This window comes from Pseudomonas sp. GW821-FHT02A11, assembly GCF_059421985.1.
The window spans coordinates 1-57,671 of record NZ_JBWKWB010000008.1; the positions used below are offsets into that span (position 1 = coordinate 1).

The window sequence follows — 57,671 nt, forward strand, 5'->3', positions numbered from 1 at the left end:
CCTCCGAAAACGAATGTCGACTTTACAAGCTTAGCTGCCAGCAACACTTTACGCAGACAGAGCCAATGAATTCGCTCTTACAGAGATGGATCATCAGTCAGTCACCTTGGCGATCTTTGAATCCTCAATCCGCCAGATCAGCTTGGTGGTGTCATACCCCTGCTGCTGCGCTTTCATCAGCAGCTCGTTCTTCACCGATTCCGATACATGGGCCGTGCGCGACAGCAGCCACAGGTACTTGCGATTCGGGTTGCCGACCAGCGCGACCCTGTAGTCGTCGCTCACGTACAGCACCCAATAGTTGCCCTTGGCGACACCCGGCAGCAACCGCGAGAACCCGTTGTCGAACACCACCCACAGCTTGTCGGTCTTGCCCTGAACTTGGGGTGACGCCGTTCCTGTGGCCTCTTCCCACTTGCCTCCCAGGGTGCGGCAGCGGTTGGTCACGGCGATGTTGCCGTCGTCCATGAGTGTGTAGTGCGCTTCTGATTGCGCGCAGTTGCGCTGGAAGAACATCGGCATGCGCGCCAGCTCATACCAGGTGCCCTGATAGCGCTTCAGATCGACATGGTCGACCGTTCGTGGAGCCATGGATTCACCTTCCGGAGTCACCGCACAAGCGCTCAGCCATACCGCCGCCACCGCCACCGCTGCAATACGCATCACTCGACCCACTCGACCGACGTTCATTTCAGCCCCTGACCCGAATACAGCACGACCTTGTCGGCAGCATATTGAACGCTGATAAAGGTCTTCTGATCGCCCCAGGTGCAGCTCGACATCCCCAGCGCCCCAGAGCATTCGGTCGGGCTGCCGAGCAGTTGTTCGATCTCTGCCTTGGACATGCCTGCCGAAATTTTCGAGTAGTTTTCCTGATTGATCTTGCTGCACGCGGCCAGCAGCACGCAGAACGACAGCAACGCGAGTGAACGCAAAAACATGGATCAAGCTCCTGGATCGAGAGGGGGCGGCGTCAGCGGACATCCTGCCGACAGCTTAGAAGAGAAAAGGGTGGGTCTGGTTCCGTGATGGGGGAATACAAACGTCTGGTCGGATATACCCTGACCCCTGTGGGAGCGAATTCATTCTGGGCGGCATTCCGACGAGAGGCCCGTACATCCAATACATTTGTGTCGGCTGCAATAACGAATCGCGAATGAATTGGCTCCCACAGGGCGGAACTGTTCGCCTTCAAAACCGCGACCCAAGCCCCTTCAAAAACTCCACTTCCTCCTGCGTAGAAGCCCTGCCCAGCACCTCATTACGATGAGGGAATCGCCCAAATCTTTCGATCACCACGCGATGCTTCTTCGCGTACTCCAGCGTCTGGGTGAAGAATTCGCGATCGGTGGCGGGCAGCAGGGGGAGAAGGGCGGTGAAGCGGCGGATGGCTTCGTCTTGTGCGTCGATGTTTTCGGTGTGTTCGAGCACCAGATAAATGAAGGTGCGTTGCAGCGGCGTCAGCGCCAGATCGCGTTCCAGTTTCAGGCCATGGTTGACCAGCTCCTGAGCGCGTTTGTCGCCGGAATAGGATTGGGGGGTGTCGCGGAAAATCATGCGCGGCAGTTGATCGAGCAACAGCACCAGCGCCAGCCAGCCCTGCGGCGTTGCGGTCCATTCGGACAACTTGCCGTTCAGGGCCTGCTGTACCAGACCACCAAAGCGATGCTGCGCGTCGGTGTCCTGGGATTTCTTCTTGCCGAACCAGAGCGCGTTTTTTGCCTTGGCAGCCTCGGTCGGTGATTCGGCTGATCCGAACCACCAGTCCAGAAGCGGCTGCCAGGGCGCACTCATGATCGGTTATTCCTTGTGGTACGAGGTCGCGCGTTCCACTTCTTCCTTCGAGCCCAGGAATACCGCCACACGCTGGTGCAGGCCTTCAGGCTGAATGTCGAGGATGCGCTGGTGGCCGTCGGTGGACGCGCCGCCTGCCTGTTCGACCAGGAACGACATCGGGTTGGCTTCGTACATCAGGCGCAGCTTGCCCGGCTTGGAGGGCTCGCGGGCGTCACGTGGGTACATGAACAGGCCGCCGCGGGTCAGGATGCGGTGCACATCGGCGACCATCGCGGCCACCCAGCGCATGTTGTAGTTCTTCTTCAGCGGGCCTTCTTCACCGGCCAGCAGTTCTTCGACGTAGCGTTTGACCGGGGCTTCCCAGTGGCGCTGGTTGGACATGTTGATCGCGAATTCCTGGGTGGATTCCGGGATCTTGATGTCTTCGTGGCTGAGTACGAAGCTGCCCATTTCGCGGTCCAGGGTGAAGCCTTTGACGCCGTCGCCCAAGGTCAGGACCAGCATGGTCTGCGGGCCGTAAATGGCGTAACCGGCGGCAACCTGTTGAGTGCCGGGCTGCAGGAAGGCCTTCTCGTTCAGGGCTTCGTTCTGGCTCAGGTATTCGTTCGGGCAACGCAGTACCGAGAAGATGGTGCCGACCGGTGCGTTGATGTCGATGTTCGACGAGCCGTCCAGTGGGTCGAATACCAGCAGGTATGCGCCTTTCGGGTATTTGCCCGGGATCTGGTAGGCGTTGTCCATTTCTTCGGACGCCATGCCGGCCAGGTGACCGCCCCATTCGTTGGCTTCGAGCAGGATCTCGTTGGACATCACGTCCAGCTTCTTCTGCACTTCGCCCTGGACGTTCTCAGTGCCCATGCTGCCGAGTACGCCACCCAGGGCGCCCTTGGAAACGGCATGGCTGATTTCCTTGCACGCACGCGCCACCACTTCGATAAGGAAGCGCAGATCGGCAGGGGTGTTGTTGCTGCGGGTCTGCTCAATCAGATAGCGACTCAGGGTAACGCGGGACATGGAGAGCTCCGAAGAAGGGGAATAAAAACGCGCACAGTTTAGCGTGTGTGGCGACTGAATACTGCCTGTCAGACCGGTTTCGTAGTGATTGAGTTCACGGGCTACATGAATCTAGCCATTGGAAGGTGACAGGTTGGAGCGCACGCTCCTGTTTTTTTTCAGGTGCAGGATCGGTTCAGCCTCAACGCTTGGCATTGGATGCGCGTAGCGTGCCAATGGCCATCCAGCCGAGAAAAATCACCCCCAGAACCAGCACACCCCACAGACCGATGCGTTTCCAGTCGGGGCCAGCGGCAACCGGTGCGGCTGGCGCGGGGATCGCCACCGGCGCCACACTGAGTTTCGCACTGCCCAGTGACGCCAGCTTTTCAGGCGTCACGCCGGGCACCAGGGTATTGAGTGGCAGGTTGGCGCCTTTGATGGTCGCGTTGCCAATAGCGAGGTTGTAGGGTGCCGCGCCTCGCGCCAGAAACACCAGCTGCGTGGCGCGCACGGCGAAGCTGAGGTTCGGCGCGTCGTTGCCCAAGCCACCGCCACGATCATCGACCTCCAGCTTCAACTGCTGCACGACATTGCCTGGCAGCTCCATTTCATCCTGCACCATGTCCTGGCCGTTCTGGGTCAGGCGGTAGAGCAGGCCGCTGTCGATGACCTGCCACGGTGCATTGCTGTCATGGCGGCCATATAAGGTGGCGGGCGCGAGGCTGTTGGGCTGAGTGATCTCGACTTTCATGCGCTCCAGCGGCAAGGCCACCGGCAGCTGCCAGACATACACGCCAGGCTTCTCGACACTGCCGGCGATACTCGGCGACCAGCTCAACGGCAGCACGCCGGGCCGGGTGCTGACCAATTGTGCGGAGGTCAGGGTCGGCGCCGATTGCGGGTTAGTCCACAGCAGGCGCAAGTAACGCGCGCTGCGGCCGGGCAGGGTCACGATGCGCTGTTCGACCAGCTCATCGGCAAACGACAGCCGTGCGACCTGCCCCTCGCCCCAACGCCTCCAGTGCTGAAGGTCGTCGCTGGCCTCAACGGTGAAACGCTGAAACCCCTCGCGCTCCGTGCTCCAGTCGAGAATCAGTTGATCGAGCGGCGCATTGATTGCGCTGGTGTCGAGCAACCAGCCGCGCAGGATTTCTTCGCCGGCTTCGATTTCGCCTTGAGGCTGAACCTCCACCAGGGTGCCGGTGGTGGTGCGTTCGACGCGGATTTTTGGCTCGGCGTCCTTGGCGTCGTCGCTGTTGTAGAGCGGGAACCATTTCACGTCGACCGGCGTTTGGTCTTCTGCACGCTGCGGCTGGCCAACGGTCAGCGCGTAAGGCTGGGCCTGGCCGTCAGCGTTGAACACGCGAATGTCATTGAGGTTGCCCTGGCGCGCATTCAGTTGCGCGGCCAGCGGCAGTTCCAGGCGATACCAAGGGCCCTCGCCGCTGAGGGTCAGCGGTGTGTGGCTGGCAAAGTCGTCGGGCATATCCTGCGCCTGACTGGACAGCGCTGCGCATAGCAGAGCGCCGAATACGGCGGCCTTGGCCAAGGACTGACGGTTCAACAAGGGGCTCCTGTTATTCATGACGAGGCCGAATCCGCAGGCGCAGCGTCGGAAGGAGGCTGGCTGGGCGCAGGTTTTTTCGGTGGCAATGGTGCGAAATATCCCACCACGAGCAAGAGAATGCCAACGCCGATAAACGACACGATCCGCTCCAGACCCCCGCGATTGCTCAGCTCGACGAAGAACAGTTTTCCGACCACCACTGCGATTAACGCTGCGCCGACGATCCACAGATCACGGCGTGCGCGCATATGACCACCGATCATCAAGGCCAGTGCCGTGAGCGTCCAGACGATGGACAGACCCGCCTGCACGCGCATCGATTCGAACAGCGCATCGGCGTCCCAGGCCACGCCCGCCCAGTGGTGCGCGGTGCGGGTGACCATCGCGGTAATCAACGCGAACAGCGAGGCTCCGGCGATCACCAGCGCTGCTTTGCGCGCGTATTCAGTGCTGACGCCCAACTGCGGCAGTCGCTGACGCGTCCAGCTGAAAACGCCTGCGAGGGCGATCAGCAGGCCCAGCTCCAGCGGGTTGATCAGTGGTATGTACGGCAGCGGATCGGCAGCGCCTTCGCTGAAGCTGTTCGCCAGCCAGAACCACGCCAGCATCAGCGCCGCCAGTGGCGCTGCCGCCCAGACCCGGTATTGGCGAGGGTAGGCGTTGATCGGCCAAGGCCCGTTGCGCGGTGCCGTCATCGCCAGCAGATAGAGGCTTGGCAGCAACGCCCAGCCCAGCCAGCGCCAGGCGTTATAGGACTCGGACAGCACCAGCAGGCCATAACGCAACTCCAGCGACAAGACGCCGATGATCAGCCAGCACCCAAGGACATGCGCCGCACTGCGCAGGCGCGGGAGCAACAGAGTGTCCAGACGCTTCAGCGAAATCAGGTGCACCGCCAACACGGCGAGCCAACCCAGCCAGCCCCAATCGGCGGCGGGGTGGTAATACGGGTTAAACAGCATCAGCCCCAATAATGCTCCGCTGGCCGGGGTCAGCAGGGTGCACAGTTGCGCCAGGCCTGCCCATTTCAGGCGCGTTGCAGCGACGGTCCACAGGCCGACACTGATCGCGCCGAGCAACAACAAGGTCGGGATTTCCCGGAAGCCCGGCACGTAATGGGTGCTGACGCAGAGTGCGACCGACCACCACAACGCGCCCCAGATCAACAGCGATGGCTGCAACACGCGCTCGCTGATCGCCAAACGCAACGTGCCGATGCGTTCGACGATGAGCGCGCTGATCAAGCCCGCGAGGGAGATGATCAATGGCGTCCAGAAGTCGCCATGATTGAACGTGGGGGCATACCAGCGGCCGACCATGCCCAGAAACGCGAAGCCTGCCCCCAGCTGCAACAACAGCCCGAAAAACCTTGCTAGCAGCCGGTTCTGCCGCATGCCCAGCCAGAACACCGCCGCGCCCTCGACAGCCCAGGCGACCGTCGTCCATTGCGCGCTCAGGCCCAGAGGAATGGCCAGCGTCGCGAACACCACACCCAGCGACAGACAGGTTTCCACCAGCAGCAATGTGCGGCTCGTGGCATCGGCAGAGGACGCGCGTGCGGCGAGCACTCGCGCCATACCCATATAAAGAAGGCCCAATACCAACGCACTGAATGCGGCGCCGAATTCGATGTGCTGGACGATGGCGTATTGCAGGCCGAAGCCGGCGATGGGTGTGCCGAACAGCAGGCTGCCATCGACGTAATGGCTTTGTTTGGCCGACCAGCGCAAGACCGCTTCGCGGCTGTCATTTTCAGGGCCGGTGGCGTACTCCTGAAGTTTGCGTCGGGCGAACAGCAGGCCGATGGCCAGGTACATCAGGAAGAACAGAATCAGAAACGGCTCGGTGCTCCAGAACAACTCCGACGTGTAGGACTTCAAGCCCCAGGCGCAGCCAATGCCGAACGTTCCTACAAAACCGATCAGGTTCAGCGGGCGCCAGGCCTTGAACCAGGCGATGGCGAAAATCCCGGCGTTGAGCAGCGCGAAATAACTGAACAGCGCGACATGACTGCCTTCCCCGGACGACGTCAGCAACGGTGCCGCGAAACCGCCGAGCGCAGCGACGCAGGCCAGCACCAGCGAGTTTTGCGTCAGCGCGAGCATGGCCGAGAACACTGTCACTGCCACCAACAGGCTGAAGGCCATGCCGGGGGCGAGCAGGGTGTGGACTTTCATCGCCGCGAAAACTGTGAGGTACAGCACTGCCACGCCCGTGCCTTGCAGCATCAGGGCGAAAGATTCATTACGCTGACGCAACCACCAGCCCAGCCCCAGCAATGCCAGCGCTGCCACCGCAACCCCCGCGTAACGCGCTTCGATGGGCACGACCATGCCTTCAGTGGCGTAGCGCAGCAAAAATGCCAGGCCGAGAAACAGCAGGACCACGCCCACGCGCAGGACCGTGTTGCCGCCCAAGAGCCAGTCCTTGGCGTGACCGAGCAGGTTGTCGAACAGATTGGGCTCGGCGTGATAGGCGGGTGCGGGGCGCGCAGGTTGCGGCGTCTCAGGTGGACGGCGCCATTCGGAGTCGGTGCTGGGTTGCGCTTCGGCGGGTTCGAGGTCCGGGAGGTCCCAGAGTAGTTCGGGGCCGGTGTCGGCGACAGGTTCGATCACCAGAGGGGCCGGGGCAGGGGCGTCCGGCAGTTGCGTGGCGGCCGAGTCCAATTGGCTCAGGCGCAGCTGAAGGGCTTGCAGGTCGAGCCGGGTCTTGGCCAGCTCGGCGTTCTGCTCGCTCGTCTGGCGAGCCAGCGATGACAGGCGAAAGCTCAAGCCCAGGGCAAGCCCGACCGCCCCGCCGACGGCGCCGCCCAGCAGCGACTCATCGAGCACTGCACCGAAGAACAGACCCACCAGCGAAAGAATCCATTGCACGCGACGACATCCCTTTTCGGCCGCACAGCGGCGATGGCGAGGAGTATATCGGGCGCGGAGAAAGAGGAAACAATTTGTGTCAGTTGGTTTCGCCGTGACCGATCCACCGCTTCGCCAGCGTCGTAACCTGCGCAAGCTCCTACAAGATCGCGTCGTTACTGGAAGAGATGACCATCCCCTGTAGGAGACGTCGGAGGTTACGACGGCAGCGATGCGGTGGGTCAGCCGCCAGAGCTGTCGCTGACCCACTGCCGGCCTACACAGCCGCGAAGATCATCAATCCAGCGCCTGCCAGATCTCGTTCGCGTATTCGCGGATGGTCCGGTCCGAGGAGAACCAGCCCATGCGCGCCGTGTTGAGCACCGCTGAGCGCCACCATTCCCGGGTGTCGTGCCAGCGCTGTTCGACTCGCGCTTGCGCTGCCCAGTACGATTCGAAATCAGCGCAGACGAAGAAGCGGTCGTAGTTGATCAATTGCTCGATCAGCCCAGCGTAGCGATACGGATCATCCGGCGAGAACACCCCGCCACGAATGGCCTGCAACACGTCGTTCAGGCGCGGTGACGAGGCGATGTCGCCATGGGCGTTGAACTCGCCGGCATGTTTGCGCGCTTCGACTTCCTGAGACGTCATGCCGAAGATGAACATGTGCTCCAGCCCGACCTGTTCGCTCATCTCCACGTTGGCGCCGTCCAGGGTGCCGATGGTCAGCGCGCCGTTGAGGCCGAACTTCATGTTACTGGTGCCTGACGCTTCGAGACCTGCCGTGGAAATCTGCTCTGAAAGATCCGCCGCCGGAATGATGCTTTCCGCCAGGCTCACGTTGTAGTTAGGCAGAAACACCACTTTCAGGCGCCCACGCAGGGTCGGGTCGTTGTTCACCGTGCGGGCAATGTCGTTTGCCAGTTTGATGATCAGCTTGGCCGAGTGATAACTCGCCGCCGCCTTGCCTGCAAAGATCTTCACGCGTGGCACCCAGTCGGTGCTCGGGTCGGCGCGCATGGCCTGATACAGCGCCACGGTGTGGAACAGGTTCAGCAATTGACGCTTGTACTCATGAATCCGTTTGACCTGCACATCGAACAGCGCTTCCGGGTTGAGCGTAATGCCCAGACGTTCCTGCACGATGTTGGCCAGTGCGGTTTTGCTCTGCAGCCGTTGTGCGGCGAATTCTTGTTGGAACGCTGGATTGTCCGCCAGCGGCTCCAGCCCGAGCAGCGCGGTTTCGTGGTTATCCAGCACCTGCTCGCCGAGCTTGTCCACCAACATTGAAGTGAGCTCAGGGTTGGACTGGAACAACCAGCGGCGGAAGGTGATGCCGTTGGTTTTGTTGTTGATCCGATCCGGATAAAGCTTGTGCAGCTGCGCGAACACGGTCTTGCGCATCAGCTGCGTGTGCAGCGCCGACACGCCGTTGATGCTGTGCGAGCCGATGAACGCCAGATTGCCCATGCGCACGCGGCGGCCGTTGTCTTCCTCAATCAGCGAGACGGCGCGCAGCAGGCCGAACAGGTCCGGGTCGTCCTTGTGCTCGAAGCGCACCTGATCGATGTGCTGCGCGTTGATCATGTAAATGATCTGCATGTGGCGCGGCAGCATGCGTTCCATCAGGCCGACCGACCAGGTTTCCAGCGCCTCAGGCAGCAGGGTGTGGTTGGTGTAGGCGAGGGTGCCGACGGTGATGCGCCAGGCTTCGTCCCATTCCACTTCGTAGAGGTCGATGAGGATGCGCATCAGCTCGGCCACCGCGATCGAGGGGTGCGTGTCGTTCATCTGGATCGCCGCGTGTTCCGGCAGGCAGTTGATGGTGTAGCCCATGTTCTTGTGACGACGCAGCAAGTCTTGCAGCGAGGCGGACACGAAGAAGTATTCCTGACGCAGGCGCAACTCCTGGCCGGCTTCGGTGCTGTCGTTGGGGTACAGCACGCGGGAAATACTTTCGGCGCGCACGACTTCCGCCACGGCACCGACGTGGTCACCCGCGTTGAAACGCTCAAGGTGAAGGTCTTCCACTGCGCGCGCGCGCCACAGACGCAGCGTGTTCACGGCCTTGCCGCGCCAGCCGACCACGGGGGTGTCGTAAGCAATGGCCCGCACGGTTTCCCCGGCGCTCCACACCTGACGGGTTTCGCCAGAAGCGTCCAGCACTGGAGCGCCGGTCGCATCGAGCACAGGTTGCACACTGCCGCCAAAGCCAATCTGGTAGATCACTTCCGGGCGTTCGAACTCCCATGGGTTGCCGAAGTCCAGCCAGTTCTCTGTCTGCTCCTGCTGCCAGCCGTCGACGATGGCCTGACGGAACAGGCCATGCTCATAACGAATGCCATAGCCGTGACCGGCGATGCCCAGGCTCGACATGCTTTCCATGAAGCAGGCTGCCAGACGGCCCAGACCACCGTTGCCCAGTGCCGCATCGGGCTCCAGGGTACGAATTCTTTCCAGATCGACGTTCAGGCCCTTGAGCGCCTCGCGGGCGGTATCCAGGATGCCCAGGTTGCTCAGGCTATCGAACATCAGGCGCCCGATCAGAAACTCGAGCGAAAGGTAATAGACGCGTTTCTTTTCCTGCTTGTAGATGTACCGCGTGTGCTTCATCCACTTCTCGGCCATCTTGTCGCGGGTCGCCAGGGCGATTGCCATGAACCAGTCATGGTCGAACGCATGGGCGGCGTCTTTACCGACGGCGAACTCGAGTTTGTTGAGCACAGCTTCACGAAAGGCTGCCACTTCAGCGTCACGAACGTTGGGTTCCGAAGACATCAGGTACGACCTCAAGTTGGTTGGACGATTGAATGGGGTGGGTTGACTGTAGGGGGTGTCGCCGTTTATTTCCTGCTCTAAGGTGAAATATCCGGTTGCACGACCCTCGGTTGGACTCGGTCATAGCGCTCTGGTTCGCCGGTTTTTGACGTTATGCAGAGTGTTGCAAAACTCTTGCATCGATCGTTCCAGATTTTCGGGACCGTGACAGAAACGCGTGCAGACGCACCAATATGATCATTTGTCATTTCGGGTTTATGATGCCCAACGGCAAATAAATAGAAGCCCCTGAATTGGACTTGTGGAGCACCTATGCAGACTTTGTACCCGCAGATCAAACCTTATGCCCGGCACGATCTGGCAGTGGAAGAGCCTCATGTGCTGTATGTCGATGAAAGCGGCTCGCCGGAAGGCTTGCCCGTGGTGTTCATCCACGGCGGACCGGGGGCGGGATGCGATGCGCAGAGCCGCCGCTACTTCGATCCGAACCTGTACCGCATCATCACCTTTGATCAGCGCGGCTGCGGCCGGTCGACGCCCCACGCCAGTCTCGAAAACAACACCACCTGGCATCTGGTCGAAGACCTCGAGCGCATCCGCAAGCACTTAGGGATAGACAAATGGGTGCTGTTTGGTGGGTCCTGGGGGTCAACGCTGTCGCTGGCCTACGCACAGGCACACCCGGATCGCGTGCATGCCCTGATTCTGCGCGGCGTCTTTCTGAGCCGTGCGCAGGAGATCAAATGGTTCTATCAGGAAGGCGCAAGTCGCCTGTTCCCGGATTACTGGCAGGATTACCTGGCGCCGATCCCGCAGGATGAACGCGGTGACCTGCTGACTGCCTTCCATAAGCGTCTGGTCGGCAGCGATCAGATCGCCCAGATGCACGCCGCCAAGGCCTGGTCCACCTGGGAAGGTCGCACCGCAACGCTGCGTCCGAATCCGCTGGTGGTTGACCGCTTCTCCGAGCCGCAACGGGCGCTGTCCATTGCTCGCATCGAATGCCACTACTTCACCAACAACGCTTTTCTTGAAGAGAACCAGCTGATCCGCGACATGCCCAAGATCGCCCATCTACCGGGGATCATCGTGCATGGTCGCTATGACGTGATCTGCCCGTTGGACAATGCGTGGGAGCTGCACCAGAACTGGCCAAACAGTGAATTGCAGGTGATTCGCGATGCGGGGCATGCGGCATCGGAACCGGGTATTACCGACGCACTGGTGCGCGCGGCGTCGCAAGTGGCGCGGCGTTTGCTCGATCTGCCGCCGGAAGAAGCGTAAACACAGCGCCCGGCGTGACGCGGTGTAAACCTGGGGAAGCGAATTCATTCGCGAAGGGCCGGGACAGACGACATATCTCTATCGCCTGACGTATTTTTCGCGAATGAATTCGCCCAAAGGGAATCCCATCCACTGTGCATCAGCGCTGTGTCCAGAAAATATTTGGAAGGTTATAGATGAAAGGTTTGCTCCAGCGCGTGCGCTCTGCCCGCGTGGACGTCGCCGGCCAGACGGTGGGCGTGATCGATCAGGGTTTGCTGGTGCTGGTAGGCATCGAGCCGCAAGACACTCCCGCCAGCGCCGACAAAATGCTGCACAAGCTGCTTAACTATCGGGTGTTCAGCGATGATGACGGCAAAATGAACCGCTCATTGGTCGACGTGGAAGGCGGTCTGCTGCTGGTTTCGCAGTTCACGTTGGCCGCCGACACTAAAAGCGGTATGCGCCCGAGCTTCTCCAAGGCAGCGCCACCACTGCTCGGTGCTGAATTGTTTGACTATTTGCTGGAAAAGGCTAAAACCTCGCACAGAACGGTGGCCGCGGGCCAATTTGGGGCGGATATGCAGGTGCATTTGGTCAATGATGGCCCCGTGACATTTTTGCTGGAGACGTAAAAGGCCCGGTTTGTCTGGCGTACCCGAATTTATTAGGCAAAAAGCCATAAATACTTTGTTTCCCCTGATGCGTTGTAACGCGGGCTACTAGATAATCGCGCGCTACAAAGACGAGCGATTGCCCGTCAAATCAGTAAAAACGCAGACTGGTCCGAAATCGTTTGGGGAATCATTGGCCCCTTTCGGAGTCGGAACAATGCTCGCCAACCCGGCATTTGATGGCTGGCCGTTGGTTTCTTCATCTGTTTTCGGCGAGGGTTGCTCGTGATTGTTAGTCCATGTAATGCACCAAAGACCCCTGGAAAGCGCCTGCGTAGCGCTTTGTTGGCCGGGTCGGCTTTGTTCTGTCTGTTCGGCGCCAGCCAACTCTGGGCGTTCGATCTGGACGACGTGGCAACAAAGGCCAAAGATCTGGCCGGACAGAAATTCGTAGCGCCAAAGAGCAATCTTCCGGCCGAATTCCGCGACATGAAGTTTGCGGACTATCAGAAGATCCGCTTCTTGCAGGACAAGGCCGAATGGGCTGCTGACAAGACGCCATTCAAGATCTCGTTCTATCACCAGGGCATGCACTTCGACACGCCGGTGAAGATCAATGAAGTGACCGCGACCACCGTTAACGAAATCAAGTACGACCCGAGCCGTTTCGATTTCGGCGGCGTGAAATTCGACCCTAAAGCGACCGAAAACCTCGGCTGGGCCGGTTTCCGCGTTACCTATCCGATCAACAAGGATGACAAGCAAGACGAAATCATGACCATGCTGGGCGCGAGCTACTTCCGCGTCATCGGCAAGGGTCAGGTTTATGGCTTGTCCGCTCGCGGCATGGCCATCGACACCGCAATGTCGTCGGGTGAAGAATTCCCACGTTTCACCGAATTCTGGATCGAGAAGCCGAGCCCGGATGAACAGCATCTGGTGATCTTCGCGCTGCTCGACTCCCCGCGCGCCACGGGCGCCTACAAGCTGACCCTGCGTCCGGGCACCAACACCCTGGTCGACGTGCAGTCGCGCATGTTCCTGCGTGAAAAGGTCGGCAAACTGGGCGTTGCGCCGCTGACCAGCATGTACCTGTTCGGCGCCAACCAGCCGTCGAAAGTCCTCAACTACCGTCGCGAGCTGCACGACTCCAGCGGTCTGTCGATTCAGGCCGCCAATGGCGAGTGGATCTGGCGTGCGCTGAACAACCCCAAACATTTGGCGGTCAGCAGCTTCTCTGTTGAAAACCCGCGCGGCTTCGGTCTGCTGCAACGGGGCCGCAACTTCAGCCATTACGAAGACCTGGACGACCGCTACGACAAGCGTCCAAGTGCCTGGATCGAACCCAAAGGCGACTGGGGCAAGGGTACTGTGGATCTGGTAGAGATCCCGACTGCCGACGAAACCAACGATAACATCGTTGCTTTCTGGAGGCCCGAAACCCAGCCTGAGCCGGGTCAGCCGATCGACTTCAACTACCGTCTGCACTGGACCATGGACGAAGACTCTATTCACTCGCCTGATCTGGGCTGGGTCAAGCAGACCCTGCGCTCGACCGGTGACGTGAAGCAGTCCAACCTGATCCGCCAGCCGGACGGCAGCGTGGCTTATCTGGTCGATTTCGTCGGCCCGACCCTGGCCAAACTGGGTGAAGACCCGGCCATTCGCAGCCAGGTCACCACCGATGACAACACCGATCTGGTGGAAAACAACCTGCGTTACAACCCGGTTACCAAAGGCTGGCGCCTGACCCTGCGTCTGAAGGTCAAGGACAGCAACAAGAACGTGGAACTGCGCGCTTATCTGCTGCGCGAGACCCCGGTCGAACCTGGCAAGGAACCTGCGCTGATCACTGCTGACAAATCAGACAAGAAGCCTGAGAAAAAAGCTGACGCCAAACCGGCTGTAGCCGCCGCGCCGAAAGATGAAAAAGCCGAAATCGTTAAAACCGATGCCTTGAAGGCCGGTGATGCGAAAGACGCCAAAGACGCGAAAGTGGCCAAGACAGACGCCAAGACCGATGCGAAGGCTGACGGCAAAGACCCAGCCAAAGCCGACGCCGCCAAGCCGGCTGACGCTGCCAAGGTCGCCGAAGCCAAGTCCGACGAGGCTTCCAAGCCTGAAGCCGCTCTGGGCGACGCTGCCAAGGCCAACAAAGGCAATAAAGAAACCACGCAGCCAGCGGTAGAGGCTGCACCCACCCAGCAGGGCCCGGCGATGAATCAACAGATTCTGACCGAGACCTGGAGCTACCAGTTGCCAGCCGATGAGTAATTCACAAGCCGTGCCCGAGATCTTGAATGAGCCTCTAGCCGAGTATCTGGCACATCTACCGATGAGCGACGAGCAGCGGGCGGAACTTGCCAGCTGCACCTCGTTCGCTGAGCTGCATGAACGCCTTTCGGCGCAGCCTGTCACCGACCCTGCCGAAGCCGCCCAGGCTTCGGTCGGGCGTCGCCTGACCCTGACCACCGCTGACGAACTGCACGAAGCCGAAATGCTGACTGTCGACGCCAGCGGTCGCGTGTGCCTGAAGGCCACGCCGCCGATTCGCCGAACCAAAGTCGTCCCTGAACCATGGCGGACCAACATCCTGCACCGTGGCTGGCGTCGTCTGACCGGCAAGACCAACCCGCCCAAGCCGTCCAAGGACGACTTGCCGCGCGACTTGCCCAAGTCCCGCTGGCGTACGGTCGGTTCGATCCGTCGCTACATCCTGCTGATTCTCATGCTGGGCCAGACCATCGTGGCTGGCTTCTACATGAAAGGCATCTTGCCGTACCAAGGCTGGTCGCTGGTCTCATTCGACGAGATCAGCCACCAGACCCTGTGGCAGACCGCCGTCCAAGTGATGCCGTACGCACTGCAGACCACCATTCTGCTGATGTTCGGGATTCTCTTCTGCTGGGTGTCGGCCGGTTTCTGGACCGCCCTGATGGGGTTTCTGGAGCTGCTCACCGGTCGCGACAAATACCGCATCTCCGGCGCCAGCGCCGGTAAGGAGCCGATCGAAACCGGTGCCCGCACCGCGCTGGTGATGCCGATCTGCAACGAAGATGTGCCTCGCGTGTTCGCCGGTCTGCGCGCCACCTTCGAATCCGTTGCCGCGACGGGCGATCTGGACCGCTTCGACTTCTTCGTGCTGAGCGACACCAACGAAACAGACATTGCCGTTGCCGAGCAACAGGCCTGGCTGGACGTGTGTCGCGAAACCGGTGGTTTCGGCCGCATCTTCTATCGTCGTCGCCGCCGTCGCGTAAAACGCAAAAGCGGCAACTTGGACGACTTCTGCCGTCGTTGGGGCGGTGACTACCGCTACATGGTCGTGCTCGACGCCGACTCGGTGATGAGCGGCGAGTGCCTGACCAGTCTGGTGCGCTTGATGGAAGCGACCCCGGACGCCGGTATCATCCAGACCGCGCCACGTGCCTCGGGCATGGACACGCTGTATGCGCGCATGCAGCAGTTCGCCACCCGCGTGTACGGCCCGCTGTTCACCGCCGGCCTGCACTTCTGGCAGCTGGGTGAATCCCACTACTGGGGTCACAACGCGATCATCCGCATGAAGCCGTTCATCGAGCACTGCGCCTTGGCGCCGTTGCCCGGTAAAGGCGCGTTCGCCGGTGCGATTCTGTCCCACGACTTCGTTGAAGCTGCGCTGATGCGCCGTGCCGGCTGGGGCGTGTGGATTGCCTACGACCTGCCGGGCAGCTACGAAGAACTGCCGCCGAACCTTTTGGACGAACTCAAGCGTGACCGTCGCTGGTGCCACGGTAACCTGATGAACTTCCGCCTGTTCCTGGTAAAAGGCATGCACCCGGTGCACCGCGCGGTGTTCCTGACCGGCGTGATGTCCTACCTGTCGGCGCCGTTGTGGTTCCTGTTCCTGGTGTTGTCGACGGCGCTGCTGGCGGTCAACACGCTGATGGAGCCGACCTACTTCCTGGAGCCGCGTCAGCTTTATCCGTTGTGGCCGCAGTGGCACCCGGAAAAGGCTGTCGCGCTGTTCTCGACCACCATCGTGCTGTTGTTCCTGCCGAAACTGCTCAGTGTCATCCTGATCTGGGCCAAGGGCGCGACGGGCTATGGCGGTCGAATCAAGGTCACGATGTCTATGCTCCTGGAGATGTTGTTCTCCATGCTGCTGGCGCCGGTGCGGATGATCTTCCACACCCGTTTCGTACTGGCCGCGTTCCTCGGCTGGGCCGCGACTTGGAACTCGCCACAACGTGACGACGACTCCACGCCATGGAGCGAAGCGGTCAAGCGTCATGGGCCGCAGACATTGCTCGGCTTCGGATGGGCGCTGCTGGTGGCCTGGCTTAACCCGAGTTTCCTGTGGTGGCTGGTGCCGATTGTCGGTTCGTTGATCCTGTCGATCCCGGTGTCGGTGATTTCAAGCCGTACCAACCTGGGTCTGAAAGCCAAGGATGAGAGCCTGTTCCTGATCCCGGAAGAGCACACGCCGCCGCAAGAACTGGTATCCACCGATCAGTACACCCACGAGAATCGTTGGCATGCCCTGAACGACGGCTTTGTGCGCGCCGTGGTCGATCCGCAGCAGAACGCCCTGGCGTGTGCGCTGGCGACTTCGCGTCACCGTCAGGCCGAGCCGATCGAGTGGATGCGTATCGAGCGCGTGCGTCACGCCATCAAAGGCGGCCCGGAACACCTGAACAACCACGAACGCCTGCAATTGCTGAGCGATCCGGTTGCGCTGGCCCGGCTGCACGAAGCGGTCTGGGCTGAAGGTAACGAAGCCTGGCTGCAAGCGTGGCGGGAGTCGGTCAAGGCCGATCCTCACGCGCCCCTGCTGCCCCTGCAGCCTGCGACCCACGTGAACGTGCCGTCGCTGGCCAATGCCTGATCCATAGCTACGCAGTCACTGAAACGCCGCTGAAGAGTGATCTTCAGCGGCGTTTTTGTTTGTTGAAGCACGATCACGGGTTGAATCTGTGGGAGCCAATTCATTCGCAAAGCGGGTTTCCGACCATGAATCTCTGCGAGTGTACGGCCTCTCGCGAATGAATTCGCTCCCACAGGTAGTTAGCGTTCGCGTTACTTCAGCCGAAACTTCCCGACCATCTCCTGCAACTGCACCCCCAATCGCGCCAGTTCCACGCTGGACGCCGCTGTTTCTTCACTCGCCGCCGCGGTTTGTTCCGACACGTCTCGCACCGCCAGCACGCTACGGTTGATCTGCTCGGCCACCACGCTCTGTTCCTCGCCTGCCGTGGCGATCTGCTGGTTCATGGTCTGGATCGTCGAGACGGTGCGAGTGATGTGTTCAAGGGCTGCCCCGGCCTTACGGCTCAGGTCGACGCTACGGTCGGTCAGGCTGCGGCTGGCGTCCAGGGTGCTGACCACCTGTTGCGTGCCGCTCTGCAGCGCAGCGATGAGTATCTCGATTTCCTCGGTGGACTCCTGAGTGCGTTGCGCCAGGCTGCGCACTTCATCGGCCACCACGGCGAATCCACGCCCGGCGGCGCCGGCGCGTGCGGCTTCAATGGCAGCGTTCAGGGCCAGCAGGTTGGTTTGCTGCGACACCGATTTGATGACATCCAATACTCCCCCGATCTTGTCGCTCTCAAGCTTCAGCTCGCCCATGGCCTGGGTGGAGTTGTTGACCTCCACTGCCAGTCGTTCGATCTGGCAGATGGCATCGGCGACCACCTTGTCACCTTCGCGCGCCTGTTGGTCCGCCTGTCGGGCGGCCTCGCTCGCCTCTTCGGCATTGCGGGCGACCTCCATGACGGTCGAGGTCATCTGGTTCATCGCGGTGGCGACCTGATCGGTTTCGGTTTTCTGACTGTTGACTCCGGCGCTGGTCTGCTCGGTCACCGCAGACAATTGCGTGGCGGCGCTGGCGAGCTGGGCGACGCCATCACCGATCCCGGAAATCAGGCTGCGCAGGCGCAGCGTCATGTCCTGCATGCTTTGCTGCAGGCTGCCCATTTCGTCCCGACGCTGAACATTGAGGTCGACACTTAGATCGCCCCCCGCGATGCGCTTCGCGGCATTGAGGGTCTGTTGCAACGGCACGATGATCTGCCGAGTGATCAGCCAGGCCGCCAGCAGCCCCAGCACGATCGCGAGCAGTGCGACGCCGGTCAGGGTATTGCGGGAGCGGTCGGCATCGCTGTCCCGCCGCTGGGTTTGAAGCGCGATGATGTCGGCCGTGGAGGCCAGCAAGTTATCGACCATTGCTTCCATCGATTCATGGGCGGCTTCGGCCTTGGTCTGCAGCGTTTTCAGCTGATTCAGGTGACTGCGGTAATCCTCCAGCGCCTTACGGGCGGTCATGAGAATCCCGGCGTTGGTATCGGATGGGCTGGCCGTGATTTGTTCGACTTCCTTGAGCGCTTCGTCGATGGCCTTCACGGCTGCCAGTTCGAACGACTCCAGGCCGCTGTAGAGATAGGCCTGGGCTTCATAGCGAGCCTGTTGGATGTGTCGGCGCAGCTGCAGGATGTTAGTGAACTCGTCGAGTTTGTCCTGATTGTCCTGCTCCTCGCTGACCGCTTTGAGCACGTCGGCTTCCACCTGATCGATCGCCGTGATGACCGTTTCCGACAGGCTTTTCATCTGCGCGCGAGAGGCGTCCCGGCTCTGCAGCAGTTGGCCCAGATCGGCGAAAGCGTCCTCCAGAGAGCGCACGCTTTCGCTTTGTTGATTGAGTTTGTCGAGCATGTCGGTGGGGTTGTCTTCGTCGCTGCGCAGCGTCTTGAGGTGCGCCTCTATTTCATTGATGCGATCGGAGACCCGTTTTGCGCTGTCGGGCGTGTTCTCTATACGGAAGGTGATGCGCTCGGCCCGAAGGTCCTTGGTCATGGCGTTGAGCTGGGCAATGGCGCTGAGCGACTCGGAGCGCTCGATCATGGCGTCCAGTCCGTGCCAGCCGGTGAGCGTGATCACGGCGGTGAGCAGCAACACCAGGCCGAACCCCAGCGACAGCTTGAGTTTGACGCTGGTATCGGCCAGCGCCCCGTTGATTCCTTGCGACATGGTGCATCTCCTGCGAGTGAGCGATAAACGCGCATCGGCAGGAGAGGCGCAGGCGTGACCTGAAGAGGGTGTAGGAGATTTCTGAGGCGAGGAGGGAGGTGAAGCAGATCACAGATATTCAGCGGTGCGCCGATCTCGACGGCGCCCCGTTACCCTGTGGGAGCGAATTCATTCGCGATGCGGTGGTACATCCGACGCATCTCCATCGGCCGTACAATTCGCGAATGAATTCGCTCCCACAGGTCTCAAAGGCAGCAATCAATCTGGTTCAAACCCTGAACCGGCCCACCAACCCCTGCAAATGTGTACCCAACCGCGCCAGCTCGACACTGGACGCAGCCGTTTGCTCACTCGCCGCCGAGGTCTGCTCGGACACATCGCGCACGTTCAGCACGCTGCGGTTGATCTCCTCGGCGGTGGCGCTCTGCTGCTCGGCAGCCGCAGCGATCTGTTGGTTCATGGACTGGATCGCCGACACGGTTTTGGTAATGCTTTCCAGCGCGCCGCCGGCCCGGCGGGTGAGTTCCACGCTGCTGGTCGTCAGCTCGCGGCTGTTGTCCATGATCGTCGCCACCTGTTGGGTGCCGCTCTGCAACCCGGCAATCAGGTCTTCGATCTCTTCGGTGGATTTTTGCGTGCGCTGGGCCAAGCTGCGCACCTCATCGGCCACCACCGCAAAGCCACGTCCGGCCTCGCCCGCACGCGCCGCTTCAATGGCTGCGTTGAGCGCCAGCAGGTTGGTTTGCTGGGCCACCGACTTGATCACGTCCAGGACGCTGCCGATCTTGTCGCTTTCACGCTTGAGCTCGCCCATGGCTTCGGTGGAGTGGCCCACCTCGCTGGCCAGGCGCTCGATCTGGGCAATCGCCTCGTTCACCACCTTGTCACCTTCGCGCGCCTGCTGGTCAGCTGCCACAGCGGCTTCCGAGGCTTCTTCAGCGTTGCGTGCGACTTCCTGCACGGTGGCCGTCATTTGATGCATGGCGGTCGCCACCTGATCGGTCTCAACCTTCTGGCTGTTGACCCCGGCGCTGGTCTGCTCGGTGACGGCGGACAGCTCTTCGGCGGCGCTGGCGATTTGCGTCACGCCGTCGCTGATGCCGCCGATCAGCTCACGCAGGCTGACGGTCATGCGCTGGATACTGCCCTGCAGCTGGCCCAGTTCGTCGCGGCGGCCCAAGGTGAGGTTGTGGGTCAGATCGCCGGAGGCAACACGATCCACAGCGATGAGGGTTTGTTTCAGCGGCAAGGTGATCTGACGGGTAATGACCCAGGCCGCGAGCACGCCGAAGAACATCGCCAGCACGGTCGCCAGGCCCAGCATCGACTGCGCCTGACGGCTGTCTGAATCGCGCTTGGCGTTCTGGGAGGCGGTCAGTTTGTCGCTCAGGTCGAGCAGGTCCTGACCCAGCGCAGCCATTTTGTCCAGCGCCTGGCGGCTGACCTGCTGCGCGTCGCGATACTGGCCGACGGCTACGCGATAACCCTTGAGGGCCAGGTTCGCCCTTTGCAATTGCGGGATGTATTGCGATGAGACATCGCCCGCGAGGGTGTTTACGCCGACGATGGCTTCGTCGATGGCGGCGTTGGCGTTCTTCTCGAAATCCGGGTTGCCGCTGAAGGTGTAGCCGCGCACCTGAAAGCGTGCCTGCTGGATCTGCATGCTCACGCCCACTGCGCTGTTGAATTGCAGGATGTTGTCGTGCTGGATCAGCGCTTCCTCGATCTTGTTCACCTCGTCTACGGCGGCATCGGCAGTGGCGCCCAGATTGACGCGACTGGCTTCGCGCACCTGAATCGCCTTGCTCATGTCATCGAAGGCGCGGCGGTAATCGGCGGCCGCCTGGGTCTGAGCGTTGAGCAGCTTGAGATCATCGGCGCCGCTGATGCGGGCGTAGGCGATCTTGAGGTCACTGTCGAGCTTGTCCAGCGCGGTCATGACCGCCTTCGCGGTGTCGGCGTTGGACTGGCTTTCATAGGCCATGCGCGCGGTGCGTAGCTCCATGGTCTGCTCGCTGATCTGCGAGATATTCGCCAGCTTGTCGCCGCGATCGATCAACGACGTCACACTCGACCAGCCAGTGGCCGTGATGATCAACGTCAGCAGCAGTACCAGGCCGAAACCGATCGTGAGTTTGCGACTGACACTGACATTTCCGAGGCGTTGGGCAATCGAGCGGTACATGATGATTCCTTGCGCATTTTCTATGGACGCAAGGCTATCGGCGCGATTGCACCAAGCTGAAGCATTGATCGGAGGGCATATCAGCCAAGTGTTGTTGCGGATGAGACCGGACAGCTTTTGATTCTGCCCGGAGGGCGTAGAGCGTGGCTTGCCCGCGATCTGGCGCGCAGCGACAGTAAACCTTCATACGCGGTGAGTCAGATATTCCGCGTCCGCAGGTTTTGCTGCCGCTGCGCGCCAGATCGTCTGATCGCAGCCCGGAGCAAGCTTGCTCCTACGCCTTCGGCAGAAGCGGGAAGGTGGTGGTTTGAGGGCTAGAACAACCGAGCGAGGAGCGCCGTTACGGCTGTTTCAACCCGCAAAATGCGTTCGCCAAGCTGCACCGGGTTCAACCCTGAAGCGCGCAGCAGGTCGACTTCGTAGGGAATCCAGCCGCCTTCCGGGCCGATGGCCAGGGTCACAGTTTCAGCGACCGCCCGTGGACAGGCTGGGAAGTCCCCCGGATGCCCCACCAATCCCAGCGTGCCGTCGACGATCGCTGGCAGCCGGTCTTCGACGAACGGCTTGAAGCGTTTCTCGATGATGATCTCCGGCAGCACGCTGTCCCGGGCCTGTTCGAGGCCAAGAATCAGCTGTTCACGAATGGCCGCAGGCTCCAGAAACGGCGTCTGCCAGAAGCTTTTTTCGACGCGGTAACTGTTGACCAGAATGACCTTCGGCACGCCCATGGTGGCGACGGTCTGAAACACCCGGCGCAGCATCTTCGGGCGGGGCAGGGCGAGTATCAGCGTCAGCGGCAGTTTGGCCGGCGGCTCGCGATCAAAGCTGACGGACAGTTCGGCCTCGCGAGGCGCCAGACGCAGCAGTTGCGCGCTGCCCAGCAACCCGCCCACGCGCCCGATGCGCAGGCTGTCACCGACTTGCGAGCGATGCACCTCTTGCATGTGCGTGAGGCGCCGGTCACGCAGGATCACGCGGTCAGCCGAGATGAAGTCGGCTTCTTCCAGGAGCAGCAGGTTCACGGCTGGGTCGCTGGTGGCTGGTCTTGCTCGTCTTCGGCTTTTTCGTCGTCTTCATGGTCACCGCGCTTGGTCACCATCGAACTGCATAGCACGCCGATTTCGAACAGCAGCCACATCGGCACTGCCAGCAGCGTCTGCGAGAAAATGTCCGGCGGCGTGAGAATCATGCCGACCACGAAGCAGCCGATGATCACGTACGGGCGGATCTTCTTCAGGTACTTCACGTCGACGATGCCGATCCACACCAGCAACACGACCGCGACCGGAATCTCAAAGGCCACGCCGAACGCCAGGAACAGCGTCATGACGAAGTCCAGGTAACTGGCGATGTCCGTCATCATCGACACGCCTTCCGGGGTGACGCTGGCGAAGAAATGGAAAATCAGCGGAAACACGAGGAAATAAGCGAACGCCATGCCGGCGTAGAACAGGATGATGCTGGAAATCAGCAGCGGCACCGCCACGCGTTTTTCGTGCTTGTACAGGCCCGGTGCGATGAAGCCCCAGATCTGGTAGAGGATCACCGGCATGGCCAGAAACAAAGCGACCATCATGGTCAGCTTGAACGGCGTGAGGAACGGCGAGGCCACGTCGGTGGCGATCATCGTCGCACCTTCGGGCAAGAACTTGCGCAGCGGCGCCGAGACGAAGGTGTAGATCTTCTGCGTGAAGTAGAACAGCGCGCCGAAGATCACGAAGATCGCCAGCACACAACGCAGCAGACGCGAGCGCAGTTCAGTGAGGTGCGAGACCAGCGGCATTTGCTGGTCGTTTTCCGGAATTTCGCTCATGGGGCTCGTGGGGGCTGTGTCGAATCGTTGGCAGAAGGCGTTCCGGACGCGGTGGTGGTCGACGTTGCCGTGGCGGGAGTGGCCACAGGCTCGGGCGTCTCAACCTTGACCGGCTCAGAGATCACGGCAGTGCTCACCGGCGCGGGCTCGGCAACAGGCACCGGGTTGTTTTCCGCGCTGGGCGTCGGCGCGGCATCCAGCGCCGAAGGCGCAGGCTCAGGCGCCGCTGCGCGGGCCTGGGGCTGCATGATCTTGCGCGCTTCTTCTTCCAGCGAAAGGATGTGTTCGTTGTGCAATTGACGACGAATCTCGTCGGCGCCGATCTCGCGCTCAACTTCCTGTTTGATCGCGTTGAAGCTGCGTTTCAGGCGTCCAACCCAGAGCCCGGCCGTACGCGCGGCGCCTGGCAGGCGCTCGGGGCCCAATACCAGCAGGGCGACGAGGCCGACCAGCAGCAGTTCAGAGAAGCTGATACCAAACATGCGTCACGACCTAGTCTTTGCGGATGGGCTCTTCGACTTTCTGCGCAGTGCCGTCGATGGTGTGCGGCTGATGCAACGGTTGGGTCGGTGGCGGCGTTGGCTGTGCGGTTTGCTGAGGCTGGACCGGTGGCTGCTCAGGGGCTTTTTCATCGTCGTTCATGGCTTTGCGGAAGCCCTTGATCGACTCGCCGACGTCAGTGCCCAGGTTCTTGAGTTTCTTGGTGCCGAAAATCAGTACGACGACCACAAGAATGACGATCCAGTGTTTCCAGTCAAAAATGCCCATGACGCGTTCCTCACAAGAAATTCAGGGCCCGCAGGCCCGGTGTTTATTCCGCCGAGCGAGCTGCTTTTTCGGCGTGGCCGGACAGCCCGAAACGGCGGTCCAGTTCATCGAGTACGGCCTGTGGATGCTGGCCAAGCGCTGCGAGCATGACCATGCTATGGAACCACAAGTCTGCGGTTTCGTAGATGACATCGCTGCAGTCACCACTGATGGCGGCGTCCTTGGCGGCGATGATGGTTTCGACCGACTCTTCGCCGACCTTCTCCAGAATCTTGTTCAGCCCCTTGTGATAGAGGCTGGCGACGTAGGAAGAGTCGGCCGCCGCGCCTTTGCGCTCTTCGAGCACCTGCGCCAGGCGTGACAAGGTATCAGTCATGTTCAGTGTCCTGCTTGATAAATGGATTCCGGGTCTTTGAGCACCGGGTCCACGGTTTTCCAGCCTGCGTCTTCATACACGCGATAGAAGCAGCTTTCACGGCCGGTGTGGCAGGCGATGCCACCGATCTGCTCGACCATCAGGATGATGACGTCGGCATCGCAGTCCAGACGCAGCTCGTGCAGTTTTTGCACGTGGCCCGATTCTTCGCCTTTGCGCCACAGTTTGCCACGTGAACGCGACCAGTAGATGGCGCGGTTCTCCTGAGCGGTCAGGCTCAGGGCTTCACGGTTCATCCAGGCCATCATCATGACGCGCCCGGTCTTGTGGTCTTGCGCAATGGCGGGGACCAAACCGTCACTGTCCCATTTAATCTCGTCCAGCCAGTCTCTCATCGTCGGCTCCGGCCGCTCTGTGGATGGGCTAGTGTGCCAGCGGCTCGGCCCGATGGCTATCGGCGAACGACCAGATAGAGCCCTGCCACCAGCACCAGCAACGCCGGCCAGGCGCTCATAGCCATCAACTCTGCACCCGATTGAGTGTGAGCGGTGGCCAGAACCACGCCACCTGCCAGCAAGCCAGCGCCGATCAGGCGCAGGGCCCAGTGATCGCCTTTGTGGCTGTACGGTGGCGGCGGGTCGCTGGTGTGCGGCTGCGACAGGCGTTCGAGCAGGTCGCGGGTCATGTTGGCCAGATGCGGGATCTGCTCGACTTGTGACTGCAAGTTTCCGATCAGGGTTTTCGGGCTGACGCGCTCACGCATCCAGCGCTCCAGGAAAGGCTGCGCGGTGCTCCACAGGTCCAGTTCCGGGTACAGCTGACGGCCCAGACCTTCGATGTTGAGCAGCGTCTTTTGCAGCAGCACCAGTTGCGGCTGGACTTCCATGTTGAAGCGGCGAGCCGTCTGGAACAGACGCATCAGCACTTGGCCGAAGGAGATGTCCTTGAGCGGCTTCTCGAAAATCGGCTCGCACACAGTGCGGATCGCGGCTTCGAACTCGTTGAGTTTGGTTTCCGCCGGCACCCAGCCCGAATCAATGTGCAATTGGGCCACGCGGCGGTAATCGCGCTTGAAGAAGGCAAACAGGTTACGCGCCAGGTAATCCTGGTCTTCCGGGGTCAAGCTGCCGACGATGCCGCAGTCGATGGCGATGTATTGCGGGTCCCAGGGCGAAACCGTGCTGACGAAAATGTTGCCGGGGTGCATGTCGGCGTGAAAGAAGCTGTCGCGAAACACCTGGGTGAAGAACAGCTCCACCCCACGTTCGGCGAGCTTTTTCATGTCGGTGCGCTGATCGGCCAGGGTCGCGAGATCCGTGACCTGAACGCCGTAAATGCGCTCCATCACCAGCACTTTCGGGCGGCACCAGTCCCAGTAGACCTGAGGCACGTACAGCATGGCCGAGCCTTCGAAATTGCGGCGCAGCTGGCTGGAGTTGGCCGCTTCGCGCAACAGGTCGAGTTCGTCGTAGATGGTCTTTTCGTAGTCGGCGACGACATCCACCGGGTGCAGCAGTCGGGCGTCTGCGGACAACCGCTCGGCGATCTTGGCGAGGATGAACAGCCACGCCAGGTCCGAGCCGATGACCGGCTTCAGGCCTGGCCGCACGACCTTGACCACCACCTCTTCGCCGGTTTTCAGGCGTGCGGCATGAACCTGCGCGACCGAGGCGGAGGCCAGCGGTGCGACATCGAAACGGCTGAAGACGTCGTTGATCTTGGCGCCCAGCTGCGACTCGATCAGGGCGATGGCCTTCTCGGATTCGAACGGCGGCACGCGGTCCTGCAGCATCATCAGCTCGTCGGCTATGTCTTCGGGCAGCAGATCGCGACGCGTTGAAAGCAGCTGGCCGAACTTGATGAAGATCGGCCCAAGATCCTGCAGCGCCAAGCGCAGACGCGCGCCTCGGCTCAGCTCGTTCTTGCGTCGCGGGATCCAGCGCCAGGGCAGGACAAAGCGCACGGCGAGCAACCACCAGGGCAAGGGCAGGGCGAACAGCAGGTCATCGAGGCGGTAGCGGATTACGACACGCTGGATGCGAAACAGGCGGCGGACGGCAAGCAGGCTCATGCGTTATCGCTGGATTTGAGGGATTGGGCCAGACGCTCGAAGCGGGCTTCGAGGCGTTCCAGGTCTTGTTTGGTCTGATCCAGCTCGGCGAAGCGGGCTTCAGCCTCGCGTTTGCCGACCAGGGTGCGGGATTCTTCGGCCAGGTACTCGGCCAGATTGTGGCTCAGGCTCGCCATGCTCTCGTGGGTCCAGCGTGCGCTGTTGCGCAGATGACCACCGATCAGTGGCGTGGCGACCGGGCCGAGCCAGCGTTGCAGCTCGTATTCCCAGTCCAGATCCAGATCCTCCAGCACGCCCACCAGCTCCAGCAGCACGGCGCTTTCACCCTCGAGTTCGACTTCCGGGCTGTGCAGCACCGCGTTCTTGTCGCGGCTCAGCGCCAGGCGCATGAGGCTCGCGGCCGGAGCGCGCAAGGTCACGTCGGCGCCGGACTCCCAGCGACTGGCGAGCATCAGGCCCTCGTCGCTGGGCAGAATGTACAGGTGGAATGCAGGGCTGGTGCATTCAATCGCGACGACTTTGCCGCTCAGCCGATCAAGGCGTGGCAAGGCCGTGCTGTCCATTTGCAGCACACGATTGATGCCGTGCTCGGCGCTGGCGAGCAAGCCGCTGATCAGCATCAGGGCTTGATACCACGGTGCAGCGCGACGATGCCGGACGTCATGTTGTGGTAAGTCACGCGGTCGAAACCGGCGTCTACCATCATCGACTTCAGGGTTTCCTGGTCCGGGTGCATGCGGATCGATTCGGCCAGGTAGCGGTAGCTTTCCGAGTCGTTGGTGATCAGCTTGCCCGCCAGCGGCATGAAGGCGAACGAGTAGGCGTCGTAGACCTTGGACATGACCTTGTTGGTCGGCTTGGAGAATTCCAGCACCAGCAAACGCCCGCCCGGCTTGAGCACGCGCAGCATCGAGCGGATGGCGTCATCCTTGTGAGTGACATTGCGCAGGCCGAAGGCGATGGTCACGCAGTCGAAGTAGTTGTCCGGGAACGGCAGCTTTTCAGCGTCGGCCTGGACGAACTTGATGTTGCCAGCCACACCGCGATCGAGCAGGCGGTCGCGACCGACCTTGAGCATCGAGGCGTTGATGTCAGCGAGCACCACTTCACCGGTCGGGCCGACCAGGTGGGAGAATTTTTTCGCCAGATCGCCCGTGCCGCCGGCGATGTCCAGCACACGGTTGCCGGTGCGCACACCGGACAGCTCGATGGTGAAGCGTTTCCAGAGGCGGTGCATGCCACCGGACAGCACGTCGTTCATCAGGTCGTACTTGGCCGCCACGGAGTGGAAAACCTCGGCGACTTTCTCGGCCTTCTGGCTTTCTGCGACGGTTTTGTAACCGAAGTGAGTGGTGGGTTCGGCATCGCTGCCTTTGCGCGGATCGTTCATATCGCTGTCACCGGAATAAAGTGCGGCCATTCTAATCGCCGGGGCTGGCTTTGTCTTGACAAGGCTCACCGCGAACAGTTTCTTCGCTGAACGCCGCTGGTATAGTGGCCCGACGATTTACCTCGATGAAGGAGCCGGCCCATGGCCCGAATTACCGTAGAACGCCCGCATGCGCTGGGTAAGGATAAGGCCCGCGAGAAAGCTGAGTTGCTGGCTGAAAAGCTGGGCGACAAATATGGCATCGAGCACAGCTGGGAGGGCGACACGGTGTCGCTGGAAGGCAAGGGCGCCAAAGGCACCGTGCAGGTGGAAGACGCGCTGGTGCGAGTCAACATTGAATTGAATTTCTTCCTCTCGGCGATGAGCAGCACGATTCAGACCGAGATCGAGCGGCAGCTGGACAAGGCGCTGACGGCGTAATGCCCCCCTCATTCTTGTAGGAGCGCGCTTGCCCGCGATGCCCACGACGCGGTCGTGCGGACACACCGTGTGGCGTCCATCGCGGGCAAGCGCGCTCCTACAGTCATCTCCACGCAGCCACTCCAACCTAGGGTGAGTTTTCTAATTTTTCTCTCTACCTTGTGCCCATCCCCCAATCTGCGGGGTGGTTCCTCCTATCCCTTTCGAGCGTGAGGTGCACCATGGCCAGAGTTACCCTGAAGAAAAAAGTCGAAGCCGAAGAAACCAAAGCGTTCTCGGACGTGCGTCTGTATGCCCGCAAGATCTGGCTCGCAGGCCTGGGTGCCTATGTCAAGGCCGGGCAGGAAGGTGCTGATTACGTCAAAGAGCTGATCAAGACCGGCGAGCAGACCGAGAAGACAGCCAGAAAAGTCATCGACGAAAAAGTGGATGCGGCCAACAGCGAGATCGAGTCAGTCAAAGGCGAGGCCAAAGGCGAAGTCACCAAGATCAAAGGTCGCGTTGAGGTACAACTCGACAAAATCGAAAGCGCGTTCGACCGCCGCGTGGCCAGCGCCTTGAATCGTATCGGCATTCCGTCTAAACATGATGTTGAGACACTCTCTGCTAAGCTCGATGAGCTGACGGCATTGCTCGAACGTGTCGCGCGTAAACAATAAGGAGAGCGGGATGGCTGGCAAGAAAAAAACCGAAAAAGAAGGCAGCTCCTGGATTGGTGAAGTGGAGAAATACTCCCGCCAAATCTGGCTGGCTGGTTTAGGCGCTTACTCGAAGATCAGCAATGACGGCAGTAAGCTTTTCGAAACGTTGGTCAAAGACGGCGAGAAGGCCGAGAAGGAAACCAAGGCGACCGTTGGCAAAACCGTCGACACCGCCAAGGCTTCCACCAAGTCCCGCGTCGGTGACGTTAAAGACTTGGCACTGGGCAAATGGGGCGAGCTGGAAGGCGCCTTCGACAAGCGTCTGAACAGTGCGATTTCCCGCCTGGGCGTGCCGAGCCGCAACGAAGTCAAAGCCCTGCACAGCAAGGTTGACCTGCTGACCAGGCAGATCGAAAAGCTCACCGGCGCTTCGGTCACCCCGGTTTCGAAAACGGCAGCGGCCAAGCCTGCAGCAAAACCTGCGGCCAAAACCACCGCCAAGCCTCTGGCCAAAGCGGCAGCCAAACCGGTTGCGAAAGCCGCGAGCGCAGCAGCCAGCAAAACCGCAGCGGCGAAACCTGCAGTCGCCAAAGCCGCTGCCAAGACGGCCGCCAAACCGGTAGCCGCAGCGTCGAAAGCCGCCGCTTCCACTGCTGCCAAAGCGAAAACCGTTGCCGCCAAAACCGCGCCGAATGCCGCCGCCAAACCTGCAGCAGCGAAATCGGCCGCCAAGCCAGCAGCGGCCAAGCCCGCTGCCGCGAAGAAACCGGCAGCCGCCAAAAAGCCCGCAGCCCCCAAACCTGCCGCGGCCGCCAAGCCGGCTACAGCATCCACCCCGGCTCCGGCCACCAGCGCCGCACCAGCGGCTTCGGCATCCACCGCGCCATCCGCTGCACCGTCGACCACCACAACCACGTCGGCATCTTCCAGCCAGTCCTGACTTCCCGCTGGCGGGAACGAGGCCCGATCTGTGAGAGCAGGTCGGGTTTTTTATTGGGATGTGTCAGGTCCATCGCTTCGCCACTGTCGCACAGCTCCAGTAGCTTACTACAGGGGGCCGCGTTCGCCGCAGAGTTGCGGGTTGCGCCGATTCCTGTAGGAGACGTCGGAGGTTACGACGGCAGCGAACGGCGGATTCGGACAGGATTCAGTCTTCCAGATAATGCAACGCCAGCTTCTCTGCCGCATGCCGCGAGCCGGGCTTCAGGTGGGGCGCCACGAGCATCATGATCTGGTAGACCACCACTCGGGTTTCGCCTTCGCGATCGAGGATGCGCTGGTAATCCAGCGAGAACAGCAAGGTCATGGTGATCTGCTCCACCAGTTGCCCGAGCGCCTGCGTGTCGCTGGTGACCTGACCCTCGGTTTTAAGGCGCGCCAGCAACGAGGCGAGGGTGCGCTTGATGGCGTTGAGCAGGTTGCGAATGCCCCGGGCGAGCTTGGGCAGGCGGCTGGCGAGGTTCGACAGGTCCTGGAACAGAAAGCGGTAGTGGGACAGACGTTCGACGATCAGGTGCAGGAACAGCCAGTAATCCTCGGCGTCCAGACGCGCATCGGCGGGAGGGTCGAGCAGAGGCGCAAGCTGCGTCTGAAAGCGCTCGAACAGCTCCATCACCAACGGCTCCTTGCCGTGAAAGTGGTAGTAGAGATTGCCGGGGCTGATCTCCAATTCGTTGGCGATTTCCAGGGTCGAAACGTTGGGTTCGCCCTGCTGATTGAACAGCAGCAGGGCGCATTCGAGTATGCGGTCGCGGGTCTTCATCCAGTCTTCTTAGTTGAGTCTTTAAAACAGGTCGCGGTATCGGGGGAGCAGCTTATTTCCTGTGGGAGCGAATTCATTCGCGAAGCGGTGTGACAGGCGAAAGCGATGCCTGGTGTGCGGACGCCTCGCGAATGAACTCGCTCCCACAGGGGGAAATTTTGCTGATCATCTGACGCGCACATACGTCCCCGGCGCCGCCTCCATGGGCGGGTAATTCTGGTTGCCGAGGGCGGTCAGGGTCTCGCGCTGAGGGCCTGAGCGCGCCTGAATCCAGCTGAGCCAGCTCGGCCACCAACTACCATCGGTGCGCTGGGCGTCGTAGTACCAGGCGCGTGGGTCGCTGCTTAGCTTGCCATTCTCGACGAAGTTGGCCTTCGGGTTGCCCGGCGGGTTAAGGATGCTTTGCACGTGGCCGCTGTTGGACAGCAGGAAGCGTCGCTCGCCGCCCAGCAGCAGCGTCGAGCGATAGACCACGTCCCACGGCGTGATGTGATCGTTGATGCCAGCCACGCTGAAGCTGTCGACTGTCACCTTTTGCAGATCGACCGGCGTGCCGCACACCTCGAGCCCGCCCGGATGGGTGAGCGGGTTGTGTTTGAAGAAATCCAGCAGGTCCCCGTGCAGGGCTGCGGGCAGGCGGGTGCTGTCGTTGTTCCAGTAGAGGATGTCGAAAGGCGGTGGCGCCTTGCCCAGCAGGTAATTGTTGACCCAGTAGGTCCAGATAAGGTCGTTGGGACGCATCCACGCGAACACCTTGGCCATGTCGCGACCATCGAGCACCCCGCGCTGATAGGAGCGACGCTTGGCCGCTTCAAGGGTCTGTTCGTCAATGAACAGCGTCGCCGGGCTTTCGATCTGGCTGTCCAGCAGGCTCACCAGATAGGTCGCGCTGGCCACTCGGCGCATCTGCCGCTTGGCCTGCAGATGGCCTTGCAAGGCGGCGATGGTCAGGCCCCCGGCACAGGCGCCCATCAGGTTCACCTCGCGCGCCCCGGTGATGGCGCGGCACATGTTCATGGCTTCTTCGGCCGCCTCTACATAACTGGAAAGCCCCCACTCGCGATGCCGCACATCCGGGTTGCGCCAGCTGATGATGAAGGTCTGCAGGCCATTTTTCAGGGCGTACTGCACAAAGCTGTTGGTCGGGCTCAGGTCGAAGATGTAGTACTTGTTGATTTGCGGCGGGACGATCAGCAACGGCTTGGCGTACTGCTTTTCGCTCATGGGCGAATACTGGATCAGCTCCAGCAGCTCGTTGCGAAATACCACTGCGCCGGGCGTGACGGCCAGGGTGCGGCCGATTTCGAACGCGTCTTTGGTGGTCTGGCTCGGCAGGCCGTTGTTGTGCATGAAGTCGTCGAGCATGTGACTCAAGCCCTTCACCACGCTGGTGCCGCCCGAGTTGAACAGCTCTTTGACGGCCAGCGGATTGAGCAGAGTATTGGTCGGCGACAGCGCGTCGTTGAGCAGAGCAAAGATGAATTGCGCGCGGGAGCGGTCGTCCTCGGAAAGGTGACTGTTGTCGATCCATTCGCGGACCTGATGCTGACAGCTCAGATACGCCTGCAGGCCCCGGCGATACAGCGGGTTGTGCGCCCAGGTGGGGTCGTTGAAACGGCTGTCGTTGGGGTGCGGCTGATGGGGCGTGTCACCGAGCGCCACCCGACCCAGTTGACCGCCCAGGGCCAATGCATGGCGAGCCGTATAAACCGGGTGCTTGAGGCCTTGCAGCGCCACGTTGCGCAGTGTGGAGAACAGATCACGGCCACGAAGACCTGTGATCGCACTCTGCGCATTGATGTAGGTCGCGGGCGTGGGGTAGCTGTTCTTCGCCGGTTTTTCTCGCATGGATCAACACTCCTTCGTCTGGCCATAAAGCAAAAACACCGGCGCGCAACGCTCCTGTCAGCCATTGCGCGCCTCCCTGCGTCGGGGCAATCCCGCCCGATGACGCAGTCGGTCAAACACCTTCTTTTTCTACGAACGCCTGCCGGTCCCAGCGCAATCCTTGAGGGTCATCGCACGATGGGTGCGGGTTGAGGATGCATGACGGCGCGCTGCCGTTCCTGCGCAAGGAACTTCATGATGATGGGTGCGACAGCCTCGGCCCGGGTGATCAAAAACAAGTGACCATCGTCGATTATGTGTAGCTGGGCATTGGGTATACGCCAGGCCAGCAGTCGCATATTGATCAGCGGAATCAGCGGATCGTCATCACCGGCCAGCACCAGCGTTGGCTGACGGATCTTGTGCAGCCAGTGAATGCTGGTCCAGCCCATGCCCGCGAACAGCTGCCAGTAGTAGCCCAGTTTTCCGGACGAGCGGACCTTGGCTGCGTGGTTGGCGGCCAGATTCGGGTCGCGACGAAACGCACCGCCGTAGATCTCCGGAGCGATGCGAATCACGTGGGACGGCTGGATATAGCGCCGGGGGCTGGCCATCATCCACAGCACTTTCGGCTTGCCGGGGACCATCACCGCCCCCGCCGCCGTGGCCGCCAGCACGAGTTTTTTGCAACGTTCGGGGTAGTCGTGGGCGAACTGCTGCGCCAGCGCGCCACCCCAGGACACGCCGATCGCGTTGACCTGGCCGTAGTCCAGGTAATCGAGCATTCGAGCCGCGAGTTTGGCCAGGCCCGGAAAGCGATACGGCCGATTTGGCGTCGAGGAGCCGCCGACACCGGGGACGTCGAAGGCAATGACCTCAAGGTCCGGGTCCAGCGCATCGACGAAAGGAAAGACCAGTTCGAGGTTGGCGCCGATGCCATTGAAGATCAGCAACGGCGTGAGGTGCCCCTTGCCGGGACGCACGGCGGTGCGGATGTTGTGGCCATCCAGATCGATGGTGCGAAATACGAACGGTTGCGGCATGCGCGAAGCCCTGTTGGTTAAACGCCGAATACTGCTTCCCGGGCGGCGCAATCTCCTGTGAGGTTTGAGCCTCTGTGGGAGCGAATTCATTCGCGAAGATCGTAAATCCGATACATAAGTGTCGGAAGTACCGGCCTATCGCGAATGAATTCGCTCCCCAGGTTTTGGCAACCTTTACCCGCACTGGGCCCTTTTAAACGTTATCGGCAGAGGCGTGCGCGTGTTTACCTTTCATGCACATACGTCCCCGGCGAAGCCTCCCCGGCGGGGTACGCCTTGTTACCCAGTGTAGCGGGGGATTTTTTCAGTTTGCCGGAGCGCTCGGCCTGCCAAGCCTGCCAGTGCAGCCACCAGGAATCGGTGTGCTTGCTCGCGTCTTCCTGCCAGCGGGCAGCGTCATCGGGCAGTTCCGGGTTGGTCATGTAGCGCGCCTTCGGGTTGCCTGGCGGGTTCAGAATGCTCTGGATGTGTCCGCTGTTGGACAGCACGAACTCGGTCTTGCCACCGAACAGCCGTGCCGACTTGTAGCACGAGACCCACGGCGTGATGTGGTCGTTGGTCCCGGCAAGGCAGAAGATGTCACTTTTAACCTGCTTGAGATCGATCGGGGTGCCGCAGACTTCCAGCGCGTTCGGACGGATCAACGGATTGTTCTTGAACATCTCGATCAAGTCGCCGTGAAACGCGGCGGGCAGACGCGTGGTGTCGTTGTTCCAGAACAGGATGTCGAACACCGGTGGTTCGTTGCCCAAGAGGTAATTGTTGACCCAGTAGTTCCAGATCAGGTCGTTGGGCCGCATCCAGGCGAAAACCTTGGCCATGTCTTTGCCTTCCAGCACGCCGGCCTGATACGAGTGGCGCTTGGCCGACTCAAGCGTCTGCTCGTCGACGAACAGCGCGACCTGCGTATCGAGGGTGGTGTCGAGCACGCTCACCAAGAGGGTCAATGCATTGACCTTCTGCTCACCCAGCGCGGCGTAATGACCGAGTAGCGCCGTGCAAGTGATGCCGCCGGAGCAGGCGCCCAGCATGTTCACGTCTTTGCTGCCGGTGATCTTGCAGACCACATCCACAGCTTCCTTCACCGCATCGATGTACGTCGACAGGCCCCATTCGCGCTGCGCCTTGGTCGGGTTGCGCCAACTGATGATGAAGGTCTGCACGCCGTTGCGCAGGCAAAACCGTGCCAGGCTTTTATCCTGACTGAGGTCGAAAACGTAGAATTTGTTGATCTGCGGTGGCACCACCAGCAGTGGGCGCTCGTGCACCTGCTCGGTGATCGGCTTGTACTGGATCAGCTCCAGCAGGTCGTTGCGAAAGACCACGGCACCTTCGGTGGTGCCCAGGTTCTTGCCCACTTCGAAGGCGTCCATGTTGACCTGGCTCGGCATGCCGCCATTGTTCACCAGATCCTTGGCCAGATGCGAGAGGCCGTCGAGGATGCTCTTGCCGCCGGTTTCGAAGAAGCGTTTGACCGCCGCCGGGTTCGCCGCACCATTGGTGGGCGACATGGCTTCAGTCATGAGGTTGATCACGAAGTGCCCGCGGCTGGTGTCCTGGGGCGACAGGCTGCTGTCCTCGATCCAGTCGTGCAGCTCCTTGCGCCAGGCGAGGTAGGTCTGAAGGTAGCGACGGTAGAGGGGGTTCTGGCTCCAGGCTGGGTCGGCGAAGCGGCGGTCGTCGCTGTCGGGCACCAGAGTCGATCTGCCGAGCAGGACGTTTTTCAGTTCCAGCCCGAAATGGGCCACGTGCTTGGCGCTGTGGAAGGGTTGCCTGATGGCCTGGGTCAATACCATGCGTGCCGTGGTGAGCAAATCCTTGCGCCGCAAGCCTACGACAGGGTTCAACCCCAAGGTGTGTTCAGAGGCTTGACGCGGCAGATCATCATTACTCTTGTTACTCATCTACGACGCTCCATTGTCCTGAGACGAGCGCTGGTTCCCTGTGAAAAGAAGCGACACAGGCAAACGCCAGCACTGCTCTCGGGTGACCGATGATTAACACAACGGATGTGAACGCTTGCGCAAGGCGCCGGGTTTTAATGGCGCTGCATGCGACTGCCACGAACACACCGATAGGCTTCTGCAAAAACTCCGATGCAGATGGCTTGCCAGAATCATTGGTTACGCGAGATTTATAAAAATCGCAAGCGGGGCCAGTCATTGGCCGCTGCGCGGAGCATTGAAGCAGAAGGAATTAGAAAGCGCGTCCTAAAACGCCCGCCGGTGGCCCAGGCGCGAGCTAGAGCGGCGGCTTAGAGCATGAGTCGAATGACTTGCTCGGAAGGGTCGCGGGACTTGCCGGCGGCTTTGAGTTCAGCGAGGTAATCGTCCCACAGCGCGTCCTGACGTTGCGCCAGTTGCTCCAGGTACTCCCAGGTGAACAGTCCGCTGTCATGACCGTCGTCGAAGGTCAGTTTTAGTGCGTACTGACCGGCAGGTTCTACCTTGGTCAGGCCGACGCCGAGCTTGCCGAACTGCAGGATGGGCTTGCCATGACCCTGAACCTCGGCAGACGGCGAATGCACCCGCAGAAATTCGGCTGGCAGGTGATATTCCTCGCCAGGGCCATATTTGAGGGTGAGGATTTTGCTGGCTTTGTGGAGCTGGATGGCAGTGGGGATGCGTGTCATGGAGGCTATGCCTTGCGCGTCACATTGTAGGAGTGAGCTTGCTCGCGATGGGGTGGGGCAGGCAACGATGTGTTGACCTGATCCAATGCAATCGCGAGCAAGCTCACTCCTACAGGGGGGGGCGTGCGCTGATTAAAGAATATAACGCGACAGATCTTCGTCTTCGGCCAACTCGCCCAGATGGCTGTTGACGTACTCGGCGTCGATCTTGATCGTGGCCGTGTCCTGGGCGCTGCCCAGATCACCCGCGCTGAAAGAGACCTCTTCGAGCAGGCGCTCAAGCAGCGTGTGCAGACGACGGGCACCGATGTTCTCGGTCTTCTCGTTCACCTGCCAGGCGATCTCGGCCAGACGCTTGATGCCGTCGGGCAGGAACTCGATGTTCAGGCCTTCGGTCTTCAGCAGCTCGCGATATTGCTCGGTCAGCGACGCGTGTGGCTCGCTCAGGATGCGCTCGAAATCCTGCGGGCTCAGGGCCTTCAGTTCGACGCGAATCGGCAGGCGGCCCTGCAGCTCCGGCACCAGATCGCTCGGCTTGCTCAGGTGGAACGCGCCCGAGGCAATGAACAGGATGTGGTCAGTCTTGACCATGCCCAGCTTGGTGTTGACGGTGCAGCCCTCGATCAGCGGCAGCAGGTCGCGCTGCACGCCTTCGCGGGACACATCAGCGCCACCGACATTCCCGCGCTTGGCGACTTTGTCGATCTCGTCGATGAACACGATGCCGTGCTGCTCGACCGCTTCCAGCGCCTTGGCCTTGAGCTCCTCGTCATTGACCAGGCGGCTCGCTTCTTCGTCGCGGACCATTTTCAGCGCGTCCTTGACCTTGAGCTTGCGGCTCTTCTTCTTGCCCTTGCCCATGTTGGCGAACAGGCTTTGCAGCTGGTTGGTCATCTCTTCCATGCCCGGAGGCGCGGAGATATCGACGCCGCCCATCTCGGCGACTTCGATCTCGATTTCCTTGTCGTCCAGCTGACCTTCACGCAGGCGTTTGCGGAACAGCTGACGGGTGTTGGAATCGGTACTCCCGGCCGCGTCTTCGTTGAAGCCCACGCGCGCCGGTGGCAGCAGGGCATCAAGGATGCGGTCTTCGGCCGCGTCTTCGGCGCGATGACGAACCTTGGTCATTTCCTGTTCGCGCAGCAGTTTCATCGCCGCATCGGCCAGATCACGAATAATCGACTCGACGTCACGGCCGACGTAGCCGACTTCAGTGAACTTGGTCGCTTCGACTTTCAGGAATGGCGCGTTGGCCAGCTTGGCCAGGCGACGGGCGATTTCGGTCTTGCCGACGCCGGTCGGGCCGATCATCAGGATGTTCTTGGGGGTGACTTCAACGCGCAGCTCTTCAGGCAGCTGCATCCGGCGCCAACGGTTACGCAGCGCGATGGCGACGGCGCGCTTGGCATCGTCCTGGCCGATGATATGGCGATTGAGTTCGTGGACGATTTCACGGGGAGTCATGGACATGGTTTTCAACGGTCCTCTGTGACGAATGAACCTGGCAGCCGCGATGACTTGCGGCTCCTGTCAGGCTTATTCGGCGAGGTCCTGCTCCTCAATGGTGATGTTGTGGTTGGTGAACACGCAGATGTCGCCGGCGATGTGCAGTGCGGTTTCGGCGATTTCCCGAGCCGACAGTTCAGTTTTCAGCAGCAGGGCGCGAGCAGCGGCCTGGGCGAACGCACCGCCGGAGCCCATGGCGATCAGGCCGTCTTCGGGCTCTACGACGTCACCGTTGCCGGTGATGATCAGGGAAGCGTCCTTGTTGGCGACGGCGAGCATGGCCTCAAGACGGCTCAGGGAACGATCGGTACGCCAGTCTTTGGCCAGCTCGACAGCGGCGCGCACCAGGTGGCCCTGGTGTTTTTCCAGCTGGGCTTCGAAACGTTCGAACAGGGTGAAGGCGTCAGCGGTGGCACCTGCGAAACCGGCGATGACCTGGCCGTGATACAGGCGACGGACTTTCTTCGCGTTGCCTTTCATGACGGTGTTGCCCAAGGAAACCTGGCCGTCACCCGCCATGACGACTTTGCCTTGGCGGCGTACTGAAACGATGGTGGTCAAGGGGAGAATCTCCACGCTGTGGGGCGAAAATGCCCTGATGGAAACTCATATGGGGGTGGGGGCGGGTATTTCAACTGCCGAAGGGGTTGGGGGATGAATGGCAGCTGTTGGCAATCGCAGGATGCCGCATCTTCCTGTAGGAGCGCGCTTGCCCGCGATGGCGTCGTGTCAGACGGCATATTCGTTTATGACACACCGCATTCGCGGGCAAGCGCGCTCCTACATTGGTATACGCAGACTGTTATCGGCTCTGACGTTGTTGCAACAGAAGATTACTGAACCCGCCACCCGCGAGCTGCTTCTGCGCGGTCGTCAGTTGTTCACGATTGCTGAACGGCCCGACCAGCACGCGGTACCACGTTTCGTCCTTTACCGTACCGGATTCAACCGTCGCCGCCTGACCCAACAGAATGATCTGCGCACGTACCTTGTCAGCGTCGGCCTGTTTGCGGAACGAACCCGCCTGCAGGAAGAACGTCGTCACCGGCGCAGGTTTCGCCACCGGGGGCGCTGGCGGTGGTGTCAGGCCGCTGAGGGCTGCCTGGGCTCGTGCGGTGTCGATCTTCGCGGCCACCTCTGGGGTGACCGGCGTGGTCGGCGCAGCCACGGAGGGCGGGGTCTTCTCAGGCACCGCCTCGTTGGGCACGATCACTTCCGACTCAGGCAGCAGCGTGTAGAAGTCGTACTTGGGCTTGACCGGCGCTGTCGGGCTTGGCGGTGTCTTGTTCGCTTCGGCGATCTTGGCGGCCTTTGCCTCGGCCTTGGTGCGCTTGATGTCGTCGCCGCCGCCGGGCTCCAGCTTCATCAGAAAAACGATGAAGGCGCCGACCGACAGGCCGATCGCCAGCCACAGCCATCCCGGGATCGGCTTCTTTGCGGGCGCCTCGTACCGGCTGGCACCGCGCTTGGGAGCAGGTTTCTTTTTGACTGCCAAGTTACATACGCTCCAGAGTTTCCAGACCCAACAGTTGCAGGCCTTGCTTGAGGGTGCGGCCGGTCAGGTGCGCGAGGCGCAGACGGCTTTGCTGTTGCTCGGGGTTTTCTGCGTTCAGGATCGGGCAGTTCTCGTAGAAACTGGAGAACAGCCCGGCCAGGTCGTATAGATAGGCGCACAGCACGTGGGGCGTGCCTTTTTCGGCGACGTTGTTCACGGTTTCGCCGAATTGCGCCAGACGCGCGGCCAAGTCCTGCTCTTGAGGGGCTTGAAGGATGATCTGGCCTTTACGCTCGTCAAAGGCCTCGCCCAGCTTGCGGAACACGCCGGAAACGCGGGTGTAGGCGTACAGCAGATAAGGCGCGGTGTTGCCTTCGAAGCTCAGCATCTGATCGAAGTTGAAGCTGTAGTCGCTGGCGCGGTGCTTGGACAGGTCGGCGTATTTCACCGCACTGATGCCCACGGCCTTGGCGATGCTGCGCAGCTCATCTTCGGCGACGTCCGGATTCTTCTCTTTGACCAGCACGTAAGCGCGCTCTTGTGCTTCGTCGAGCAGGTCGACCAGCTTCACGGTGCCGCCATCGCGGGTCTTGAACGGGCGGCCATCGGCGCCGTTCATGGTGCCGAAGCCCATGTGCTCCATCTGCATGCCGTTGGTGACGAAACCGGCGCGACGGGCCACTTCGAACACTTGCTGGAAGTGCAGGGCCTGACGCTGATCGACGAAATACAGCGCGCGATCGGCTTTCAACACGTTGCTGCGATAGCGCACGGCGGCGAGGTCAGTGGTGGCATAGAGATAACCACCACCGGCCTTCTGCACGATCACCGGCAGCGGCTCGCCGTCGGCATTCTTGAATTCATCGAGGAACACGCACTGCGCGCCCTTGCTCTCCACCAGCAGGCCGGCCTTTTTCAGATCGCTGACCACGTTGGCCAGATCGTCGTTGTAGGCACTTTCGCCCATGACATCTTTGGGCGTCAGTTTGACGTTCAGGCGCTCGTACACTTCCTGACAGTGCGACAGGGAGATGTCCTTGAAGCGGGTCCACAGCGTCAGACACTCAGGATCGCCCGCTTGCAACTTGACCACCAGGCCCCGTGCGCGCTCGGCAAACTCCTCGGACTCGTCGAAGCGGCCTTTGGCAGCGCGGTAGAAGTTTTCCAGGTCCGAGAGCTCGTCGCTGGTGGCCGGGGTTTCCTGCAAATAGGCCAGCAGCATGCCGAACTGGGTGCCCCAGTCGCCCACATGGTTCTGACGAATGACGGTGTCGCCAAGGAATTCCAGCACGTTGGCCACGCCGTCACCGATGATGGTCGAGCGCAGGTGGCCGACATGCATCTCTTTGGCCAGGTTCGGCGCGGACAGGTCGACCACCACGCGCTGCGCTGGGCCGTTCTTGCGCACCGAGAGGGTGGCGTCGGCCAGGGCCTCGTCGAGGCGCGACGCCAGGGCTTGGGTGTTCTGGAAGAAGTTGAGGAAGCCGGGACCGGCGATGTCGACCTTGCTGATCTGCTCGTCGGCAGGCAGCGCGGCGACGATCTTCTCGGCCAGGTCGCGCGGCTTCATGCCCGCAGGCTTGGCCAGCATCATGGCGATGTTGCTGGCGAAGTCGCCGTTTTTCTTGTCCTTGGCGTTTTCCACCTGGATCGCCGGCGTCAGCCCTTGCGGCAATACGCCTTCGGTGACGAGTTGGCTCAGAGCTTGTTGGATCAGCTGGCGAATGGTGTCTTTCATGTGGCTCTCTTTCGACCGCAAGCGCGGCAGCGCTTCGATGCGCGGGTGGAAAAACTGGGCATTATCCGTTGCCGAAGCCGCCTTGCCAACCGCGTTGGATGTGCGGTTGTGAATCTTCATGCCTGATGTGTATCGCGCAATGACTGATTACACGCAAACCCAGTAGGAGCAGTCGGAGGTTACGACGGTCGCGAAAGCGGTGGGTCAGACAATACATCTGTAGCTGACCCACCGCCTTCGCCACTGTCGTAACCTCCAGAAGCTTCCTACAGGGGATTGGCATTGGCCGGACTAATACAAATCCACCGGATCCACATCCAGCGACCATCTGACCGCGCGCCCGCTGGGCAGGCTTTCCAGGACCAGCAGCCAGCTTGCCAGCAACCTGTGCAAAGACGCGCGGGCGTTGGCCTGCAGCAGCAACTGGGCGCGGTATCGGCCCGCCCGGCGTTCCATCGGAGCGGGAACGGGTCCTAACAGTTCAATTCCACCCAGCGACATTTCCTTCAACAAATGCTCGGCATTCGTACAGGCTTCGTCGAGAAAGCCCTCGGCCTGTCCTGGCTTGTGGGCTTCGGCGCGCAACAACGCCAAGTGCGAGAAAGGTGGCAGGCCCGCAGCGCGGCGCTCGCTCAAGGCCTGCTCGGCAAAGGCGAAGTAGCCTTGCTCGGTCAGCTGAATCAGCAGCGGGTGTTCGGCCAGGTGCGTCTGGATGATCACCTTGCCAGGTTCTTCAGCGCGGCCCGCACGCCCTGCCACCTGCACGATCAGTTGCGCCATGCGTTCGCTGGCGCGGAAGTCACCGGAGAACAACCCGCCGTCGGCATCGAGGATCGACACCAGCGTCACACGAGGGAAGTGGTGCCCTTTGGCGAGCATCTGTGTCCCGACCAGAATGCACGGGTGGCCTTTCTGGATGGTGGCGAACAGCTGATTCATCGCGTCCTTGCGCGAGGTGCTGTCGCGATCGACACGCAACACCGGGTAATCCGGAAACAAAATCGCCAGCCGCTCTTCGGCGCGCTCGGTCCCCGCACCCACGGGGCGCAGGTCCACTTTGCCGCAGCTCGGGCAATTGCGCGGCACGCGCTCGACGTGGCCGCAGTGGTGGCAGCGCAACTCGCCGTAGCGTTGGTGCACGGTCATGCGCGCGTCGCAGCGATTGCACTCCGACAGCCAGCCGCAATCGTGACAGAGCAGCGTCGGGGCAAATCCGCGTCGGTTGAGGAAGACCAGCACTTGCTGTCCAGCGGCGAGCGTCTGGCCGATGGCCTGCTGCATGGGGCCGGAAATGCCGCTATCCAGCGGGCGGCTTTTGACATCAAGACGCAGGAAGCGCGGTTGTTGGGCGCCGCCCGCTCGCTGATTCAGGCGTAGGAGGGCATACCGCCCGGTGTAGGCGTTGTGCAAGCTCTCTAGCGAAGGTGTGGCCGAGCCCAGCACGATCGGGATGTCTTCCTGTCGAGCGCGTACCAGTGCCAGGTCCCGTGCGTGGTAACGCAGACCTTCCTGCTGTTTATAGGAGCCATCGTGTTCCTCGTCGATGATGATCAGCCCCGGATTTTTCATCGGGGTGAACAACGCTGAACGGGTGCCGATGATGATGTCTGCCTCGCCATCTCGCGCGGCCAGCCACGCGTCCAGTCGATCTCGATCATTGACGGCCGAGTGCAGCAGGGCGATGCGCGCATTGAAGCGCTGCTCGAAACGGGCCAGGGTCTGCGGGCCGAGGTTGATTTCCGGAATCAGCACCAGCGCCTGTTTGCCAGCCTCCAGCGTTTCGCGGATCAGTTGCAGATAGACCTCGGTCTTGCCGCTGCCGGTCACCCCCGCGAGCAGCGAAGCGTGGAAACTGCCAAACCCTGAGCGAACGGCCTCGCAGGCGGCGCGCTGTTCGGCATTGAGCGGCAATTCCGGCTGAGCCAGCCAGTGCTCATGACGCTCCATCGGCGCGTGGCCGCGCACCTCGACGGTTACCAGTTCCTTGGCCAGCAACAGGTTGAGGCTGTCGCGGTTCAGGTTCAGCTTGCTCAAAAGCTGGTGGGCGACGCCGTGAGGATGCTGTGCGAGGGTCTGAAGGGCTTCTTTCTGTTTCGGTGCGCGAGCGATGCGCGGGTCGTCGACGCTGGCGCCAGGGGCGATCTGCCAGAAACGTTCCTGGCGGGCCTCGGCGGGCTCTCCTTGGCGCAACAGCACAGGCAGCGCCCAGCTCAGCGTGTCGCCGAGGCTGTGCTGATAATACTGCGCGGTCCACAGGCACAACTTGAACAGCGCAGGCGGCAGCGGCGCCTCGAGGTCGAGCAGGGCAATGGCAGGCTTGAGCTTGTCGGCGGGCACGTCGCTGTGGTCGGCGACCTCCACCAGCACGCCGATCATCTCCCGGCGGCCGAATGGTACTCGCAGGCGCATGCCGGGCTGCAAGGCTTCGCGGGCGACACCGGCGGGAATGCGGTAATCGAACAGACGGCGCAGCGGCGAGGGCAGGGCGAGGCGCAGGATGGCGTCGGGCACGCGGGGGATTTCCTGTTACGGAGTATGACCAGGGCGCGATCTTAGCAGACGACCGGCGTAAACGTTCCCTTGCGTGATTTGCCATGTCTGTTAATATGCGCGGCCTAATTCCGTGCGGTATTCAACAATAGTGTTGGGTGGCGGCACGATAGCCCGAGGAAATACCCATGAAAGCAAATATCCATCCAGTTTACGAAGACGTCGTTGCAACCTGCAGCTGCGGCAACGTCATCCACACCCGTTCCAACCTGGCCAAGCCGCTGAGCCTGGACGTGTGCAACGAGTGCCACCCGTTCTACACCGGTAAGCAAAAGACTCTGGACGTTGGCGGCCGTGTCGACAAGTTCAAGTCGCGTTTCGGTGCGTTCGGCGCAACCAAAGCGAAGTAAGAGTGGTTTTTCTGGAGCGCTCCCCGAGCTTTTCCAGGCTGCTCAAGAAGGCGTCCCTCGTGGGCGCCTTTTTTGTGTCTGCGATTTGGCTCTCCACAGCCAATGCTCTGTGCCCAGCGCCGGCTTCTCTGCCCATAGCGCAGGTTCAACGGGTGGTGGACGGCGACACCTTGCGCCTGAGCGATGGGCGCAGCGTGCGGATGATCGGCCTCAACGCGCCGGAAACTGGCAAAAAGGGGCAGTCCGCTCAACCCTTCGCCGAAGCCGCCAAGCGTCGTTTGCAAGCGCTGGTCGATGAAAGCGACGGCCAAGTCAGCCTGCGGATCGGTGAGCAGACTGCCGACCATTACGGGCGTACGCTGGCCAACGTCTATGGTCGCGATGGTGCCAATCTAGAGGCGCAACTGCTGGCAGAAGGCTTGGGCTATCTGGTTGCGGTTTCGCCCAATGTGGCGCTGGTCGACTGTCAGCAGGCCGCCGAGAACACGGCCCGTCAGGCAGGGTTGGGCGTTTGGCGCAATTCTCCAGTGCAATCCCCTGATCAAATCAACGCTGGCGGCTTTGCCGTGGTATCGAGCCGCGTCAGTGATGTGCAGCGTAACGGCGGTGGGGTGTGGATTGAATTCGATGACGCGCTGGTGCTGCGCATTGCGCCTCAGCTAGTAAAGCAATTTGACAGCGCTGCGTTGCAGCGTCTGAAAAGTCGGCAGGTCGAAGCTCGGGGTTGGGTCGTTGATCGTTCTCGCCGCGGTGGTTTGAAGCCCGGTCAGGCGCGATGGATGATGCCGATCACCCACCCTGCGATGTTGAATACAAAATAAATAACCGATTGTGAACAATATTATGCGTCGATTGTTTGCAGTGCAGGCCTTGTATATTGCGGCTCTACGCTGAAAGTCGTAGATGCGGCCCCTTGACACAGGTGACTCGGCAGTCTTGTTAGGACTTTCTGACTTGCGTATGCTCGTTCGTCCGTCTGTCCAACAGCAAAAAAGCGGAATGCCCCCATGTCAGATTTGAAAACTGCCGCTCTCGAATATCACGCCAATCCTCGCCCTGGGAAACTGAGCGTCGAACTCACCAAAGCCACCGCGACCGCTCGCGATCTGTCGCTGGCTTACAGCCCTGGCGTCGCAGAGCCGGTGCGTGAAATCGGCCGTGATCCAGAGTTGGCTTATAAGTACACCGGCAAGGGCAACCTGGTCGCGGTCATCTCCGATGGCACCGCGATCCTGGGCCTTGGCAACCTTGGTCCTCTGGCTTCCAAGCCTGTGATGGAAGGTAAAGGTGTCCTGTTCAAGCGTTTCGCCGGTATCGACGTATTCGACATCGAAGTCGACTCGGAAAGCCCTCAGGCCTTCATCGACACCGTCAAGCGCATTTCCATTACCTTCGGCGGCATCAACCTGGAAGACATCAAGGCACCTGAGTGCTTCGAGATCGAAAAGGCGCTGATCGAACAGTGCGACATCCCGGTATTCCACGATGACCAGCACGGCACCGCGATCGTCACCGCCGCCGGCATGATCAACGCACTGGAAATTGCTGGCAAAACCCTGGAGCAGGCGAAGATCGTCTGCCTGGGCGCCGGTGCCGCGGCCATCTCTTGCATGAAGTTGCTGGTGAGCATGGGCGCGAAGATCGAAAACATCTTCATGATCGACCGTAACGGCGTCGTGCACTCCGAGCGCTCCGATCTGAACCAGTACAAGGCGCAGTTCGCTCACGCGACCGACAAGCGCACCCTGGCTGACGCCCTGAATGGTGCTGACGTGTTCGTGGGTCTTTCCGGCCCGAACCTGCTGAGCGCTGAAGGCCTGAAGTCCATGGCGGCCAACCCGATCGTGTTCGCGTGCTCGAACCCTGATCCGGAAATCTCCCCTGAGCTGGCTCACGCCACTCGCAGCGACGTAATCATGGCCACCGGCCGTTCGGACTACCCGAACCAGGTCAACAACGTGCTGGGCTTCCCGTTCATCTTCCGTGGTGCTCTGGACGTTCGCGCCAAACGCATCAACGAAGAGATGAAGATCGCTGCTGCCAACGCCCTGCGTGAACTGGCCAAGCTGCCGGTTCCCAAGGAAGTGTCTGACGCCTACGGTGGCATCCAGCTGGAATTCGGTCGTGAGTACATCATTCCGAAACCACTGGACGTTCGCCTCTTGACCGTCGTTTCCGATGCCGTGGCCAAGGCTGCGATCGAAAGTGGTGTGGCAACCCTGCCGTATCCGAAGCATTACCCGCTGACCAACGTGGATCAGGTCTTTAACGGCTAAAAGCAGTCGCTGCCCCACAAAAAACCGGCCCTCAGAGGCCGGTTTTTTTTGTGGGGCAGCTTTGAGCTATAAGCATCAAGCTGCAAGTCAAAGCGTCCGCGGAGTTGCTTCTACTTGTGGCTTGCAGCTTGAAACTTGCGGCTGCTGTTAAAACAGATCGATCGGCGCCGATTCGTCCGCTGGCAGCGGGCTGCCGGGGGCCGGACTGCCGTTGAGCTCGTTCACGCTTGGCGGCGTGTCTTCGCTCTTGAACAGCTCAAAGAATGCACCTGCCGTGCTCGGCGTGGCAGAGCGGCCGCTGATCGGGTCGATGCGCAGGCTCAGGATGCCATCAGGCTCAGCCTGCACGTGTGGCGGCTTGTCCTTGAGCGCGGCGCTCATGTAATTCATCCAGATCGGCAGCGCGACCGTGCCGCCGAATTCATGACGACCCAGGCTCTCTGGCTGGTCGAAGCCGGTCCAGACCGTGGTCACGTAGTCGCCGTTGTAGCCGGAGAACCAGGCGTCTTTCGAGTCGTTGGTGGTACCGGTCTTGCCTGCGATGTCCGGGCGGTTCATCGACAAAGCGCGTCGGCCCGTGCCGCGCTTGATCACGTCCTGCAACATGCTGTTGAGGATATAAGTGGTGCGACCGTCAACGATGCGCGGAGCGACAGCCGGAGCTGGCGGTGCGCCGTTGGCATCGAGCGCGTTCGGTACGGTATTGGCGGTCAGTGCTGGGGTTTCGGGTGCTGCGTACGTTGTCGCGTTGCTGACCAATGCTTCGTTGACGGCTTTCGGGTTTGTGTCGTTGGCCGGAACGGTCGGCGGGTTGGCGACGAACAGCGTCTTGCCTTCACGGTCTTCAACCTTGTCGATCAGGTACGGGCTGACCTTGTAGCCGCCGTTGGCGAAGGTGCTCCAACCGCTGACGATTTCCATCGGTGTCAACGTTGCGGTACCCAGCGCCAGCGAGAGGTTAGGCGGCAGGTCCTGCTTGTTGAAGCCAAAGCGGGTGATGTAGTTGATCGCCGTGTTGACCCCCAGGCTTTGCAGCAGGCGGATCGACACCAGGTTACGCGACTTGTACAAGGCTTCGCGCAGGCGGATCGGGCCGAGGAAGGTGCCAGTGTCGTTCTTCGGACGCCAGACCTTGTCGACTGCCTCGTCGACGAACACGATCGGTGCGTCGTTTACCAGGCTTGCAGCGGTGTAGCCGTTGTCCAGCGCGGCGGAATAAAGGAACGGCTTGAAGCTCGAGCCCGGCTGGCGCTTGGCCTGCATGGCACGGTTGTAGTTGCTCTGTTCGAATGCAAAACCGCCCACCAGCGCACGGATCGCGCCGTTATGCGGGTCCAGCGAGACCAGCGCGCTCTGCGCCTGCGGGATCTGGCTGAATTTGAGCGAGTTGTCAGGCTGGCGCTGTACGCGTACCAGATCACCCACATGGGCAACGTCCGCCGGCTGCTTGGGATTCGGCCCTACACTGTTGATGTTCAGGAATGCCTTGGCCCACTTCATGCTGTCCCACGAAACGGTCTCTTCCTGCTCGCCATTGCGGGTCAGGACGTGAATACCGTTCTTGTCGATCTGGCTGACGATCGCCGGCTCCAGACCGCTGATCGGGCGCTGTTTGCTCAGTTCCTGCACCCAGGCATCGCGTGTCAGGCCCGGAAAACGGCTCTCCGGTCCGCGATAGCCATGGCGCTGGTCGTATTCGATCAGGCCATCCTGAACGGCCTTGTTGGCGTCTTCCTGCAGGTTGCTTGGAACAGTAGTGGTGACGCGGAAGCCTTCTGTGTAGGCTTCGCTGCCGTAGCGGCCGACCATTTCGGCGCGGGCCATTTCAGCGATGTACGGCGCGTTCACTTCAGGGCTCTGAACGTGATAGCTGGCGTTGATCGGCTCGGCCAGGGCCGTCTGATAGGTGTTCTGGTCGATCTTGCCCAGTTTGTACATGCGGCCCAGGATCCAGTCGCGGCGCTCTTTTGCGCGCACCGGGTTGGCCAGTGGGTTGAATCGTGACGGTGCCTTGGGCAGGCCGGCGATCATCGCCATTTGCGCGACGCTGACGTCGCGAATGGATTTGCCGTAATAAACCTGTGCTGCGGCCTCGATACCATAAGCCCTGTTGCCCAGGTAGATCTTGTTGACGTAGAGCTCGAGAATCTCGTCTTTGGTAAGTTGGCGCTCGATTTGCAAGGCCAGAAGAATCTCGGTGGTTTTTCGCGAAAAGCTGCGCTCGCTGGTCAGGAAGTAGTTTTTCGCGACCTGCATGGTGATGGTCGAGCCACCGGACTGAATGTGGCCGCTCTTGACCAACTGGCTGGCGGCGCGCATCAGGCTGCTGGGATCGACGCCATAGTGGTTGGCGAAGTTGTCGTCTTCGGCCGACAGCAGCGCACTGATGAAATTGGGTGGAATATCGGCGAAGCGGATCGGAGATCGGCGCATTTCACCGAACTCGGCAATCAGCTTGCCATCACTGCTGAACACGCGCAGCGGAATCTGCAGTTGAATGTTGCGCAACGCGTCGACCGAAGGCAGATTCGGCGAGAGATAGAGGAAAGCGCCGCTCAGGCCGAGCAGCAGGCCGCAGACAACAGCGACCAGGGACCACCAGAAAAACTTCAGCAGGCGTATCAAGGCTTTTGGATTTCCAGAAAAAAGAATGGGTTAAGCGCAGGCATTTACAAATGAACACGCCTTGAAGCTTTGCTACACGAAAAAAACGCTGGGCATTATAAGCATTTTTCGTCGTCGAGCGTTATTTGCGCTACTGTCAAGGCTGTCGGCGGTGGTGTTGGACAAAAAAATATCCGTAAGTGACGGAAACGCATAGGGAATCGGTTGTGTTCGAACTCTTCAGTAAGAAGGCCAATATCCTTCTAGGGATCGATATAAGCTCCACCTCGGTGAAACTCCTTGAATTGAGTCGTTCCGGTGCCCGCTACAAGGTCGAGTCGTATGCGGTCGAGCCACTGCCTGCGAACGCGGTGGTGGAGAAGAACATTGCTGAGCTTGAGGGCGTTGGCAATGCATTGGCGCGCGTGCTGGTAAAAGCCAAGACCAACGTCAAAATCGCGGCGGTTGCCGTGGCCGGGTCGGCGGTCATTACCAAGACCATAGAGATGGATGCCGGGCTTTCCGACGACGAGATGGAAAACCAGCTCAAGATCGAAGCCGACCAGTACATCCCCTATCCTTTGGAAGAAGTCGCCATCGATTTCGAAGTGCAAGGCTACTCGGTGCGCAACCCTGAGCGTGTCGAAGTGCTGCTGGCTGCCTGTCGCAAGGAAAACGTCGAAGTGCGCGAGGCCGCTCTGGCCCTGGCCAATCTGACCGCCCGCGTGGTCGACGTCGAGGCCTACGCGCTTGAGCGCTCTTTCGGTCTGCTGTCTGCTCAATTGGGCCAGGACCACGAACAGCTGACTGTCGCCGTGATCGACATCGGCGCCACCATGACCACCCTCAGCGTGTTGCACAACGGTCGCATCATCTATACCCGCGAGCAGTTGTTTGGCGGGCGTCAGCTCACCGAGGAAATCCAGCGCCGCTACGGCCTGTCGGTGAACGAAGCGGGTCTGGCCAAAAAACAGGGCGGCTTGCCCGACGACTATACCCTCGAAGTGCTGCAGCCATTCAAGGACGCTGTAGTTCAGCAGGTTTCCCGCTCCTTGCAGTTCTTCTTTGCCGCCGGCCAGTACAACCGGGTCGACTACATCATGCTGGCGGGCGGGACGGCGTCCATTGCCGGGCTCGATCGCCTGATTCAGGAGCGTCTCGGGACGCCCACCATGGTCGCTAACCCCTTTGCCGACATGGCGCTGAGTGCCAAGGTCAACGCCGGTGCGTTGGCCAGTGATGCCCCTGCATTGATGATCGCCTGCGGTCTGGCGTTGAGGAGCTTCGACTGATGGCACGGATCAACTTACTCCCTTGGCGTGAACAGCTTCGCGAAGAGCGCAAGAAGCGTTTTCTGCTGTCTCTCGTCGGCGTGCTGGTGGTCGGGGTCGGCGCGATTTTTCTGACTGATCAATACTTGAGCAGCGCAATCAGTCATCAGAACGCCCGCAACCAGTTCATCAAGACCGAAATCGTCCAGCTCGATGCGCGTATCAAGGAAATCAGCGAGCTCAAGGCTCGCCGCAAGCAGCTGCTTGAACGCATGAAGATCATTCAGGACCTGCAAGGCAACCGGCCGATCATTGGCCGGATTTTCGATCAACTGGCGCGCACGCTGCCCGATGGTGTGTATTTCAGCGAAGTGAAGATGACGGACAACCTGATCAGCATCTCCGGGTCTGCGGAGTCGAACAATCGTGTGTCGGATTTGCTGCGCAATCTGGAAGCGTCCGACTGGCTGGAGGCGCCGAGCCTGACTGAGGTGAAGGCCAACAGCGCGGCGGGTTCTGCCGATCAGTCCAACTCCTTCCAGCTGACAGTGCGTCAGACGCAGCCTGCGGCGGATCCTGTCGTGAAAGGAGCCAAGCCATGAATGTGAATGAATGGTTCGACAGCCTGCGCAAGATCGATATCAACGACCTGGACATCAACAACCTCGGTGCCTGGCCTGCGGCCGTCAAGACCATCGTCGGCGCCTTGCTGCTGGTGCTGGTACTGGCCGCTGGTTACTTTTTTTACATTCAGGACATACAGACGCAGCTGGATCAGGCGCGCAATGACGAAAGCACCCTGAAGGAGCAGTTTTCCACCAAGGCCTTTCAGGCCGCCAACCTTCCGGCCTACAAGGCGCAGATGGTTGAGATGGAAAACACCTTCGGCGCGCTGCTGCGCCAGCTGCCCGGTGATACCGAAGTGCCGGGTCTGCTGGAAGACATCACCCGTACCGGGCTTGGCAGTGGTCTTGAGTTTGAAGAGATCAAGCTGCTGCCGGAAACGGCCCAGCAGTTCTATATCGAGCTGCCGATTCAGATCACCGTCACCGGTGGCTATCACGACCTGGCGACTTTCGTCAGCGGCGTGGCCAGCCTGCCGCGCATCGTCACGTTGCATGATTTTGAAATCAAACCGGTGGATGTCAAATCCCCTGGAAAACTGCGCATGAGCATTCTCGCCAAGACCTATCGCTACAACGACAAGGGCCTGCAAGGCGCTGACAACAAAGGACAGGCGAAATGAGGGCCGTGCATTGGTTGTGCGTCGGCTTCGCGCTGATGGTGCTGGCCGGTTGTGACGGCTCCGGCGAATACGACGACCTGAAGCAATTCATGGCGCAGGTACGTGCGCGCCCGGTCGGTGCCATCGAGCCAATGCCCAAGTTCAGGCCGTACGAAGCCTTCACTTACGCGGCCGCCAGTTTGCGCAGCCCATTCCAGCCGCCGATCAAGGTCGATCTGGTCAACCGTCAGAAGGGTTCGCGTCTGGTTCAGCCCGATCCGACCCGGGTCAAGCAGTTCCTGGAAGGCTTTAACATCGACGGTTTCGAAATGGTCGGTACGTTGAGCAACGAAACCGGTACCTTCGCACTGTTGCGAGGGGCGGGTGGGGTGCACCGTGTCAAGGTCGGCGACTACCTGGGTCGCAACGACGGCCGAATCGTCTCCATCACCGACTCGGCGGTGCAGGTGATCGAAATCGTGCCGGATGGAGAGGGAGCCTGGCTTGAGCGGCCGCGCAGCATTTCCCTGAAAGAACGCTCATGAAGACGAACAGCAAGCGAAACACCTTCGAATCTGCACAGTGGTGGAATGTGAACATGACCAGGATTCTCTCGATTATCGGCGTATCGCTATGGATGGCGATGCTTTCACCGATTCTCCAGGCGGCCAACCTCAAGACGCTCGATGTCGCCGCATTGCCGGGGGATCGGGTCGAGTTGAAGCTGTCCTTTGACGGTCCCGTGGCGGCCCCGCGCGGCTACACCACCGAGCAGCCGGCGCGCATTGCACTGGATTTGCCGGGCGTCACCAGTCAGTTGGGCGTAAAGAGCCGGGATCTGGGCTCGGGTAACGCCCACAGTGTCGTGGTGGTCGAGGCCAAGGATCGCACGCGTGTGATCATCAACCTCACCACGCTTGCGCCTTACAGCTCGCGGGTCGAGGGCAATAACCTGTTCGTGGTCGTGGGGCAGGGCGCCGCCGCAGCGCAGGGTTCGCAACCGAGCACCGCACAAGGCGCGCCGCGAGTGAGCGTGCCGCCTGCCACGGCCAGCGCTGCACAGCCCAAGCCTGCTCCTCGCTCGTATGCGCCGGGGCCACGGTCGGTGCGCAATGTCGATTTTCAGCGCGGCGAACTGGGCGAAGGCAACGTCGTTATCGAACTGAGCGACCCAAGCATTGCCCCTGACATTCAGGAGCAGGGCGGCAAGATTCGTGTCGATTTCGCCAACACCCAACTGCCTGATCCGCTGCGTGTGCGCCTGGACGTGAAGGATTTCGCAACCCCCGTGCAGTTCGTCAATTCCAGCGTCAGCGGCAACAAGACCAGCATTTCCATCGAACCGTCAGGTGCGTTCGACTATTCGGCCTACCAGGCCGAAAACAAGCTGACCATCAGCGTGCGTCCGCTGACCAATGAAGACGTAGCGCGCCGCAATGCCGACAAGCTGGTCTACACCGGCGAGAAGCTGTCGCTGAACTTCCAGGACATCGATGTGCGCTCGGTGTTGCAGCTGATCGCCGACTTCACCAACCTCAACCTCGTGGCCAGTGATACGGTTCAGGGCGGCATCACTTTGCGCCTGCAGAATGTGCCGTGGGACCAGGCGCTGGATCTGGTGCTCAAGACCAAAGGTCTGGACAAACGCAAGGTCGGCAACGTGCTGCTGGTTGCTCCGGCTGACGAAATTGCTGCCCGTGAGCGTCAGGAGCTGGAATCGCTGAAGCAGATTTCCGAGCTGGCGCCGCTGCGTCGTGAGCTGCTGCAGGTGAACTACGCCAAGGCTGCCGACATCGCCAAGCTGTTCCAGTCGGTGACCAGTGCCGAGTCCAAGGAGCAGGAGCGTGGCTCCATCACGGTGGATGAGCGCACCAACAACATCATTGCCTACCAGACCCAGGATCGCCTGGACGAGCTGCGACGTATCGTCTCCCAGCTGGATATTCCGGTGCGTCAGGTCATGATCGAGGCGCGCATCGTCGAAGCCAACGTCGACTACGACAAATCCCTGGGTGTGCGTTGGGGTGGCTCGAGCACCAAAGGCAACTTCACCACCGGCGGCAGCGGCACGGTCACCGGCGCGGGCAACACCAATGGCCCGTACGTGGACATGGGTGTCAGCGATCCGACCTCCTCGATCGGTCTGGGCTTTCTGACCAACAACACCATCCTGGACCTCGAACTGACCGCCATGGAGAAAACCGGTAACGGTGAAGTCGTCTCCCAGCCCAAGGTCGTCACCTCCGACAAGGAAACCGCAAAAATCCTGAAAGGTACGGAAGTGCCGTATCAGGAAGCGAGCTCCAGCGGTGCGACCTCGGTATCGTTCAAGGAAGCGTCTTTGTCGCTGGAGGTGACCCCGCAGATCACCCCGGATAACCGCATCATCATGGAAGTGAAGGTCACCAAGGACGAACCTGACTACGTCAATACCGTGCTGGGTGTGCCGCCGATCAAGAAAAACGAGGTCAACGCCAAGGTGCTGGTGTCCGACGGCGAGACCATCGTCATCGGTGGCGTTTTCTCCAACACGCAGAATAAAGTCGTCGACAAGGTGCCATATTTGGGCGATGTGCCGTATGTTGGCCGCCTTTTCCGGCGGGATGTGGTCACGGAATCGAAATCCGAGCTGCTGGTGTTCCTCACTCCGCGTATCATGAACAACCAGGCGATTGCTGTGAGTCGTTGATTCTGTGCGAAATTTAATACTTGTGGGGCCGATGGGGGCTGGCAAAAGCACCATCGGCCGCCTGCTGGCCAAAGAGCTTCGACTGCCGTTCAAGGATTCCGACAAGGAAATCGAACTGCGAACGGGCGCCAATATCCCGTGGATTTTCGACAAGGAAGGTGAAGCGGGTTTTCGTGATCGTGAACAAGCCATGATTGCCGAGCTGTGCGCCTTTGATGGCGTGGTACTCGCAACCGGTGGTGGCGCGGTCATGCGCGAAGAAAACCGTCGTGCGCTGCATGCGGGCGGGCGGGTGGTCTATCTGCATGCATCGGTCGAGCAGCAGGTCGGACGCACGTCTCGCGACCGCAACCGGCCGCTGTTGCGCACCGCCGACCCTGCGCGGGTGCTGCGCGATCTCTTGGCCATTCGCGATCCGCTGTACCGCGAAATCGCCGATGTCATCATCGAAACCGATGAGCGGCCACCTCGAATGGTCGTTCTTGACATCCTTGCCCTGTTGGCCGAGCTTCCTCCCCGTTAAAGCACACGCGGAAATGCGCTATCCTCGGCGACCATAAAAAGCAGGGTCGCCAAATGGCCTTGCGCCGTGGTCCGTATCGGCGCTTTTACGCCGAACAGGCATCCAATTGTTAGAACACTGTGGGGACTCATGCAGACACTCAAGGTCGAGCTCGGCGAGCGCAGCTACCCGATCCATATTGGCGAAGGCCTGTTGGACCGGCCTGAACTGCTCAAGCCTTATATCGCTGGCAAGCAGGTTGCGATCGTTTCCAACAGCACCGTCGCGCCGCTGTACATCGAGCGTCTGACCAAGACCCTGGCCGGTTACAACGTCCTGCCGATCGTGCTGCCCGATGGCGAAGCGTTCAAGAACTGGGAAACCCTGCAACTCATTTTCGATGCCCTGCTGACTGCTCGTCACGACCGTCGTACCACCGTGATTGCCTTGGGTGGCGGCGTGATCGGCGACATGGCCGGTTTTGCGGCCGCCTGTTATCAGCGTGGGGTCGACTTTATCCAGATCCCGACCACACTGCTCTCGCAGGTAGATTCCTCGGTCGGCGGCAAGACCGGCATCAACCATCCGCTGGGCAAAAACATGGTAGGCGCGTTCTACCAGCCTCAGGCCGTGTTGATCGACACTACCTCGCTAAACACCCTGCCTGAACGCGAGCTGTCGGCTGGCCTTGCCGAGGTGATCAAATACGGTCTGATTTGTGACGAACCATTCCTGACATGGCTCGAAGACAATGTGGACAAGCTTCGTGGACTGGATCAGGCCACCCTGACGACCGCCATCGAGCGCTCCTGCGCGGCCAAGGCTGCTGTGGTGGGCGCCGATGAGCGCGAATCGGGTGTGCGCGCAACGCTCAATCTGGGCCACACCTTCGGCCACGCCATCGAGACCCACATGGGGTATGGCGTCTGGTTGCATGGCGAAGCGGTCGCTGCAGGTACGGTCATGGCGCTGGAGATGTCGGCGCGCCTGGGCTGGATCAGCGAACATGAACGAAATCGTGGGATCCGTCTGTTTCAGCGGGCCGGTTTGCCGGTGGTACCGCCTGAGGACATGACGCCTGAGCATTTCCTCGAACACATGGCGGTGGACAAAAAGGTGATCGACGGTCGTCTGCGTCTGGTGTTGCTGCGGCGCATGGGCGAAGCCGTGGTGACTGACGAATACCCAAAAGAAGTATTACAGGCCACATTGGTTGCGGACTACCGCGCCTTGGTGGATCAGCTTAGAGGTTAATGATAAATCCATGACTAGTTTGCACGCCGATGAGGCCTTTCTCGGTCACTATCAATTGAGTCATGACCCCTTTGCCACGCGGGTCCCGGGCTTCAAGTTCTTCCCTGCCCAGCGCAAGCCAGTACTGGGGCAATTGCACCATCTGGCCCGCTACAGCCAGTTGCTGTTGCTGGTCACCGGGCCTCACGGCAGCGGCAAGACCCTGCTGCGCCAGGCGTTGGTCGCAAGCACCAACAAGCAGTCGGTGCAGAGCGTTGTGGTGTCGGCCCGTGGCGCTGGTGATGCGTCTGGCGTTCTGCGTCAGGTAGCGCAAGCGCTGAATGTGGCTCAGCCGGAAATGCAGTCCATCCTGTCGCAGGTCGTGCAGTTGGGCCTGACCGGACAGGAAGTCTACGTGTTGGTGGACGATGCCGAACAACTGGGCGAATCCGCACTCGAAGCGTTGTTGGGATTGGCGGCAGGCACGCCTGAAGGGCGTCCGCACGTTTTCCTGTTCGGCGAGGCTTCGATCATCGACCGCCTGGATCAGCTGTGTGCCGAGAGCGGTTCGGATGAAGAACGCTTTCACGTCATCGAGCTGGCACCGTACACCGAAGAAGAAACCCGTGAGTATCTGGCGCAGCGCCTGGAAGGCGCCGGTCGAGGCATTGAGGTATTCAGTGCCGAGCAGATCACCGATATTCACGAACAGTCCAATGGATGGCCGGGCGCGATCAACCAGGTCGCGCGCGACTCGATGATCGAAGCCATGATCGCCAGCCGCTCTGCGGTCAAGCGTCCAAGTATGGGGTTCAAAATGCCTAAGAAACACGTGTTGGCTTTGGGTGGGGTAGTGGCTGCAGCCGTGCTGGCGGCAGTGTTGATTCCGGGGCGCGGAACGGCGCCGACGGCACCGGCCAACTCTCAGGCGCAACTGCCGCTGGGTCAGGGCCAGGCGCCTGCTCAGCAGTCGAACAACGGTGGCCCGGCCATCGAATTCGCCGGTAACTCGCAGCCGATGCCGCTACCGTTGGTCGGCAACTCGCAGCCAGTGATGCGCGGTCCTCTGGCCGAAGCTGCAGGTTCGGGTGAAGGCGATGGTGAGGATGGCGGCCCGGCTGCCAATCAGCCGCTGCAGCCGCCGACTGTCACCACCACAGCGCCGCCTGCCGGTGCTGCGGCGGGTCCGGCTCCGCAAATGGCGCAGACCCAAGTGCCGACGCCGCGTCCGGCGCCTGCTCAAGCTGCGCCTAAACCGGCTCCTGCGCCAGCCGCCAAACCTGCGCCAGCGCCGACTCAGGTCGCCACGGCCAAACCCGCGCCGGCTCCTGCGGCCAAGCCTGCTCCCGCAGCGCCTGCCACGGCTGGCGGCGGATGGTATGCAGGTCAAGCGCCGACGCACTTCGTGGTGCAGATCCTGGGCACCAGCTCCGAAGCCACCGCTCAGAGCTACGTGAAAGAGCAGGGCGCCGAGTACCGTTACTTCAAGAAAACCCTGCAAGGCAAACCGCTGTACGTGGTCACCTACGGCAGTTTTGCCGACCGCAACGCAGCACTCGCCGCTATCAAGAACTTGCCAGCGAAGGTTCAGGCTGGTAAACCTTGGCCTCGCACTGTCGGCAGTATCCAACAGGAACTCGCCGCAGCCCGCTGAAGACGCAGCGACCTTATCCGGGTCGCTCGCTTGGCTACCCAATTTCAACGCACGAGCGTGCTGCCAATGAGCAGCGCGCCTTGCGGTGTCTGCGTCTCAGGCACTCATTGAACTTTGGGCTCTCTTTGGTCAGACTCGCAAAAAAGCTCTTGGCTAGCACGAGAATCGCTTTAAAACCTTTCATGAATGCGACATAAATTTGCGGCGTTTCGTCGCTAAATTTGTGAGGCTTTGTGTCGGTGTGTACAATGACCTCCCTTTTGCTCCCGCAAAGCTGGCGTACGTTCAGCGTGGACGGTAAATGGTTGAATTGAAAAGAAATTTGCCTCGTTAAGAGGCAGCCTGGTGAGAATGTGTCTATGAAAGCAGGTCTGTACCATCCAGAAGAATTCAAGGATAACTGTGGTTTCGGCCTGATCGCCCATATGCAAGGCGAGCCCAGTCATCACCTGTTGCAGACGGCTATTGAAGCCCTGACCTGCATGACCCACCGTGGTGGGATCAACGCCGACGGCAAGACCGGTGACGGTTGCGGGCTGTTGATGCAAAAACCCGACACGTTCCTGCGCGCTGTCGCGAAAGAGCATTTCAGCGTCGAGCTGCCGCGCCAGTACTGCGTGGGCATGGTGTTCCTCAACCAGGACGACGCCAAAGCCCAAGCGGCCCGCGAAAACATGAATCGCGAAATCCTCGCCGAAGGCCTGACCCTGATCGGCTGGCGCCAGGTGCCGATCGACACCAGCGTTCTGGGCCGTCTGGCGCTGGAGCGTCTGCC

General features: G+C 60.8%; 48 protein-coding genes and 2 pseudogenes (1 of these 50 running past the window's edge). 19 read left to right on the top strand and 31 right to left on the bottom strand.

Going from position 1 to position 57,671, the window contains the following annotated elements:
* Positions 1 to 93: 93 nt before the first annotated feature.
* The 7 genes from AC07V9_RS13785 to AC07V9_RS13815 all read right to left on the bottom strand — a co-directional run bounded on the left by AC07V9_RS13785 (position 94) and on the right by AC07V9_RS13815 (position 9,993).
* Complete coding sequence (locus tag AC07V9_RS13785; protein ID WP_495016437.1) at positions 94 to 591, bottom strand: lipocalin family protein; 498 nt, start codon at positions 589 to 591, stop codon at positions 94 to 96.
* 95 nt (positions 592 to 686) lie between these two features.
* Complete coding sequence (gene bamE, locus AC07V9_RS13790) at positions 687 to 941, bottom strand: outer membrane protein assembly factor BamE domain-containing protein (protein ID WP_495016266.1); 255 nt, start codon at positions 939 to 941, stop codon at positions 687 to 689.
* Between the two features lie 250 nt (positions 942 to 1,191).
* Positions 1,192 to 1,794, bottom strand: coding sequence for a DUF924 family protein (locus tag AC07V9_RS13795; protein ID WP_495016267.1), 603 nt, complete (start codon positions 1,792 to 1,794; stop codon positions 1,192 to 1,194).
* 6 nt (positions 1,795 to 1,800) lie between these two features.
* A complete protein-coding gene (locus AC07V9_RS13800; RefSeq protein ID WP_495016268.1) occupies positions 1,801 to 2,811 on the bottom strand; it encodes a class 1 fructose-bisphosphatase in 1,011 nt (336 codons plus the stop codon).
* Positions 2,812 to 2,992: 181 nt separating this feature from the next.
* Complete coding sequence (locus AC07V9_RS13805) at positions 2,993 to 4,378, bottom strand: DUF3999 domain-containing protein (RefSeq protein WP_495016269.1); 1,386 nt, start codon at positions 4,376 to 4,378, stop codon at positions 2,993 to 2,995.
* Positions 4,375 to 7,233, bottom strand: a complete 2,859-nt coding sequence (locus AC07V9_RS13810) for a DUF2339 domain-containing protein (RefSeq protein ID WP_495016270.1) — start codon at positions 7,231 to 7,233, stop codon at positions 4,375 to 4,377. The genes AC07V9_RS13805 and AC07V9_RS13810 overlap by 4 nt, the downstream gene beginning before the upstream one ends.
* A gap of 276 nt (positions 7,234 to 7,509) precedes the next feature.
* Positions 7,510 to 9,993, bottom strand: a complete 2,484-nt coding sequence (locus AC07V9_RS13815; RefSeq protein ID WP_495016271.1) for a glycogen/starch/alpha-glucan phosphorylase — start codon at positions 9,991 to 9,993, stop codon at positions 7,510 to 7,512.
* Between the two features lie 312 nt (positions 9,994 to 10,305).
* Between AC07V9_RS13815 and pip the strand changes: the two genes are divergently transcribed.
* From pip to mdoH, 4 genes are all read left to right on the top strand, one after another.
* Positions 10,306 to 11,277, top strand: coding sequence for a prolyl aminopeptidase (gene pip / locus AC07V9_RS13820; RefSeq protein ID WP_495016272.1), 972 nt, complete (start codon positions 10,306 to 10,308; stop codon positions 11,275 to 11,277).
* 176 nt (positions 11,278 to 11,453) lie between these two features.
* Entirely contained in the window at positions 11,454 to 11,891 is a 438-nt protein-coding gene (gene dtd, locus AC07V9_RS13825; protein WP_495016273.1) for a D-aminoacyl-tRNA deacylase, read from the top strand.
* Between the two features lie 264 nt (positions 11,892 to 12,155).
* Entirely contained in the window at positions 12,156 to 14,144 is a 1,989-nt protein-coding gene (locus tag AC07V9_RS13830) for a glucan biosynthesis protein G (protein ID WP_495016274.1), read from the top strand.
* Entirely contained in the window at positions 14,137 to 16,737 is a 2,601-nt protein-coding gene (gene mdoH, locus AC07V9_RS13835) for a glucans biosynthesis glucosyltransferase MdoH (protein WP_495016275.1), read from the top strand. Before AC07V9_RS13830 ends, mdoH begins: the two co-directional genes overlap by 8 nt.
* Positions 16,738 to 16,928: 191 nt before the next feature.
* On the opposite strand, the gene AC07V9_RS13840 is transcribed toward mdoH, so the two are convergent.
* From AC07V9_RS13840 to ubiE, 13 genes and pseudogenes are all read right to left on the bottom strand, one after another.
* Positions 16,929 to 17,804 (bottom strand): methyl-accepting chemotaxis protein, encoded by an 876-nt coding sequence (locus AC07V9_RS13840; RefSeq protein ID WP_495016438.1) that lies wholly within the window; start codon positions 17,802 to 17,804, stop codon positions 16,929 to 16,931.
* Positions 17,790 to 18,875: pseudogene (locus tag AC07V9_RS13845) on the bottom strand (methyl-accepting chemotaxis protein); the annotation flags it as partial. The pseudogene AC07V9_RS13845 and the gene AC07V9_RS13840, both read right to left, overlap by 15 nt.
* A 268-nt stretch (positions 18,876 to 19,143) precedes the next feature.
* The gene (locus AC07V9_RS13850; protein WP_495016439.1) at positions 19,144 to 20,007 is read right to left on the bottom strand and encodes a methyl-accepting chemotaxis protein; all 864 of its coding nucleotides are present in this window, start codon (positions 20,005 to 20,007) and stop codon (positions 19,144 to 19,146) included.
* A pseudogene (locus AC07V9_RS13855) lies at positions 19,999 to 21,060 on the bottom strand (methyl-accepting chemotaxis protein); the annotation flags it as partial. The pseudogene AC07V9_RS13855 and the gene AC07V9_RS13850, both read right to left, overlap by 9 nt.
* 314 nt (positions 21,061 to 21,374) lie before the next feature.
* Positions 21,375 to 22,082, bottom strand: a complete 708-nt coding sequence (locus tag AC07V9_RS13860; protein WP_495016276.1) for a 16S rRNA (uracil(1498)-N(3))-methyltransferase — start codon at positions 22,080 to 22,082, stop codon at positions 21,375 to 21,377.
* Positions 22,079 to 22,873: a twin-arginine translocase subunit TatC gene (gene tatC, locus AC07V9_RS13865; protein WP_495016277.1), complete on the bottom strand. Its 795-nt coding sequence runs from the start codon at positions 22,871 to 22,873 to the stop codon at positions 22,079 to 22,081. Before tatC ends, AC07V9_RS13860 begins: the two co-directional genes overlap by 4 nt.
* Positions 22,870 to 23,355 (bottom strand): Sec-independent protein translocase protein TatB, encoded by a 486-nt coding sequence (gene tatB, locus AC07V9_RS13870; protein ID WP_495016278.1) that lies wholly within the window; start codon positions 23,353 to 23,355, stop codon positions 22,870 to 22,872. Before tatB ends, tatC begins: the two co-directional genes overlap by 4 nt.
* 10 nt (positions 23,356 to 23,365) lie before the next feature.
* A complete protein-coding gene (locus AC07V9_RS13875) occupies positions 23,366 to 23,641 on the bottom strand; it encodes a twin-arginine translocase TatA/TatE family subunit (protein ID WP_495016279.1) in 276 nt (91 codons plus the stop codon).
* Positions 23,642 to 23,684: 43 nt separating this feature from the next.
* Entirely contained in the window at positions 23,685 to 24,017 is a 333-nt protein-coding gene (locus AC07V9_RS13880; protein ID WP_495016280.1) for a phosphoribosyl-ATP diphosphatase, read from the bottom strand.
* Positions 24,018 to 24,019: 2 nt separating this feature from the next.
* Positions 24,020 to 24,412, bottom strand: a complete 393-nt coding sequence (gene hisI / locus AC07V9_RS13885; RefSeq protein WP_495016281.1) for a phosphoribosyl-AMP cyclohydrolase — start codon at positions 24,410 to 24,412, stop codon at positions 24,020 to 24,022.
* Between the two features lie 56 nt (positions 24,413 to 24,468).
* Positions 24,469 to 26,088: a ubiquinone biosynthesis regulatory protein kinase UbiB gene (gene ubiB / locus AC07V9_RS13890; protein ID WP_495016282.1), complete on the bottom strand. Its 1,620-nt coding sequence runs from the start codon at positions 26,086 to 26,088 to the stop codon at positions 24,469 to 24,471.
* Positions 26,085 to 26,708 (bottom strand): ubiquinone biosynthesis accessory factor UbiJ, encoded by a 624-nt coding sequence (locus AC07V9_RS13895; protein WP_495016283.1) that lies wholly within the window; start codon positions 26,706 to 26,708, stop codon positions 26,085 to 26,087. The genes ubiB and AC07V9_RS13895 overlap by 4 nt, the downstream gene beginning before the upstream one ends.
* Complete coding sequence (ubiE, locus tag AC07V9_RS13900) at positions 26,708 to 27,478, bottom strand: bifunctional demethylmenaquinone methyltransferase/2-methoxy-6-polyprenyl-1,4-benzoquinol methylase UbiE (RefSeq protein ID WP_346828745.1); 771 nt, start codon at positions 27,476 to 27,478, stop codon at positions 26,708 to 26,710. Before ubiE ends, AC07V9_RS13895 begins: the two co-directional genes overlap by 1 nt.
* 141 nt (positions 27,479 to 27,619) lie before the next feature.
* Between ubiE and AC07V9_RS13905 the strand changes: the two genes are divergently transcribed.
* The 3 genes from AC07V9_RS13905 to AC07V9_RS13915 all read left to right on the top strand — a co-directional run bounded on the left by AC07V9_RS13905 (position 27,620) and on the right by AC07V9_RS13915 (position 29,479).
* Entirely contained in the window at positions 27,620 to 27,898 is a 279-nt protein-coding gene (locus tag AC07V9_RS13905; RefSeq protein ID WP_495016284.1) for a polyhydroxyalkanoic acid system family protein, read from the top strand.
* 221 nt (positions 27,899 to 28,119) lie between these two features.
* Positions 28,120 to 28,557, top strand: a complete 438-nt coding sequence (locus AC07V9_RS13910) for a phasin family protein (RefSeq protein ID WP_495016285.1) — start codon at positions 28,120 to 28,122, stop codon at positions 28,555 to 28,557.
* A gap of 10 nt (positions 28,558 to 28,567) precedes the next feature.
* Entirely contained in the window at positions 28,568 to 29,479 is a 912-nt protein-coding gene (locus AC07V9_RS13915) for a phasin family protein (protein WP_495016286.1), read from the top strand.
* Positions 29,480 to 29,686: 207 nt separating this feature from the next.
* Here the strand turns inward: AC07V9_RS13915 and AC07V9_RS13920 are convergent, their stop codons facing one another.
* The 10 genes from AC07V9_RS13920 to AC07V9_RS13965 form a co-directional block, all read right to left on the bottom strand.
* A complete protein-coding gene (locus tag AC07V9_RS13920; protein WP_495016287.1) occupies positions 29,687 to 30,301 on the bottom strand; it encodes a TetR/AcrR family transcriptional regulator in 615 nt (204 codons plus the stop codon).
* Between the two features lie 165 nt (positions 30,302 to 30,466).
* The gene (gene phaC / locus AC07V9_RS13925) at positions 30,467 to 32,149 is read right to left on the bottom strand and encodes a class II poly(R)-hydroxyalkanoic acid synthase (protein WP_495016288.1); all 1,683 of its coding nucleotides are present in this window, start codon (positions 32,147 to 32,149) and stop codon (positions 30,467 to 30,469) included.
* A gap of 167 nt (positions 32,150 to 32,316) precedes the next feature.
* Complete coding sequence (phaZ, locus tag AC07V9_RS13930) at positions 32,317 to 33,171, bottom strand: poly(3-hydroxyalkanoate) depolymerase (RefSeq protein WP_495016289.1); 855 nt, start codon at positions 33,169 to 33,171, stop codon at positions 32,317 to 32,319.
* 224 nt (positions 33,172 to 33,395) lie between these two features.
* Entirely contained in the window at positions 33,396 to 35,075 is a 1,680-nt protein-coding gene (gene phaC / locus AC07V9_RS13935; protein ID WP_495016290.1) for a class II poly(R)-hydroxyalkanoic acid synthase, read from the bottom strand.
* Between the two features lie 350 nt (positions 35,076 to 35,425).
* On the bottom strand, positions 35,426 to 35,803 hold the full coding sequence (locus tag AC07V9_RS13940; protein WP_495016291.1) for a gamma-butyrobetaine hydroxylase family protein: 378 nt from the start codon (positions 35,801 to 35,803) through the stop codon (positions 35,426 to 35,428).
* Positions 35,804 to 35,935: 132 nt separating this feature from the next.
* Positions 35,936 to 37,273: an ATP-dependent protease ATPase subunit HslU gene (gene hslU / locus AC07V9_RS13945; RefSeq protein ID WP_495016292.1), complete on the bottom strand. Its 1,338-nt coding sequence runs from the start codon at positions 37,271 to 37,273 to the stop codon at positions 35,936 to 35,938.
* Between the two features lie 66 nt (positions 37,274 to 37,339).
* Positions 37,340 to 37,870: an ATP-dependent protease subunit HslV gene (hslV, locus tag AC07V9_RS13950; protein ID WP_037016051.1), complete on the bottom strand. Its 531-nt coding sequence runs from the start codon at positions 37,868 to 37,870 to the stop codon at positions 37,340 to 37,342.
* 241 nt (positions 37,871 to 38,111) lie between these two features.
* Complete coding sequence (locus tag AC07V9_RS13955; protein ID WP_495016293.1) at positions 38,112 to 38,804, bottom strand: SPOR domain-containing protein; 693 nt, start codon at positions 38,802 to 38,804, stop codon at positions 38,112 to 38,114.
* A 1-nt stretch (position 38,805) separates the two neighbouring features.
* Complete coding sequence (gene argS, locus AC07V9_RS13960) at positions 38,806 to 40,542, bottom strand: arginine--tRNA ligase (RefSeq protein WP_495016294.1); 1,737 nt, start codon at positions 40,540 to 40,542, stop codon at positions 38,806 to 38,808.
* A 291-nt stretch (positions 40,543 to 40,833) separates the two neighbouring features.
* A complete protein-coding gene (locus AC07V9_RS13965) occupies positions 40,834 to 43,053 on the bottom strand; it encodes a primosomal protein N' (protein WP_495016295.1) in 2,220 nt (739 codons plus the stop codon).
* 167 nt (positions 43,054 to 43,220) lie between these two features.
* Between AC07V9_RS13965 and rpmE the strand changes: the two genes are divergently transcribed.
* The 3 genes from rpmE to AC07V9_RS13980 all read left to right on the top strand — a co-directional run bounded on the left by rpmE (position 43,221) and on the right by AC07V9_RS13980 (position 45,718).
* Complete coding sequence (rpmE, locus tag AC07V9_RS13970; protein ID WP_495016296.1) at positions 43,221 to 43,442, top strand: 50S ribosomal protein L31; 222 nt, start codon at positions 43,221 to 43,223, stop codon at positions 43,440 to 43,442.
* Positions 43,443 to 43,453: 11 nt separating this feature from the next.
* Positions 43,454 to 44,263 carry a thermonuclease family protein gene (locus tag AC07V9_RS13975; RefSeq protein ID WP_495016440.1) on the top strand — a complete coding sequence of 270 codons (810 nt, stop codon included), beginning with the start codon at positions 43,454 to 43,456 and terminating at the stop codon, positions 44,261 to 44,263.
* 186 nt (positions 44,264 to 44,449) lie between these two features.
* A complete protein-coding gene (locus AC07V9_RS13980; RefSeq protein WP_495016297.1) occupies positions 44,450 to 45,718 on the top strand; it encodes a malic enzyme-like NAD(P)-binding protein in 1,269 nt (422 codons plus the stop codon).
* Positions 45,719 to 45,865: 147 nt separating this feature from the next.
* Here AC07V9_RS13980 and AC07V9_RS13985 read toward each other — a convergent pair whose 3' ends face one another.
* Entirely contained in the window at positions 45,866 to 48,340 is a 2,475-nt protein-coding gene (locus AC07V9_RS13985) for a penicillin-binding protein 1A (RefSeq protein ID WP_495016441.1), read from the bottom strand.
* Positions 48,341 to 48,549: 209 nt separating this feature from the next.
* On the opposite strand from AC07V9_RS13985, the gene AC07V9_RS13990 reads away from it, so the two are divergent.
* The 9 genes from AC07V9_RS13990 to gltB all read left to right on the top strand — a co-directional run.
* Positions 48,550 to 49,614, top strand: coding sequence for a pilus assembly protein PilM (locus AC07V9_RS13990; RefSeq protein ID WP_495016298.1), 1,065 nt, complete (start codon positions 48,550 to 48,552; stop codon positions 49,612 to 49,614).
* The gene (locus tag AC07V9_RS13995) at positions 49,614 to 50,195 is read left to right on the top strand and encodes a PilN domain-containing protein (protein WP_495016299.1); all 582 of its coding nucleotides are present in this window, start codon (positions 49,614 to 49,616) and stop codon (positions 50,193 to 50,195) included. Before AC07V9_RS13990 ends, AC07V9_RS13995 begins: the two co-directional genes overlap by 1 nt.
* Positions 50,192 to 50,839 carry a type 4a pilus biogenesis protein PilO gene (gene pilO, locus AC07V9_RS14000; RefSeq protein WP_495016300.1) on the top strand — a complete coding sequence of 216 codons (648 nt, stop codon included), beginning with the start codon at positions 50,192 to 50,194 and terminating at the stop codon, positions 50,837 to 50,839. The genes AC07V9_RS13995 and pilO overlap by 4 nt, the downstream gene beginning before the upstream one ends.
* Positions 50,836 to 51,363 carry a type 4a pilus biogenesis lipoprotein PilP gene (gene pilP, locus AC07V9_RS14005; RefSeq protein WP_495016301.1) on the top strand — a complete coding sequence of 176 codons (528 nt, stop codon included), beginning with the start codon at positions 50,836 to 50,838 and terminating at the stop codon, positions 51,361 to 51,363. Before pilO ends, pilP begins: the two co-directional genes overlap by 4 nt.
* Positions 51,364 to 51,416: 53 nt before the next feature.
* Positions 51,417 to 53,507 carry a type IV pilus secretin PilQ gene (locus AC07V9_RS14010; protein ID WP_495016302.1) on the top strand — a complete coding sequence of 697 codons (2,091 nt, stop codon included), beginning with the start codon at positions 51,417 to 51,419 and terminating at the stop codon, positions 53,505 to 53,507.
* A gap of 4 nt (positions 53,508 to 53,511) precedes the next feature.
* Positions 53,512 to 54,030 carry a shikimate kinase AroK gene (aroK, locus tag AC07V9_RS14015; protein WP_495016303.1) on the top strand — a complete coding sequence of 173 codons (519 nt, stop codon included), beginning with the start codon at positions 53,512 to 53,514 and terminating at the stop codon, positions 54,028 to 54,030.
* Positions 54,031 to 54,159: 129 nt separating this feature from the next.
* The gene (gene aroB / locus AC07V9_RS14020) at positions 54,160 to 55,263 is read left to right on the top strand and encodes a 3-dehydroquinate synthase (RefSeq protein ID WP_495016304.1); all 1,104 of its coding nucleotides are present in this window, start codon (positions 54,160 to 54,162) and stop codon (positions 55,261 to 55,263) included.
* 10 nt (positions 55,264 to 55,273) lie between these two features.
* Positions 55,274 to 56,896 carry an SPOR domain-containing protein gene (locus AC07V9_RS14025; RefSeq protein WP_495016305.1) on the top strand — a complete coding sequence of 541 codons (1,623 nt, stop codon included), beginning with the start codon at positions 55,274 to 55,276 and terminating at the stop codon, positions 56,894 to 56,896.
* Between the two features lie 359 nt (positions 56,897 to 57,255).
* Positions 57,256 to 57,671, top strand: the beginning of a protein-coding gene (gene gltB, locus AC07V9_RS14030; RefSeq protein ID WP_495016306.1) for a glutamate synthase large subunit. 4,030 nt of this gene lie beyond the right edge of the window; the window shows 416 of its 4,446 coding nt (coding positions 1-416); it begins with the start codon at positions 57,256 to 57,258; its stop codon lies beyond the right edge, outside the window.

What these genes read in the sequence shown, in the direction of transcription:
- AC07V9_RS13905 (WP_495016284.1), top strand. Translation starts at nt 27,620, where the DNA reads ATGGCCCGAATTACCGTAGAACGCCCGCATGCGCTGGGTAAGGATAAG.
- AC07V9_RS13880 (WP_495016280.1), bottom strand. Translation starts at nt 24,017, where the DNA reads ATGACTGATACCTTGTCACGCCTGGCGCAGGTGCTCGAAGAGCGCAAA.
- pip (WP_495016272.1), top strand. Translation starts at nt 10,306, where the DNA reads ATGCAGACTTTGTACCCGCAGATCAAACCTTATGCCCGGCACGATCTG.
- AC07V9_RS13920 (WP_495016287.1), bottom strand. Translation starts at nt 30,301, where the DNA reads ATGAAGACCCGCGACCGCATACTCGAATGCGCCCTGCTGCTGTTCAAT.
- AC07V9_RS13910 (WP_495016285.1), top strand. Translation starts at nt 28,120, where the DNA reads ATGGCCAGAGTTACCCTGAAGAAAAAAGTCGAAGCCGAAGAAACCAAA.
- mdoH (WP_495016275.1), top strand. Translation starts at nt 14,137, where the DNA reads ATGAGTAATTCACAAGCCGTGCCCGAGATCTTGAATGAGCCTCTAGCC.
- AC07V9_RS13895 (WP_495016283.1), bottom strand. Translation starts at nt 26,708, where the DNA reads ATGCTGATCAGCGGCTTGCTCGCCAGCGCCGAGCACGGCATCAATCGT.
- AC07V9_RS13795 (WP_495016267.1), bottom strand. Translation starts at nt 1,794, where the DNA reads ATGAGTGCGCCCTGGCAGCCGCTTCTGGACTGGTGGTTCGGATCAGCC.
- phaC (WP_495016290.1), bottom strand. Translation starts at nt 35,075, where the DNA reads ATGAGTAACAAGAGTAATGATGATCTGCCGCGTCAAGCCTCTGAACAC.
- phaC (WP_495016288.1), bottom strand. Translation starts at nt 32,149, where the DNA reads ATGCGAGAAAAACCGGCGAAGAACAGCTACCCCACGCCCGCGACCTAC.
- AC07V9_RS13805 (WP_495016269.1), bottom strand. Translation starts at nt 4,378, where the DNA reads ATGAATAACAGGAGCCCCTTGTTGAACCGTCAGTCCTTGGCCAAGGCC.
- bamE (WP_495016266.1), bottom strand. Translation starts at nt 941, where the DNA reads ATGTTTTTGCGTTCACTCGCGTTGCTGTCGTTCTGCGTGCTGCTGGCC.
- hslU (WP_495016292.1), bottom strand. Translation starts at nt 37,273, where the DNA reads ATGTCCATGACTCCCCGTGAAATCGTCCACGAACTCAATCGCCATATC.
- AC07V9_RS13785 (WP_495016437.1), bottom strand. Translation starts at nt 591, where the DNA reads ATGGCTCCACGAACGGTCGACCATGTCGATCTGAAGCGCTATCAGGGC.
- AC07V9_RS13840 (WP_495016438.1), bottom strand. Translation starts at nt 17,804, where the DNA reads ATGCAGGACATGACGCTGCGCCTGCGCAGCCTGATTTCCGGGATCGGT.
- pilP (WP_495016301.1), top strand. Translation starts at nt 50,836, where the DNA reads ATGAGGGCCGTGCATTGGTTGTGCGTCGGCTTCGCGCTGATGGTGCTG.
- AC07V9_RS13940 (WP_495016291.1), bottom strand. Translation starts at nt 35,803, where the DNA reads ATGACACGCATCCCCACTGCCATCCAGCTCCACAAAGCCAGCAAAATC.
- argS (WP_495016294.1), bottom strand. Translation starts at nt 40,542, where the DNA reads ATGAAAGACACCATTCGCCAGCTGATCCAACAAGCTCTGAGCCAACTC.
- aroB (WP_495016304.1), top strand. Translation starts at nt 54,160, where the DNA reads ATGCAGACACTCAAGGTCGAGCTCGGCGAGCGCAGCTACCCGATCCAT.
- AC07V9_RS13800 (WP_495016268.1), bottom strand. Translation starts at nt 2,811, where the DNA reads ATGTCCCGCGTTACCCTGAGTCGCTATCTGATTGAGCAGACCCGCAGC.
- pilO (WP_495016300.1), top strand. Translation starts at nt 50,192, where the DNA reads ATGAATGTGAATGAATGGTTCGACAGCCTGCGCAAGATCGATATCAAC.
- AC07V9_RS13850 (WP_495016439.1), bottom strand. Translation starts at nt 20,007, where the DNA reads ATGACCGTCAGCCTGCGTGAGCTGATCGGCGGCATCAGCGACGGCGTG.
- ubiE (WP_346828745.1), bottom strand. Translation starts at nt 27,478, where the DNA reads ATGAACGATCCGCGCAAAGGCAGCGATGCCGAACCCACCACTCACTTC.
- AC07V9_RS14010 (WP_495016302.1), top strand. Translation starts at nt 51,417, where the DNA reads ATGACCAGGATTCTCTCGATTATCGGCGTATCGCTATGGATGGCGATG.
- AC07V9_RS14025 (WP_495016305.1), top strand. Translation starts at nt 55,274, where the DNA reads ATGACTAGTTTGCACGCCGATGAGGCCTTTCTCGGTCACTATCAATTG.
- rpmE (WP_495016296.1), top strand. Translation starts at nt 43,221, where the DNA reads ATGAAAGCAAATATCCATCCAGTTTACGAAGACGTCGTTGCAACCTGC.
- AC07V9_RS13980 (WP_495016297.1), top strand. Translation starts at nt 44,450, where the DNA reads ATGTCAGATTTGAAAACTGCCGCTCTCGAATATCACGCCAATCCTCGC.
- hisI (WP_495016281.1), bottom strand. Translation starts at nt 24,412, where the DNA reads ATGAGAGACTGGCTGGACGAGATTAAATGGGACAGTGACGGTTTGGTC.
- tatB (WP_495016278.1), bottom strand. Translation starts at nt 23,355, where the DNA reads ATGTTTGGTATCAGCTTCTCTGAACTGCTGCTGGTCGGCCTCGTCGCC.
- tatC (WP_495016277.1), bottom strand. Translation starts at nt 22,873, where the DNA reads ATGAGCGAAATTCCGGAAAACGACCAGCAAATGCCGCTGGTCTCGCAC.
- AC07V9_RS13815 (WP_495016271.1), bottom strand. Translation starts at nt 9,993, where the DNA reads ATGTCTTCGGAACCCAACGTTCGTGACGCTGAAGTGGCAGCCTTTCGT.
- AC07V9_RS13995 (WP_495016299.1), top strand. Translation starts at nt 49,614, where the DNA reads ATGGCACGGATCAACTTACTCCCTTGGCGTGAACAGCTTCGCGAAGAG.
- phaZ (WP_495016289.1), bottom strand. Translation starts at nt 33,171, where the DNA reads ATGCCGCAACCGTTCGTATTTCGCACCATCGATCTGGATGGCCACAAC.
- dtd (WP_495016273.1), top strand. Translation starts at nt 11,454, where the DNA reads ATGAAAGGTTTGCTCCAGCGCGTGCGCTCTGCCCGCGTGGACGTCGCC.
- AC07V9_RS13875 (WP_495016279.1), bottom strand. Translation starts at nt 23,641, where the DNA reads ATGGGCATTTTTGACTGGAAACACTGGATCGTCATTCTTGTGGTCGTC.
- ubiB (WP_495016282.1), bottom strand. Translation starts at nt 26,088, where the DNA reads ATGAGCCTGCTTGCCGTCCGCCGCCTGTTTCGCATCCAGCGTGTCGTA.
- AC07V9_RS13915 (WP_495016286.1), top strand. Translation starts at nt 28,568, where the DNA reads ATGGCTGGCAAGAAAAAAACCGAAAAAGAAGGCAGCTCCTGGATTGGT.